Below are 55,923 nucleotides of genomic sequence, written 5' to 3'. Positions count from 1 at the left end.
TTCTCGACTGATTCAATCCGATCCTTCCTCCCAAGGAGCTTCCCATGACCACCAATACCGCAACGATGGCCACGCCGGCGGCCGCCTCAGGCCTGTCTGCCGCCATGACCTTCGTGATGGCCGCCGCCTGCGGGCTGATCGCCGCCAATCTCTATTATGCCCAGCCGCTCGCCGGCCCGATCGCTGCTTCGATCGGTCTTCCGGCCAGTGCCACGGGCCTCATCGTGACGCTGACCCAGATCGGCTACGGCCTCGGCCTGCTGCTGGTCGTGCCGCTTGGTGACCTTCTCGAAAACCGCCGGCTGATCCTCACCATGATCGGCGTCGTCACCGTGGCGCTGCTCGGCGCCAGCCTGTCGAGCGCATCTATTCCGTTCCTCGCCGCATCGCTGGCGATCGGCGTCGGCTCCACCGCGGTGCAGATGATCGTGCCGTTCGCCGCCAGCCTGACCGACGACGCCAATCGCGGCCGGGTGGTCGGCAATGTCATGAGCGGGCTGATGATCGGCATCATGATGGCCCGGCCGGTCTCGAGCTTCATTGCCGAGTTTTCCTCCTGGCACATCGTCTTCTTCCTGTCGGCAGCGGTCATGATCGTGCTCGGCTTCGTGCTTGCCGCCCGTCTGCCGAAGCGGATGCCGCAGACGAAGCTCTCGTATTTCGCCCTGCTTGCGTCGATGGGGCGCCTTTACGCAACCCAGCCGGTTCTGCGCCGCCGGGCCTTCTACCAGGCCTGCCAGTTCGCGACCTTCAGCCTGTTCTGGACGGTGACGCCGCTGGTTCTCGCCGGCCCCGCCTTTAATCTCAGCCAGGCCGGCATCGCGCTGTTTGCGCTGGCCGGCGTCGCGGGCGCCATCGCCTCGCCGATCGCCGGACGCCTTGCCGACCGGGATCTCGGGAAGCCCGCGACGATATTCGGCATCGCTGCCGTCGCCGTCGCATTCCTGATCACCCATATCGCACCGGAGGGCTCGACGGTTGCGCTGGCGCTGCTGACGATTGCCGCCATCCTCCTCGATTTCGGGGTAACGATGACGCTCGTGATCGGCCAGCGGTCGATCTACAATCTCGGCGCGGACTTGAGGAGCAGGCTGAACGGCCTCTATATGGCGACCTTCTTCTGTGGCGGCGCGATCGGCTCCGCAGTCGGCGCCTGGGCGTTTGCCGAAGGCGGCTGGCTGCTTGCCTCGTCGCTCGGCCTTGCCCTGCCGGTCATCGCCTTCCTGTATTTCCTGACGGAAAAGCGCGCCAGGGTTTGAGGCGATGGGACAAGATCACGTTCGAGGATGACCTCGAACGTGATCGAGGACGCCGAAAGGCCGCCATAACGCCAAGAAGGAGCTGTCGTTTTTAAACAGGACGAGGCTCCCATGCGATTGAAACTTCCCATTCTTGTTCTTCTTCCCTTCATCGGCCCGTTGCTGGCCGATACCGCCCTTGCCAGCGATGTCCAGCCCGTCGGCATGCAGAAGATCAGCGTCGTCTCACCCACCCGCGACCGCGCGCTGGCGGTGACTGTCTGGTATCCGTCGAAAGGCGACGGCCAGACGGGTTCCATCGGCGAAAACCCGATATTCGAAAGCTCCACCGCCTCCCGAAACGCCACCATCGAAGCCGGCCATTTTCCGCTTGTACTCGTCTCCCATGGTTCGGGCTCGCGAGCAGACGGCATGGGCTGGATCGCCATCGAACTGGCGAAAGCCGGCTTCATCGTTGCCGGCCCCAACCATCCCGGTACGACGAGCGGCGATTCCACGCCGGAGGCCACGCCGAAAATCTGGGAGCGGACGCAGGATATCTCGGAGGTCGTCACCGCGCTTTCAGCCGATCCGCGCTTCAAGACTTCGGTGGACAAGGCACGCATCGGCGTGCTCGGCTTCTCGCTTGGCGGCAGCACGGCGATCGAGCTTGCCGGCGGCCGTGCCGATCTCAGTGCCTACAAGCACTATTGCGAGACCAATTCCGATATGATGGATTGCCGCTGGTTCCGCGGCGGGCGCGGTTTTGCCGGCGGCGAAGAGGTAGCGGTTGAGCCGCTGAACCTTGGCAGCGTCGATCGCAGCCGCTTCGAGCAGTCGAACCGAGATACCCGCATTTCAGGCGCGGTGCTGGTTGATCCGGGTCTGGTCGAGGCTTTCAAACCCGATAGTATCAGGGCTATCGATATCCCGCTCGCCTTCATCAATCTCGGCAGCGCGGATCAGATCCCAGCCGCCGTGCTTTCGGACGCGCTCGCCAAACAGGCTCCAAACGCAACCTATGCGCAGGTCGGTAAGGCCGACCATTTCAGCTTCCTGCCCGTCTGCAAGCCTGGCGCCGTCGAATTCCTGAAGAGGGTCGGCGAACCGGACCCGATCTGCGACGACAGCGGCCGGCCCCGCGCCGATATCCATCGCGAACTGACCGGACTGATCATCACCGCTTTCAACAGGATGTTGAAAACCGGCGATTGAGCGGCAGACTATTTCGCCGGCTTCGGAATGCCGGAAAGGGCCGTGCCATCCTTGGCGCGGCTCGTGACATGCACAGACACGTCATCCCGGTGTGGAAGCGACAGGAAGGCTCTTGAGCCTTGTGCGGACCGGCCGGTCAGGCGGCCGGTCCCAGTTCGGGTTCGATCGACTCCCGCTTATTCGACCAGGTTGATTTCCTCGGTCTCGCCGCCTTCGCAGACATAGCAGCAATCTTCGCAGCTCTCCTTGTTGCCCGGACCGGTGCCCCAATAGGTCTGCTTTTCGCCGGAGACCCAGGCACCGTAGCAGATGTTCTCGCCCTGCTGGCAGGAGAGGTGGATCTGCTTGGTTTCACCGTCATCCAGGTAATAGACCTGATTGCCGCCCGGCCAGACGTGCTTGCGGTCCTGGCTGTAAAGCTCGACCTCGACCGCGTTCGGATGCTCGTTGCGCATCATGAAGCTCACGTCGGCGGATAGCGCCTGCCCGGCTGTGGAGCAGACGGTGGCAGTCAAAACCGCCAGAGCCGCGCGGCGTATCGCCGGCAGCGAATTAAAAATCAACATGAAGCCCCCTGTGATAGCGCCTGACCAATCAGCGCCCGTTCATATGCGCTGATTTGCAAGAATAAATCGAGATGGAGGAGACCGTCCGGTGGGATTTTTCTTCCGGCCTCAAGCAACCCGCTTGTAAAACAGCGTGGTGGCGCAGAAACCGCCTTGCGGCCACATGGCGTAGTCCGGGATGACGCCGACGCGTTCCCAGCCGAAGCGCGGATAGATCTTTTCCGCATCGCTGCCGGTCGCGGTATCGAGCACCAGAAGCGTGCGGCCGCGTCGTGCGGCTTCCGCTTCCACGGCGTCCATCAGCTTGCGCGACAGGCCGAGCCCGCGGGCAGAGCGATGCACGAGGAGCTTCATCAGGTCGCCGCGATGCGGCTGGTTCGGCTTGGAGGCAAGGCCCACCTGTACCGTGCCGACGACCTTGCCCTCGACTTCGGCCACCGCGAGGATGATGCCGCCTTTTTCGACCGCGTCGGCAATCTCCTGCCAATAACCGATCGCATCCTCCGGCCCGAAGGGCAGCATGAAACCGAGCGAGGCGCCACCGTTGACGCAGTCGGACAGGGTCTCGGAGAGATCGGCTGTTGCGGCGCGGGTTTCGTCGGCATCGAGGATGCGGATGGTGACGGTCATCTCAATAATCTCCTGATGAAAAATGCTCAGCGGCCGCGGTCGAGGACGACGGCGTAACGGGCCGGCCTGTCGGACGGATTGTGGAAATCGAAGGCATCGCCGATATCCATGTAGAGGCAGTCGCCGGGATGGAGCGTGTGGACGGTGTCACCGATGACCATCTCCAGCACACCCTCGAAGAGCCAGACATGCTGGGTCATCACCCGGCTTTCCTGACGCGGCGGAAAGCTGACCCGTGCCCCGGCCGGAAAATCCACCTCGACGATATCGACCCGGCTCGGCGTGCCCGGCGGCGAGACCGAGCGGCGCAGATAGCCCGTATGCGGATCGCGCCAGAGCTTCTGTTCCGCCCTGCGGCTGAGCGGCGAGTTCTGCGGCTCGTCGTCGGCGAAGAAGGCCGAAAGGGAAAGCCCGAGCGCTTCCGACAGCCTCGCCAGCAGCGCCGCGGTCGGGCTCGCCTCCGCCCGCTCGATCCGCGAAATCATCGCGCGGCTGACGCCGGAGCGGCTCGCCAGCTCGTCCAGCGTCAATCCGGCCCGGGCGCGCAGTCTCTTCAGCCGCTCGCTGATGGCATTCTCGATGTCATGATCCGTCAGTTCCATGATTTGAGAATTGCATTCTCTTATAATGGAATCAAGTGGCACGATGATGGAACCGCTGAATTTTACAAGCGATGGCGTTTCCGCGATAGCTCCCGTCACACTCAATCGGTTATGGAACAGCATCGGGCTTTCATTCGGCCGCCACCGCCGATGCCCACGCTTACGGGGAGACGAGATGAACGGCCAGACATTCGAGACGACGTCGCCCCTGTCGATCGCCAGCATCGTCATCTCGATGACGATTGCCGCCATCGGCAGCGGCATCATGTCCGCCTATGTGCCTTTCGTCCTCACTCAAACGGGCGACACCTGGGCCGCCAGCGCCGCCGTTCCGACGCTTGCGTTCGGCGGCCTGATCGGCTGCATCGTCGGCGGCCCGCTGATCCGCCGCGTCGGCCATGCCCGCCTGTTCTCCTGTTCGATGGCCATGGTGATCATCGCCGCGGTGCTGATCGCCACCAACCCGCCGCCGATCTGGTGGGTGCTGGCGCGCGGCGTCTATGGCGCGGCCTCCAACGTCAATTTCATCATCGCCCAGAGCTGGCTCAACCACGCCGCCTCGAACGAATGGCGCGGCCGGGCGATGTCGTTCTTCTACATGGCCTTCGTGCTCGGCCTCGGCGCCGGTGCCTGGCTGTTCGGCCGCATCCCGACGGACGGCAATCTCGCGCCGCTCGCCGTCGTCTTCGTCACGGCGCTCGCCATCCTGCCGATCGGGCTCACCCGCCTGCCGAACCCGCCGGCGCCGGCCAATGTGAATGTCGATATCAAGATGGCTTGGCGCATCTCGCCGGTCGGGCTGATCGGCGTCCTCGCATCGGGCGGCCTTTCGATGGTGATACAAGGTTTCGTGCCGATCTACGCGACCACCAGTCACGTGGCGCAGACGGATGTCGCGCTCTTGATGCTGGTGATGCAGACCGGCCTCTTGTTCGTGCAATATCCGCTCGGCATGCTGTCGGACCGCATCGACCGCCGTTTCGTGCTCCTGATCACCTGCGCGCTGATCGTCGCGGCGGGCACCGCAGCGCTGTTCGTGTCCTTCTCGATGATGATCATCCTGATGCTCGTCTTCCTCGTCTTCGGCGGCGCGGTCGAGACCGTCTATTCGGTCGCCAACGCACATGCCAACGACCGAGCCGATCCCGGCGATTTCGTGCCGCTCTCCTCGACGCTCCTGGTCGCGTGGTCGACCGCGGCGACGATCGTGCCGCTCGGGGTGACGCTGCTTACCCCGGTTTTCGGCCAGCACACCTTCATCTACGCCGTGATCCTGGTGGCGATCGCCTATGCGGCCTACGTGATCTGGCGTCTCAAGGAACGCGAAGGCGTACCTGCCGATGAACGGGAGAATTTCGGACTGCGCAGCGCCCAGCTCCCGAATGCGTCGGTCATGACCGATCCGGAGACCGAAAAGCCCAGTAAATAGCCCGCTACCCCGGGCTTTATCCTCAACGAAAGGTTATCTTTCCGCTTTGCGGCAGGGATTCGCGCTGCTATATGCGCGAGCCATGAGCACCAATTCCACCCGCACTCCGCTTGACCATATCCGCAACTTCTCGATCGTGGCCCATATCGACCACGGCAAGTCGACGCTCGCCGACCGGCTGATCCAGACGACCGGCGGCCTTGCCGAGCGCGACATGTCGGAACAGGTGCTGGACTCGATGGATATCGAGCGCGAGCGCGGCATCACCATCAAGGCCCAGACCGTGCGCCTGCATTACAAGGCGAATAACGGCGAAACCTATATCCTCAACCTCATCGATACGCCCGGGCACGTCGATTTCGCCTACGAAGTCTCGCGCTCGCTGTCGGCCTGCGAAGGTTCGCTCCTCGTCGTCGATGCCTCCCAGGGCGTCGAGGCGCAGACGCTCGCCAACGTCTACCAGGCGATCGACAACAACCACGAGATCGTCACCGTCCTCAACAAGATCGACCTTCCCGCCGCCGAACCCGAGCGGATCAAGGAACAGATCGAGGAAGTGATCGGCATCGACGCTTCGCAGGCCGTGCTGATCTCGGCGAAGACCGGGCTCGGCATTCCCGACGTGCTGGAGGCGATCGTCCACCAGCTGCCGCCGCCGAAGAGCGAGCTCGGCGAAAAAGGCCCGCTGAAGGCGCTGCTGGTCGATAGCTGGTACGACACCTATCTCGGCGTCATGGTTCTGGTGCGCATCATTGATGGCGTGCTCGCCAAGGGCCAGACCATCCGCATGATGGGAACCGACGCCAAGTACCAGGTCGAGCGCGTCGGCGTGCTGACCCCGAAGATGCTGGCCGTCGATAGCCTCGGCCCCGGCGAGATCGGTTTCTTCACCGGCTCGATCAAGGAAGTGGCCGATACCCGCGTCGGCGATACGATCACCGAGGACAAGCGCCCGACCGCCAAGGCCCTGCCGGGCTTCAAGCCGGCCCAGCCGGTGGTGTTCTGCGGCCTCTTCCCGGTCGATGCGGCCGATTTCGAGGACCTGCGCGCCGCGATGGGCAAGCTGCGCCTCAACGACGCCTCGTTCTCCTTCGAAATGGAAAGCTCGGCGGCGCTCGGCTTCGGCTTCCGCTGCGGCTTCCTCGGCCTCCTGCATCTGGAAATCATCCAGGAACGCCTGGAGCGCGAGTTCGACCTCGACCTGATCGCCACCGCGCCTTCGGTCGTCTATCAGCTGACGATGAGCGACGGGTCCGAGCGCGAACTGCACAACCCGGCCGACATGCCGGATGTCGTGCGCATCGCCGAAATCCGCGAGCCTTGGATCAAGGCGACGATCCTGACGCCGGACGATTATCTCGGCGGCATCCTCAAACTCTGCCAGGACCGCCGCGGCATCCAGACCGAACTCACCTATGTCGGCAAGCGCGCCATGCTCACCTACGAGCTGCCGCTCAACGAAGTGGTGTTCGATTTCTACGACCGCCTGAAGTCGATCTCCAAGGGCTACGCCTCGTTCGACTACCATCTGCACGGCTATCGCGAGGGCAACCTCGTGAAAATGTCGATCATGGTCAATGGCGAGCCGGTCGATGCGCTCTCCATGCTGGTCCACCGCTCGGCGGCCGAAAAGCGCGGCCGCGACATGTGCGAAAAGCTCAAGGACCTGATCCCGCGGCACATGTTCAAGATCCCGATCCAGGCCGCGATCGGCGGCAACGTCATCGCCCGCGAGACGATCTCGGCGATGCGCAAGGACGTGACCGCCAAGTGCTACGGCGGCGACGCCACCCGCAAGCGCAAGCTGCTCGACAAGCAGAAGGAAGGCAAGAAGCGCATGCGCCAGTTCGGTAAGGTGGACATCCCGCAGGAAGCGTTCATTGCCGCGCTGAAGATGAAGGACGATTGAGGAATCTCTAGCTTCCGAAATCCAAGTAGGTATAAATATACTCGCCCACTTCGGTCGCGGAAGCCGATTCCTCGCAGTCTTGGTTTTCGTGCCATACTCGCTCTGATACGCGAACTTGAAGGCTTTCACCGGGTTTCCGCAGTTTTGCGGATACGCTTCCGGCCGGTAATTCCACACCAGATTTGAAGAAAACACCCGCTTTGTACAAGAACTCGCTGGCCCGGCCATGGCAAATCATGCCGTCGCGGCTTACAGCGAAACCGATTTTTCGCCGCGAGAGGCTTACCCATCTATAGGCGGCGGCCGAGCGCGAGACTCCCAGAGTTTGCGAAAGTTCGGTAACGGAAGCGTGCGTAAATTTGTGAGTCTTATCAAAGCCTCTCATCACATCCGCAGGCATCAATATTTGAGCCGCGAACTCATTCGCTTCCTTTTCCAAAACAATATTCGAATAGTCCTGAAGATTCTCAAAGGTACACCTGAATGTATTTTTCTTATATCTGTGCCCTACAAAATGCCCTATCTCGTGGGCAAATGTAAAATTTCTTCTCGGCGCAAATTCGATATTCGTATTAACTCCTATGGTCCAAGAATGAGACCCCTCCTGCCGCGCCATCAACCCCTCAAATGAGTCAAATTTCTCGAATACGACCTTACATTGATCGCCATTGGAGGACGGCAACACGATCTCATTCAATATCAAATTAAGGTCGATTTTGGCTGATCCTGGCCCGTACCGGCGCCAAAGATCTATAATCCTAATCGCTTCCTTTTTTAGATTTTCCATCTAACGTTGTGTCTGCGATTCTGAAAAGAATGTCCAAGTCTTTCTGCGAAAGTCCGCGCTCATCCGCGCCCCGCGCCAAAGCGATTCGCACTTGGCGGTCCGTAGGCTCTTGAACGGAATCATCAATCAGAAATTCAGCTGAAATTTCCAAAACCTGAGCAATTTTTAAAAGTAACTCACCTGAAGGTTTGGCAGGCCTCTTATTTTCTAGCTGCCAAATATAGGCTTTCGTGGACCCAACTTTCTCCGCTAAGCCCTCCAAAGTGAAGGATTTTTCTATCCGGCGCTTGCGCAGCTTTTCCCCAAATTCTTCCGACATAGTGGGCTTCCGATCTCCCCAAATCACCCCTTGACAGTATCACTACTGCTATACTAACGATAGTATCGTGATCGCTATACATTTGTATCGTTATCACTATCCTCCCAAGGACAAGGAGAGCCATGATGGCTAGCTACTATCGCAATCGAAATGCCCAGGCGAATGGCGACCATGAAGTTCACAAGAGTGGCTGTGGCTATATGCCGGCACAGGTGAACCAACAGTACCTCGGCGAATATGACAGCTGTTTCCAGGCTGTCGCCGCAGCAAAGGCCTACGATCTCAGTGCAGATGGGTGTGCATACTGCTCTCCCGCTTGCCACACCCGTTAAGGAGATAGTTATGACCAAAAACCGCAATCAACACGTCGTACCCCACCCTGAAGGCTGGGCTGTTAAAGGCGCAGGCTCCGAGCGTGCAACCAAGGTCGTCGAGACCCAGCGTGAGGCAATCAGCATCGCCCGTGGCATTGCCCAGAACCAGGGTACGGAAATGCTGATCCATGGGGAAAACGGTCGCATTCGCGAGCGTAATTCCTACGGCAACGATCCTTTTCCGCCGAAGGGCTGAAAAGTCGGGCGGCGGGCAAGTTTTCTTGACCGCCGCACTCAACAGCGTTTGTGCTACCCTCCGTCCCCACCCCCTCAAAAAATCCGCCAAACCATTAAAACCTTAATAAATCCTGCAAATGCTTTGAAAGCTCCCTCCTGCACAGTGATTGCAGGTGATGAGTTCGCACGCCGATACGGCAACCGCTCAAAGGCATGACGCCATCTTCACTGCCTGAGCCCGTAACGTGTCCTACCCACCTGCGAGACGCTTCATGAGCAGCATTTCTTATAACGCATCGGCCGCCTCGGCGCTGCTGTTGCTGACCGGCTCCGCCAAGGCGCTGGAGCGCAACACGGTCAAGGTGGCAACCGGCCGCGAGGTCAATACGGCATCCGACAACGCCGCCTACTGGTCGATCGCCACCTCGATGCGGTCCACCGGCCTGTCGCTCTCGGCAGTGCAGGATGCGTCGGGCCTTGCCGCCGCGACCACGGATACCGCCGCGCTCGGCATGGAAGCCGCGACCAGTCTGGTTTCCGAGATCAAGTCGAAGCTTATCCTTGCCCGCTCACCGGGCATCGACAGGGATGCGATCAACGCCGAGATCACGCAGCTGAAAGAGCAGCTGGGCACCGTGAGCGAATCCGCGTCCTTCAACGGCGAGAACTGGTTGAGTTCCGCCGGAACGCCGGGCGTCAAGTCGCTGCTGGCGTCCGCATCGACCAATCCGGACGGCACCACCGCCCTCAACACCATCGATTTCGATACCGCCTCGACGACGCTGACCAGCAGCGGCGATGCCGCGAACGGTCTTTTGACCAGGGCCTATTCGGGCACCACCGGCAACGGCGCCGCCTACGAATATTACCTGCTCGATACCGGGTCGCAGTCATCGGCAACCGCCAGCGAAATCAAGATCTCGAATTCGACGACCGAGGACGAGCTGGACGGCATGATCTCCGCCACCGAAAGCATGCTGTCGAGCCTCACCTCCGCCGGCGCCAAGCTCGGCTCCACGTCGAGCCGCATCAGCGCCAATACGGAATTCCTCTCCAAGCTGCAGGATACGATCGACCGCGGCGTCGGGCGTCTCGTCGATGCCAACATGGAGGAGACCGCCGTCAAGCTTGCCGCCACCAAGGTCCAGCAGCAACTCCAGACGATCGGCCTCAGCATCGTCAACGAACAGTCGAAACGCATTCTCGACCTCTTCCGCTAAGACCTCCCCGATATCCGGCCCCCTGACTATGCTCGGGGCCGGATATGGCTTTCTCCTTGCGCCGTATGTCTCCTCATTCCTGTCCTGTGACAGCAATGCGGAAGCATCGCGTCGGGCGTGCGGAAGACCCTCCCGGACACGACGGATGACAAAAGGGCGTCGCCATGCCTTCTTGCCAGATCCGGCCTTTGTCAGTGACGGCCCGCTTGAAGCGGGCGGGGCATGTCGGAATGGGTAATCCAGACGCGCCCGTCGAAAGCCACCTCGCCGTGATCAAGCTTTCTGTTGGCGATCTTCTCGATGAGACCGAGCTTCGAGCGCACGTCGCCGATCCTGCGGTCGTTGACGACGCAGACGGCCTGGCATGTGCCGCCGTCGCGCATGACCAGAAGGGTGTGGTGGCTATTTCGCATGATCTTGTTCGGCAATGTCACGAGCGTCATGCTCTTCTCCTTGCTGTAACCGGACCGCACGTGTGATGCGTGGAGGGTAAGCTCGGGGAATATGGTCAACAAAAGGTTAACGAAGCGGGATTGGATGTGCGGCTTGCCCGGCAGCCCGGCCGCTTTGCACGCAGCGGCATCGACAACGGGTCATTTGACCTACCTGTTCCGGCCGCCCTCGGGAACTTCGCGCAGCGGCGCCCGGCTCAGTTCGTTGCCGGCGGCGATCGCCTTGCGCAGAAGCCGCAGCAGTTCCTCCGCCTCGTCTGCCGTCAGGCCGCGCAGCATCAGTTGCTGCGCCGCCTCCACCGCCGGCGCTATTCCGTCGAGGGTCTTTTGCCCCTCGACGGTGATCTGCAACTCTCGGGCGCGCCTGTCCCTGGTGCTGGCATTGCGCACCAGCAGGCCCTTCTGCACCAGCCGGTCGACGACGCCGGTAATGGTCGTCCGGTCGTAGGCGATCAGCCCGGCGAGCGTAACCTGATCGATGCCCGGGTTGATGCTGATCGCCGCGAGCGCCGCATATTGAACGGGCGTCAGATCGTAACCGGCCTCTTCCACCTCCGCATGAAAGACCGCCACGGCGATCTGCTGGAACCGGCGGGCCAGATGCCCCGGCATGTCGTTGTTGTCCTTCACCAAACTCTCCAAAACCGTCGCAAGCTTGACACGTATACTGATAATCAGCATACTGATCAATATCGGATCCGCCCGGTTCATTCCGCGGATGCCTTCAAGAAACATGCGGAGGAAACTGGTTCCATGCAATTCCATCTTAACGGGTTCGAACCCGGCGACCCGGAAATCTTTCATCCGGAGGATCGACACAACGCGCCGGCCGACACAAAGGCACTTCCCACGGAAGTCGATGTCCTGATCGTCGGCTGCGGGCCGGCGGGCCTGACGCTTGCCGCGCAGCTCTCCGCCTTTCCCGATATCAGAACCTGCATCGTCGACCAGAGATCCGGCCCGCTGCTGCGCGGCCAGGCCGACGGCATTGCCTGCCGCACCATGGAAATGTTCCATGCCTTCGGTTTCGCCGAGCGGGTGATGCGGGAATCCTACTGGGTCAACGAGACCTCGTTCTGGAAGCCGAACGACTTGAAGCGCGACAACATCATCCGCAGCGGCAGGATCGACGATACCGAGGACGGGCTTTCCGAATTCCCGCATGTCATCCTCAACCAGGCCCGCGTGCAGGATTTCTTCCTCGACGTGATGCGCAAAGCGCCGACCAGGCTCGAACCGCACTATTCGCGGCGCCTGATCGATCTGGAAACAGACCGGACCGCCTCCGACTATCCCGTGACCGCAAGACTGGAACGTCTCGACCCCTCCCACGAAGGCGAGATCGAGATCATAAGAGCCCGCTACGTCGTCGGCTGCGACGGCGCGCGCAGCACGGTGCGCAAGTCGATCGGCCGGGCGCTGCACGGCGATTCCGCCAATCACGCCTGGGGCGTCATGGATGTGCTCGCCGTCACCGATTTTCCCGACATCCGCCTCAAGGCGCTGATCCAGTCCGCCGGCGAAGGCAGCATCGTGCTGATCCCGCGCGAAGGCGGCTATATGGTCCGCATCTATGTGGAGCTGGACAAGCTCAACGAAAACGAGCGGGTCGCGAGCCGGAACATCACCGTCGACAGGCTGATCGCGGCCGTGCAGCGCATCCTGCATCCGCATACATTCGAGGTGAAGGAGGTCGCCTGGTGGTCGGTCTACGAGATCGGCCAGCGCCTCACCGACAAGTTCGACGACGTGCCGGAAGACGCGCCCGTGAGGCGCCTGCCGCATGTATTCATCGCCGGCGATGCCTGCCACACGCATAGTCCGAAGGCCGGCCAGGGCATGAACGTCTCGATGCAGGACGGTTTCAACCTCGGCTGGAAGCTGGCCGCCGTCCTGCAGGGGCGGAGCGGACCGGAGCTGCTGCACAGCTATTCCGCCGAACGCCAGACCATCGCCAAGGAACTGATCGACTTCGACCGCGAATGGTCGGCCATGCTGAGCGCGCCGCTGAAATCCCCTGACGATCCCGATGGCGAGGGCGTCGAGCCGGCGGAAGTCCAGAAATATTTCGTCCGGTCCGGGCGTTATACGGCGGGCACGGCGACCCGCTACACGCCGTCGGCTCTGACCGGCGAAGCGACCCATCAGCATCTCGCCAAGGGGCTGGCGATCGGCACCCGGTTCCATTCGGCACCGGTCATCCGGCTGGGCGATGCCAGGCCGGTGCAGCTCGGCCATGCCGCCAAGGCGGACGGGCGCTGGCGCATCTATGCCTTTGCCGGAAAGGACGATCACGCTCAGCCGTCCTCGCGGCTGCGTGCCCTGTGCGATTTCCTGGCCGACTCCCCCAGCTCGCCGGTAAAGAGACATACGCCGGCCGGTGCGGATGTCGACTCGGTGATCGATTTCCGAGCCGTCTTCCAGCACGCCCATCGCACGCTCGCCGTCGAAACCATGCCGGCCTTCCTCCTGCCCCGAAAGGGCCGTTACGGGCTCTGCGACTACGAGAAGATGTTCTGCCCCGACTTCAAGGGCGGCCAAGACATTTTCGAGATGCGCGGCATCGATCGGGAACAGGGCTGCATGGTCATCGTCCGGCCGGACCAGTACATCGCGCATGTCCTGCCACTCGATGGGTATGCCGAGCTGTCGACGTTCTTCGACGGTTTCATGCTGCGACAGAACTAGCTGGCTTCCGGTGGGCATTGGTTTTTTGACCAATTCCCGCCGCAAACGACCCCCACCCTCATCGCGGTTTTTTCGATTGACGCCCAATTTGTACAACTGTACAAATTGGGCGGACAATTGACTATGGATCTCCATGCGCCCGAACCTGAGGGAAGCCTTGCTCAGAAATGCCGTGACCCTGTTTTCCCGCAGCGGTTATAATGCCGTGTCGCTGCGGGATATCGCCAAGGCGTCCGGGGCCAATGTCGGCAGCCTCACCTACCATTTTGGCTCGAAGGCGAAATTGCTGCGGGAGGTCTATGAGCGCCACACGGTGCCGATGAACGCCCGCCGCCGCGAACTGCTGGGCGAAGCCCTTCGGATCAGCGATGCGGATCAACGGCTGATGGCCATCCTGCGCGCCTATGTCGTGCCCGCCTTCGTTTCCTCCTCGGAGGGCGACGGCGGCGGTGCGGAATTCACCCGGATGCGGGCGGTTCTGTCGGCGGAAGGAAACCCCGACGCCCAGGCGATCATTGCGGACGCATTCGACGAGACCAGCCGCGCCTTCATCAAGGCTCTCGCCGATTGCGTGCCGGGTGCGCCGCTCGCCGGGCTCGTCTGGCGCAGCCAGTTCCTGCTTGGCTCGCTTTATTACGCCCTGATCAATCCGGACCGCGTGACGCGTCTTTCGGGCGGCGCGGTCGATGGAAACGATCGGGAGGCCGCCGTCAATCAAATCGTCGAGGCGAGCTATGCCAGCTTTCGAAGCCTGCGCGTCGAAGCCAGGCAATACGCGGCAACCTGAAATTCGCATGGGAGGAAAAATGAACGAACATCGCCAGGAGAGCGGTCACGGGACAGCGGCCGCACGGCGGAAGCCTGACTTCCGGTTGCCTGAAGCCAGCTGCGACGCCCATTGCCACGTGTTCGGTCCGGGAGCCGTTTTCCCCTATGCGCCCAACCGCAGCTACACACCGGCGGACGCTCCGAAAGAGGCGCTGGCAGCACTCCACGACCGGCTCGGCATTGCCCGCGCCGTCATCGTTCAGGCGAGTTGCCACGGGACCGACAACCGCGCCATGCTGGACGCGATCGCCTGGCGCCCGGATCGCTACCGCGGCGTCGCCATCGTGGACGACGGTTTTGACGACCGCGCCTACCAGAGGCTCGACGACGGCGGCGTGCGTGGCGTGCGGTTCAATTTCGTCCGCCACCTCGGCGGCGCGCCTGACATGGACGTCTTCAATCGGGTAATTGACCGCATCAAGGGTCGCGGCTGGCACGTGGTGCTGCATCTCGACGCCGCCGACATCGTTCCGCTTTCCGACATGATCGCCCGCCTGCCGGTGCCCTTCGTCATCGACCATATGGGGCGCGTCGATACCAGCCTCGGCACCGACCAGCCGGCTTTTCAGACGCTGCTGGAACTGGTGCGGCAGGAAAACTGCTGGATCAAGGTTTGCGGCTCGGAGCGGATTTCGCGTTTTCCGTTCGATGCGGCGGTGCCTTTCGCGAAAGCACTGGTGAAGGCGAGCCCGGAGCGGAGCCTCTGGGGTACCGACTTCCCCCACCCGAACCTCAAGGAGCCGGTCGAGGAGGCCGATCTCGTGGATCTCGTGCCCCGGTTCGCACTCGACGAACAGGACCAGCGGCGGCTGCTCGTCGACAATCCCGCACGTCTATACGGTTTTGCCGCCTGAGCGGCCTTACAAGGAGGAGGAAAGAATGGATTACAAGACTACGGGGAGATCGTCGGGACGGTTCCGGCAGCCGGCGCGATGGATGAAATCCCTGGCCGTCGCCCTAACGTTGATGCTGCCGGCCGGCGCCCTTGCGCAGGACGCCTATCCGTCCCGGGACATCACCCTGGTGCTGCCTTTCGGTCCCGGCGGGATCGCCGATATCACCGCACGCCTGGTGGCCGAGTCGCTCGGCAAGAAGCTCGGCAAACAGATCGTGATCATGAACCAGCCGGGTGCCGGCGGTTCGGTCGCCGCCCGGGCTGCGCTGAACGCTCCGGCGGACGGTTACACGCTCGCATTGCTCTCGAACGGAACCGCGATCAGCGTACCGCTCTTCAAGAACCTGCAATTCGATCCCGTCGTCGATTTCGTGCCGGTATCGAGCCTTGCCTATTTCGATTTCGTGTTCGTCACCAAGTCGGGCGGCAAATTCAAAACCCTCAAGGACGTGCTGGAAGCCGCCAAGGCCAAGCCGGGCGCGCTCAATGTCGGAACCATCAATGTCGGCAGCAGTCAGAACCTTGCGGCGGAACTCTTCAAGTCGACGTCCGGGATCGATTTCACCATCGTGCCTTACAAGGCCACGCCTGATCTTCAGGTGGCCCTGCTCGGCGGCGAACTCGATGTCATCGTCGACAGCCAGACGGCGCTGAAAGCTGCCCTGCAGCAGAACCAGGCGATCGCCATCGCCTCCTCCGGGCCGTCGCGCTCCAGCCTCTCGCCGAACGTCCCGACCGCCGCCGAAGAGGGCGTCAAGGGCTTCGACGTCACTTCCTGGAATGCCATCTTCGCGCCGAAGGGCACACCGCCGGAAGCGGTGAAGAAGCTGAACGCCACGCTTGTCGAAGTCCTGGCCGATCCGGCCCTGCAAAAGCGGTTCGCGGATCTCGGCGTCGAAGCCCGGTCCAGCACCCCGGAAGAGATCGGCAACCGCCTGACGGCCGATATCCGGAAATGGTCGGACGTGATCCAGAAGGCCGGCATTCCGAAACAATGACCACTTCGATTGGTCCCGGACGCGCTCCGGGGCTAATCTTCGCCGGCCTTGGGAGCCGCCCAGGGCATTGGCCGTCGGCTGAGGAAGGCGTCGATGCCGGCATGGCCTTCGGCGCTTTCCCAGCGGTCGGCGAGCAGGCCGGTGCTGTAGCCGAGCGGATCTTCGATCGTCTGGCGGGCGAGGTGCTGAACGAGGTTCTTGGCGCTGGCGACGGCGCCGGGAGCGCAATCGAGAAAGGCCGAAACCTCCTCTTGCACTGCCGCATCGAGTTCATCGGCGGTGCGAACGACGGACACGAGACCGATCTCGCGACCCGTGTCCGCATCGAAGCGGCGGGCATTGAGGAACAGGCGACGGGCATGGCCTTCGCCGATCCGGCGGACGACGTAAGGTCCGATGGTGGCGGGGATCAGCCCCAGCCGTGTTTCGGTGAGTGCGAACCAGGCGCTTTCCACCGCGACAACGATATCGCAGACCGCCATCAGGCCGATACCGCCGCCGAAGGCGTTGCCCTGAACCCGGCCGATCAGCGGCTTCGGCAGGCCGTCGAGTGCCTTCAGCATGAGGGCAAGTTCCGTCGCCCCCTCGATCTTGCCGGCGCGATCCCTCGCCGCCTGGTCGCGCATCCATTGCAGGTCGCCGCCGGCGCAGAATGTAGAACCGGCCGATGCGAGAACAACGACGCGGACCGTCTCGTCGGCTGCGAGCCTGCCGGCCGCGTCCGTCAGATCGGCGATCATCCGCGCGTTCATGGCGTTGTGCTTTTCGGCCCGGGCGAGCGTCAGTGTCGCCACCCCGCGGGCATCCCGTTCCAGTGTCAGCGTGTCGTAAGCACCCATTAGCGCGCTCCTCTCAGGCTGCGGGCAAAAGCCTCTGCGTCGGTCAGCCGGTCGCGGTCGATGCCGGTCTCGAAACCCAGCGCATGCAGATGATCGACCGTTTTTCCGGTTGCGACATTGCCTTCGGCGCCCGGCGCATACGGGCAGCCGCCAAGGCCGCCGGCTGCGGCATCGAATACACGCAATCCCTTTTTGAGCGAGACGGTGATGTTGTCGAGCGCCCGGCCGTTGGTGTCGTGAAAATGGCCGGCGAGTCTAGCCGCCGGCAGGTGCTCCAAGACCGCATCGAGCATGGCGGCGACCCGCTCCGGTGTACCGGTGCCGATCGTATCGGCCAGCGCCACCTCGCTGCAGCCGAGCGCGTGGAGTTCCGTTGCCACCCGCGCCACCTGGGCCGGCGGAGTTGGACCGTCAAAGGGACAATCGACGGCGCAGGAGACATAGGCACGGACCGGGATGCCGTCGCCGCGAGCGCTATCGATCAGCGGCGCAAAACGCTGAAAGCTCTCCGCGATGCTGCAATTGATGTTGCGATGGCTGAAGCCTTCGGATGCCGAGGCGAAGACGGCGACCTCGTCCGCCTTTGCCGAGACGGCGGCGGCATATCCCCGCACGTTCGGCGTCAGCGCGGTGTAGAGCGTGCCCGGGCGGCGGGCGATGCCGGCCATGACCTCGGCGCCGTCGGCCATCTGCGGCACCCAGTCGGGGCGCACGAAGCTCGCCACCTCGATCTTTTCGAAGCCGCAGGCGGAGAGCAGGTCGACCAGCCGGATCTTGTCGGCGGTGGAAATCAGCCGCTTCTCGTTCTGGAGCCCGTCACGCGGGCCCATTTCATGGATGCGGACGAAATCAGCCATCCTTCGGCTCCCCGGCTTCCGGCTCCGGCTCAAGGGTCAGCAGCACCGCGCTTTCGGCTACCTGTTCGCCCTGCGACACCAGGACCTCGGCAATCGTCCCGTCGCGCGGTGCGGTCAGCGTCAGTTCCATCTTCATGGCTTCCATGACGGCCAGGGTCTCACCCTTGGTAACGGCGGCTCCCGGCGTGGCACGAAGGAGTTTCACGAGGCCCGGCATGGGCGCGACGATGCGACCACCGCCGTCGGCAATCTCATCCTCGCCGGCGAGAGGGTCGATCAGGCCAAAATGCCAGCTTTCGCCATCGCCGAAGATCATCACGTCACATTCGCCGCAGACCAGATGGACGCGATGTTTCCGGCCCGCGGCCTCCAGAAGACAAGCCTCGGCGCCCAGGCGCGAGAGGCGGAGATCGACCGGCTTGCCATCCACCGTGGCCGCATATGCGCCCTCCCCGACCGATCCGAGCAAAACCGGCACGTGCTGGCCGCGGTAGTCCAGCTCAACGAAGTCGGACGCTTGCGACCACAGCCGGAATCCGGATAAGCGGTCCCAGGGATCGTTGCCGGTCTTCGGCTCCAGGGCGCCGGAGAGCTTCAGAGCGGCCAAGGCCATGACCTCGCGAGACGGGGCCTGTCCTATCGTCAGTTCCGCCAGATGCCTGTCGATCAGGCCGGTGTCGGGCCAGCCTTCCGCAAAATCCGGCTGGATCGTTAGCCGACGAAGAAACGCGGCATTGGTGGTGACGCCGTTGGCACGAACCTCGGCAAGGGCGGCCGACAACAGCGAGAGTGCCGTCTGGCGGTCAGGTCCTCGGGTGATGATTTTCGCGATCATCGGATCGTAGAAGGGCGAGATCCGGTCGCCGGTGCGCACGCCGCTGTCCACACGCGCCAGTTCCTCGGGCAAGTCCAGATGGGCAAGCGTGCCGGTGGCGGGTAGGAAGCCGCGCTCGGCATCTTCCGCATAAAGCCGCGCCTCGAAGGCCCAGCCGCTGATGAACAGCTCGTCCTGGCTGCGCGGCAGAAGCTCGCCGGATGCGACGCGAAGCTGCCATTCGACGAGATCGACGCCGGTGATCGCCTCGGTGACCGGATGCTCCACCTGCAGGCGGGTGTTCATCTCCATGAACCAGAAGCGGTCGGCTTTCAGCCCATCCGAGGCATCCGCGATGAACTCGATCGTGCCGGCGCCGGAATAGGAAAACGCCATCGCCGCCTTGACCGCCGCCTCGCCCATGGCAATGCGCATGTCGTCCGGCATGCCGGGGGCCGGCGCTTCCTCGATAACTTTCTGGTGGCGGCGCTGGAGGGAACAGTCGCGCTCGAAGAGGTGCACGACATTGCCGTGGTCGTCGCCAAAAACCTGGATCTCGATGTGGCGTGGATGGGCGATGTATTTCTCGATCAGGCAGGCCGCATCGCCAAAGGCGGCCGAAGCCTCGCGCTGTGCCGAGGCGAGCGCTTCCCTGAAGTCGGCTGCATCCTCAACCCGCCGCATGCCTTTGCCGCCACCGCCGGCGCGGGCCTTGATCAATACCGGGAAGCCGATGCGCTCCGCCTCGGCCAACAGGAAATCCGGGTCCTGTTCGGCGCCGTGATAGCCCGGCACGACGGGCACGCCGGCCTTTTCCATCAGCACCTTGGCGGCGTCCTTCAGGCCCATGGCGCGGATGGCATCGGACGACGGTCCGATGAAGCGGATGCCGGCGGATGTCACCGCGTCGGCGAAGTCGGGATTTTCCGAAAGGAAGCCGTAGCCGGGATGGATGGCATCGGCGCCTGTCCGCAGCGCCGCGTCGATGATCGTGTCGCCGCGCAGGTAACTTTCGGCGGCGAGGGACGGGCCGATATGGATCGCCTCGCCGGCAAGCGACACATGTAGGGCGTCCCGGTCGGCGTCGGAATAGACCGCGACGGTCGCGACACCCAGCCGGTGGCAGGTGCGGATGATGCGGCAGGCAATCTCGCCACGATTGGCGATGAGGACTTTTCTCAGCATGAGGCGGTCCTCGGAATGGACGAGCAGTGCGGCAAACGCCTGCTGATCTCCCCCCTTGAGGGTAGGGCTATTGCATATGGACATGCGAGGCGTCGTGGAGCCCCTCCCCCTTGTGAGGAGGGGTTGGGGAAGGGCCTTCGCTCCACACGAAAACCCCTCCCGCCTGCCGGCCACCCTCCCCACAAGGGGGAGGGTTCGGGATGCCGCACCGCCTCACGTCCCATATGCGGTAGCCCTGTCCTTGCGGAGGAGATTGGCATGCCGCGCCGCTCTTTCGACACACTATGGCCGAGACGGAGGATAAGCCCAAGGATGTTCATGAAATCGGACATCCGCTCCCTCACATCCGGAACACGCCGAAGCGTGTCTCTTCGACCGGGGCATTGAGGGCGGCAGAGAGGCTCAAAGCCAGGACCTGGCGGGTCCTGGCGGGGTGGATGATGCCGTCGTCCCAGAGCCTCGCGGAGGCGTAAAGCGGATGGCTCTGTTCCTCGAATTGGTCGAGCACAGGCTGCTTGAAGGCCGCCTCGTCTTCCGCGTCCCAGGTCTTGCCGCCGCGTTCGATCGCCTCGCGCCGGACGGTCGCGAGCACGCCGGCCGCCTGCGGGCCGCCCATCACCGAGATGCGGCTGTTCGGCCAGGTCCACAGGAAACGCGGCGAATAGGCGCGGCCGGCCATGCCGTAATTGCCGGCGCCGAAGGAACCGCCGAGCAGGATCGTGACCTTCGGCACGGACGTGGTGGCGACCGCCGTCACCAGCTTGGCGCCGTGCTTGGCGATACCTTCCGCCTCGTATCTGCGGCCGACCATGAAGCCGGTGATGTTTTGCAGGAAAACCAGCGGGATCTTCCGCTGCGAGCAGAGTTCGATGAAATGCGCGCCCTTCTGTGCACTTTCGGAAAACAGCACGCCGTTGTTGGCAATGATGCCGACCGGCATGCCGAAGACATGCGCGAAACCGCACACCAATGTGGTTCCGAACCGGGCCTTGAACTCGTCGAACCGCGAGCCATCGACGACGCGGGCGATCACTTCACGGATGTCATAGGGTGTTGAGAGCGAGGCCGGCACGATCGAGGCGATCTCTTCCGGATCGTAGAGCGGTTCCTCGGGGGTCGCCAGCACGACGGTGTCGGGTTTGCGGGTATTGAGGCCGGCGACGGCGCGGCGGACCAGCGCCAGGGCATGAGCGTCGTCGCGGGCGAGATGATCGGCCACGCCGGAGAGCCTTGTGTGGACGTCGCCGCCGCCGAGATCCTCGGCGGAAACTTCCTCGCCCGTCGCCGCCTTTACCAGCGGCGGGCCGGCGAGGAAGATCGTGCCCTGATCCCTGACGATGATCGCCTCGTCGGACATGGCCGGCACATAGGCGCCACCCGCGGTACAGGAACCCATGACGGCGGCGATCTGGGCGATGCCCTGGGCGGACATGCGAGCCTGGTTGAAGAAGATGCGGCCGAAATGATCGCGATCGGGGAAAACCTCGTCCTGGTTCGGCAGGTTGGCGCCGCCGGAATCGACCAGATAGACGCAAGGGAGCCGGTTCTCCCCGGCAATCTCCTGGGCGCGAAGATGCTTCTTGACCGTCATCGGATAATAGGTGCCGCCTTTGACGGTAGCGTCGTTGGCGACGATCATCACCTCGCGGCCCTCGACCCGGCCGATGCCGGTGACGATGCCGGCGGATGGGCTCGCGCCGCCGTAAAGCCCGTGGGCGGCAGTGGCGCCGACTTCGAGAAAGGGCGAGCCGTGATCGAGCAGCCGGGCGATACGCTCGCGGGGAAGCAGCTTGCCGCGCTTCACATGCCGCGCCCGCGCCTCCTCGCCGCCGCCCGCTTCGGCAAGCGCCATAGCCGCCTCGACCTCGGCAAGCTTTGCCTGCATCGAGGCTCGATTGGCTTCAGCGGCTTCGCTCCTCAGATTGACCTGCGACCGGATGACAGCCATCAGGCGGTTTCCTTGAAAAGTTCGCGGCCGATCAGCATGCGGCGGATTTCGGACGTGCCGGCGCCGATTTCCATCAGCTTGGCGTCGCGCAGCAGACGGCCGGTCGGATTGTCGTTGATGTAGCCGTTGCCCCCGAGGATCTGGATCGCCTGAAGTGCCTGCTGGGTCGCCTGTTCCGAGGCATAGAGGCAGCAGGCGGCGGCGTCCTGCCGGGTCACCGCGCCGCGGTCGCAGGCAGCGGCGACGGCATAGACATAGGCGCGGGCGGAATTCATCGCCGTGTACATGTCGGCGACCTTGGCCTGGATCAGCTGGAACTCGCCGATCGGCTGGCCGAACTGCTTTCGCTCATGCACATAGGGCATGACCACATCGAGGCAGGCATGCATGATGCCGATACCGATGGCGGAGAGCACCACGCGCTCGTAATCGAGGCCGGACATCAGCACGCGTACGCCCCCACCCTCGACACCCATGACGTTTCCGGCCGGCACTTCGCAATCCTCAAACACCAGTTCGCAGGTGTTGGAGCCGCGCATGCCGAGCTTGTCGAGCTTCTGGGCGGTCGAGAACCCCTTGAAACCCTTTTCGATCAGGAAGGCGGTGATGCCCCTCGAGGCGGCGGACAGATCGGTCTTGGCGTAGACGACCAGCACATCGGCATCCGGGCCGTTGGTGATCCACATCTTGTGGCCGTTCAGGACGTAAGCGTCACCGTGCTTTTCGGCGCGCAGCTTCATCGAGACGACGTCGGAACCGGCGCCGGGCTCCGACATGGCGAGCGCGCCGACATGTTCGCCCGAGCAGAGTTTAGGCAGGTAACGGGCCTTCTGCTCGGCGCTGCCGTTGCGGTTGATCTGGTTGACGCAGAGATTGGAATGGGCGCCGTAGCTGAGCGAGGTGGAGGCCGAGGCGCGGGCCAGTTCCTCGACGGCCACGACGTGGGCCAGATAACCGAGGCCCGAGCCGCCGAAATCCGGATCGGCGGTGATGCCGAGCAGGCCGAGCGCGCCCAGTTCCGGCCAGAGGTCGCGGGGAAATTCGTTGCTGCGGTCGATCTCCTCGGCGCGGGGTCCAAGCTTTTCCTGCGCGAAACGGTGGACCGTGTCGCGAACGGCATCGACCTCCTCGCCGAGCGCGAAGTTCATGCTTGCGTGGAACACCTTGCATCCTCCCGGTGTGCCAATTTGTATATCAGGAAGTTGTGGGGCAGCGACGGCAGGTCGTCAATGGGCCGGAGGCGCCCATGCCCGACATCGCAACATACGGTCTTGCGCCGTGGCGGCTTTGAACAAAGATTGCCTTATTCGGGAAGATGGTGCGGGTGGAGACCCGGGACCCACTCGGTATTGGGCATGCGCGTACCGGTATAGGTCACGCCGCTCGGCGTCTTGCAGCGATAGATCCGCGTCGGCATCACGTCACCATAGAGAATATCGAAGCCGCCACGGCTGCGATAGACGTTCTCGATGTCGCTGGTGCATTCATAGGCCTGCTTCTTGGCGTGTTCCTCCTCGGGCACGACGCCGGGCAGGTTACGGAAGTAGGTCTGCACATCCTTGGGGAAGGCCTGGGGCTCGGCCGCGAACACCTCTGCCGGAACCAGAGCGGCGACAAGCAGCGCCACGAGCATCACGGCCGGCAGTATCCATGCACCTTTGAGCATCAATCCACTCCTCATCCACGAAAACTGCGGATGAACCAGAGATATGGACGGCAGGATCTCCAATCCATGGGCCGGGGACCACGTTTGCGTGATCATCGGCGGTTATCCAGGCGGCGATAACCGGTGGGCTGCTGGTAGAGCCAGCCGATCCTCTGAACGGCCGCCTCGAAATTCTCGCGGGCGACGCTCATCGTGTGGCCGTTGGCGTGAAGAAGCGTCTCGGCATTCTCCATGATACCGACATGACCCTTCCATAAAACGAGGTCGCCGCGGCGAAGTTCCCCTTGGCCGATCACTTTGCCGATCGAGGCCTGCATATCGGAATCGCGCGGAGCGGATTGGCCGGTCATCATCAGGGCGAGCTGCACGAGCGCCGAGCAATCGAGACCGAAACCGGAACGGCCTCCCCAGAGATAGGGCGTCTCGATGAATTTTTCGGCGACAGCGACGTAGTCGTCACCCAAGGTCTCGGCGATCGGGAGACAGTGGCGGGCGATCACCGCCTCGCCGTTCGCCAGGACGAAATAACGGGTGCCGCGGGTTTCCGCCTCGCCGACGATGGTGATGCGGCTGCCCATGGACAGGGCGCCAACCGGCGGCTTGCGGAGCTCCGCTTCCGGATAAAGGAAAGTGCGCGGCACGGCGATGCGATGGGTCGGTTCGTCCGGGCTTCCAAGCATCGTTTCGGGCAGGTAGCCGACATAACCGTCCTGATCGGCCTGCACCCAGGCAAAACCGTCGGCGCGGTCGAAGACCCGCACCGTTTCGCCGAGGAGAAGTTCGGTATCGAAGCCGCGGGCAAGGTCCGGCGCCGGACGCAGCTGCGCGACAGGTACCGCAATGCGCGCCGGTTCCCCGCGGACGAACTGGCCGGCCTCGACGCTGCCTTTCAGCGTCTCGTCGGCAAGGTCGGGGCGAAAGGCGTGCAGGCGTCTATCGAGCAGCTCGGTCATCTCAAAATCCCTTCGGGCGCTTCACGGCAAACCCATCACTGGCGGCCTTCCCGGATGATCAGGTCGCCCAACTTTTCCAGATAGAGCGCACCGGCCACCGTGCGCTTGATCACCACGTTGCGGCGGTCGCGGTCGTCGCGCTGGCGGTCCACCAGGCCCATCTCGCCCATCGTGTCGAGCGCGCGGGTGATGACCGGCTTGGTGACGCCGAGCGTCGCGGCCAGCCCCCGCACCGTGTGAGGCGGCGGCACGAGGTAAATATGCAGCAGAATGGACATCTGGCGCAATGTCAGATCGCGGCCATCATGCCGCACCTGCTCCAGCGATACCCGGTGCCAGAGGCCCAGCGCTTCCGTGGCGGTCAGTTCAACCGGCATCACGACCCTCGGTTCAAAATCGGCCTTGGTTCAATATCGGGCGGACTTTAAGCCGAAGGTCTTACCGGTTTGTTTCGGAGCCGTTTTATTTCGCGGCCATGTCGCGGATCATGCGATAGAGTGCACGGATCGCGAAAGCCTCGCCGCCGACCGGTGCCTGCGGCTTTTCGGCCGCCACCCAGCCGTAGATGTCGAAATGCACCCAGCTCTTGGTCGCGGTGACGAAGCGCTTGAGGAAAAGCGCTGCGGTGATCGCGCCGGCCATGCCGCCCGATGGCGAATTGGTGATATCGGCGGCCCGGGAGCGGATATCCTTGTCGTAGCCCATCCAGAGCGGCAGGCGCCACATCGGATCGGCTTCAGCGCGGCCCGCGTCCATCAGCTTGCCGGCAAGCGCTTCGTCGTCGGTGAAATAGGGCGCAAGCTCGGTGCCGAGCGCGACGCGGGCGGCACCCGTCAGCGTCGACATGTCGACCATCAGGTCCGGCGGGTTTTCGTCCGCATAGGCAAGCGCGTCGGCAAGGACCAGCCTGCCTTCCGCATCGGTATTGTCGATCTGCACGGTGATGCCCTTGCGGCTCCTGTAGATATCGCCGGGGCGGAAGGCATTGCCGGAAATGGAATTCTCGACGGCCGGCACCAGAACCTGCAAATCGACCTTGAGGCCAGCATCCATGATCATCAGGGCAAGTCCCATGACGTTCGCGGCGCCGCCCATGTCCTTCTTCATCAGCGCCATGTTGGCGGCACCCTTGATATCGAGGCCACCGGTATCGAAACAGACGCCCTTGCCGACCAGGGTGACGCGCGGATGCCCCTTCTCGCCCCAGCGCATTTCAAGCAGCCGCGGGGCCGAGACGCTGGCGCGGCCGACCGTGTGCACGAGCGGGAAATTCCGGGCGAGCAGGTCCTCGCCGACGATCGAGGTGACGGTTGCGCCGTAATGTTCACCGAGCGCCCTGAAAGCGGCTTCGAGTTCGATCGGCCCCATCTCGTTGGTCGGAATATTGATAAGGTCACGCGCCAGGAAGACGCCGGCAAGCTGGCGCTCCACATCGGCGGCATCGGCCGTGTCGGCAATCGAAAGCCGGATATCCTTCGGCTTTTCGGATTTGTAGCGGCTGAAGCCGTAGGTGCCGAGGCCGTAACCGAGGGCCAGATGCGCGGCGCCAAGCGCCGATGTCTCGACATGCCAGTCACCCGCAGGCAGGAGCCTGGAGAGCTTTCCGGTGATGAAGGGCGCTTCGGCGGGATCGCTGCCGAGACCGAACAGGGCGCTGCCCACTTCACCGCCGGCCGTCGGCAACAGAAGCACCGCGCCGGCTTCCGCCTTGAAGCCCGCAGCCTTCGCCCAGGCGAGCGCCGCCGCATCGAGCCTGCCCGCGTCGAGGTCGGAAGGCGTCACCGCATGGACCGGCCTGGTCGCCGCTCCTTTCGCGCTGAAGGGAGAGGGGCGTTCGATATACTGATAGGGAGTCATGGCGGGCCTTCGGAAGCTGCTGGAATCGCTCATCTTAACGATCTGTTAGGGTTAACAGTTTATTGCTGGAGTGGAAATGCGCTATATGCCCCGCTCCTTATTCGGAAGCCGTGGCACCGGACCTAACGAGACCGCACCCCATGACCGCTTCCGCAGCCGTGACGCTTCGCAAGACCCGCCTCGCCCAGACCGCAGCCCTCGTGATCCTCGCCACGCTCTCGGTCACCGGCTGCGCGACGAAGCGGGATGTCGCAACGACCGGTTCGATCCCAAGGACCTCGGCCGCCTCCATGGACGGCATGAACGCGGACGACCTTGCCAGCACCGAGAAGTCTGTCGGAGCGGGCTATGCCCGCGACCCGAAGAACAAGCAGATCGGGCTGCAATACGCGACGGTGCTCGGCATGACGGGCAAGAACGCGCAGGCGCTCGCCGTCATGCAGCAGGTGGCGATCGCCCACCCGGCCGATCGCGACGTGCTGGCGGCCTACGGCAAAGCCCAGGCCGGTGCCGGCCAGCTCGAGCAGGCGCTCGCCACGATCAACCGCGCCCAGACACCCGATCACCCCGACTGGCGGCTCTATTCCGCCGAAGGTGCGGTGCTCGACCAGCTCGGCCGCTCGGCGGAGGCCCGCCAGAAATACCGCATGGCGCTCGATGCCCAGCCGAACGAACCGAGCGTGATGTCCAACCTGGGAATGTCCTACGTGCTCTCCGGCGACCTGAAGACGGCGGAAACCTACATGCGCAACGCCGCAGGTCAGCCGGCTGCCGACAGCCGGGTCCGCCAGAACCTGGCGCTGGTGGTCGGCCTGCAGGGCCGTTTCGCGGAAGCCGAGCAGATCGCCCGCAAGGAACTGTCGCAGCAGCAGGCCGACGCCAACGTCACCTATCTTCGCTCAATGCTCTCCCAGCAGAATGCCTGGGCGAAGCTCGCCGACAAGGATGGCAAGAGCAAGCCCAACAATACGAACTGATCCGGCTCCGGAACTCTCAACAAAAAACCGGCCTCGCGCCGGTTTTCCTGTTTTCGGGATGGGCCTCCATCGATACGCCTTCAGATGAGGCGCGAAATCACCGTGATGATTCCGCCGATCAGGACGAGGTTCACGCAAAGTCTTGCCAGCATCGGGTATCCTCCAAAATCATGTAGCGCCCCGGTCCGCGTTGTTGAACGGCGGGATTTTCGCTCGATAGGGGGATATTGATCGATCGCCGCTGAATGCGGTCTGAAGCTGGAATTCAGGTGGCGTTCACCGTCGGCCCGGCGCTGCGGCCTTCGTCAAAACTTGTCGGCGACCTGAATTCCGGCGGGGCCGAGGATGACGGCGATCAGCACCGGCAGGAAGAAGAGGATCATCGGCACGGTGAGTTTCGGCGGCAGCGCGGCTGCCTTCTTTTCCGCCTCGTTCATCCGCTCGTCGCGGCCTTCCTGGGCAAGCACACGCAGGGCCGAAGCAATCGGCGTGCCGTAGCGTTCCGCCTGGATCAGCGCCTGGGTCACGGCCCTGACGATATCGAGCTGGGTACGGATGCCTAGATTTTCGAGTGCGGTGCGGCGGTCCTGCAGGAAGGAGAGCTCGGCCGTCGTCAGCACCATTTCCTCGGCCAGCGGCGGCGAGACCTGCGCCATCTCCTCGGCCACGCGGCGCATCGCCGCTTCCATGGAGATCCCGGATTCGACGCAGATCAGCATCAGGTCGAGCGCATCGGGCCAGGCCCGCTTGATGGAATGCTGGCGCTTCGTCACCCGGTTGGAAATGTAGATGTTCGGCACGTAAAAACCGATATAGGCGACGACGATCGCCGCCAGCATCCTGATCGGGAACGGCCGGGTGGCGAGGTTGCCGAGCACGAAAATCCAGACGACGGCGGCCGCCAGGAAAACGAAGGGCAGTAGGAAACGGGCCAGCAGGAACATGTTGAGGGCGTTCTGCGACCTCAGACCGGCGGCACGAAGCCTGTTGACGGTGTTATCGTCCACCAGCGCCTTGCGCAGATTGAAGCGCTCGACGATCTGCCGGACCGACTGATTGTTCTGCGCGCGCAGCGATGTCTTCGACTGTTCGGAATTCATGCGGGCACGTTCGCGGGCGCGGATCTGTTCGCGCTCGGTGGAGACGGCCTTCATCCGCTTGTCGAGGTCTCCCTTTTCAAGGAACGGGCTCGCCAGCGTGTAGAGGGTCGCGAAAACCGCCACCGCCACCAGGATGGCCAGCAGTGTGGTCGGATCGGTGAGCGTCGTTGCCAGTCCCATCGCTCCGTCCCCTCAGATATCGAAGTTGATCATGTTGCGCATGACGAAAATGCCGATCGACATCCAGACGCCGGAGATCAAAAGGATCAGGTGGCCGCGCGGATCGGTGAAGATGATCGAGATGTACTGAGGCGAGGTGAGATAGACGAGCAGCGAGACGATGAAGGGCAAAGCGCCGATGATCACCGCCGAAGCCTTGGCTTCCATCGACAAGGCCTGCACCTTGGCCTTCATCTTCCTGCGCTCGCGCAGCACCTTGGAAAGATTGCCGATCGCTTCGGAAAGATTGCCGCCGGCCTGGCCCTGAAGGGTGATGACGATCGAGAAGAAATTCACTTCCGGCAGCGGCATGGTCATCATCATGCGCGTGCAGGCTTCCGGAATGCTCAGGCCCACCTGCTGCGATTCGATCACCCGGCGGAATTCCGTCTTCACCGGCTCCTGGCCGTCGGAAGCGATCAACCGCATGGCATCGTTGAGCGGCAGGCCGGATTTGATCGACCGCACCATGACGTCGAGCGCATTCGGAAATTCCTCCAGAAACTTCTTCTGGCGGCGCTTGACGAGGAAACCGACGATCCAGCGAGGCAGGCCGACCGCGCTGACGAAGGCAGCGCCGACGGCGGCCAGCAGCGGCAGGCCGGCAATCAGGGTGACGAGGAAAACGAAGACGCCGAAAAGGGCGCTGAACATGTAGAAGCGTCCCATCGTCAGGGACAGGCCGGTCTGGGCAAGCTTGGACTTCAAGCTGCCGTCGCCCATCTTCTTGTTCTTTTCTTCCTGTTTCTTCTCCAGGTCCTTGATCGAATCCTGCATGGACTTGCGGCGCTTGGAAAGCTCCTGCACGCGGTCCCGGGCGGCCTTGACCTTGTTGAGGTCGGTCTCCGCCGATTTCACCCGGCTGAGCCGGCTGTCGGCCTTCTTTTCCACTTCCATGCGGGAAAACAACAGCCCGTAACAGACCGCCGCCGCGGCGATCGCCACGAGGGCGATGATCGCCACGACATTGATATCCAGCCCGAACATGGAACCCTGCTCCTTAGTCCTTGGTTTTTTCCATCGCGTCGAGCGCGGCAGAAAGGCGCTTTTCCTCGTTGTAATAACGGGCGCGATCCCAGAAATGCGGCTTCACGATCCCGGTCGACATATGCTTGCCGATCAGGCGGCCACTGGCGTCCTCGCCGTCGATCTCGTAACGCATCAGGTCCTGGGTGACGATCACGTCGCCTTCCATGCCGACCACCTCGGTGATCTGGGTGATGCGGCGCGAACCGTCGCGCAGGCGGGCCGCCTGGATGATGACGTCGATCGAACCGGTTATGATCTCGCGCACGGTCTTGGCCGGTAGCGAATAACCGCCCATGGCGATCATCGATTCCATACGGCTCAGGCATTCGCGCGGCGTGTTGGCGTGGATCGTACCCATCGAGCCGTCGTGGCCGGTGTTCATCGCCTGAAGCAGGTCGAAGACCTCCGGGCCACGGACTTCGCCGACGATGATGCGCTCGGGGCGCATGCGCAGGCAGTTCTTGACGAGGTCGCGCATGGTGATCTCGCCCTCGCCTTCGATGTTCGGCGGGCGGGTTTCGAGCCGGACAACATGCGGCTGCTGCAGTTGCAGTTCGGCCGTGTCCTCGCAGGTGATGACCCGCTCTTCCCTGTCGATATAGTTGGTGAGGCAGTTCAGCAACGTCGTCTTGCCCGAACCGGTACCGCCGGAAATGACGATGTTGCAGCGGACGCGGCCGATGACCTGCAGGAGAGTGGCGCCCTCAGGGGTGATGGCGCCGAACTTGACGAGCTGGTCGAGGTTCAGCTTGTCCTTCTTGAACTTACGAATGGTGAGCGCCGGTCCGTCGATGGCGAGTGGCGGCGCGATGACGTTGACACGCGAACCATCCGGCAGGCGGGCGTCGCAGATCGGCGAGGATTCATCGACGCGGCGGCCGACCTGGCTGACGATGCGCTGGCAGATCGACAGGAGCTGCGAATTGTCGCGGAAGCGGATTTCGGATTCAATCGTCTTGCCGGCGACTTCGATGAAGGTCTGGCCGGCGCCGTTGACCATGATGTCGGAGATGTCGTCGCGGGCCAGCAACGGCTCCAGCGGGCCATAACCCAGAACGTCGTTGCAGATGTCCTCGAGCAGTTCCTCCTGCTCGGAGATCGACATCGCGAAGTTCTTGATGGTGATGATATCGTTGACGATATCGCGGATTTCCTCGCGCGCGCTCTCCGCATCGAGCTTGGCGAGCTGCGAGAGATCGATCGTGTCGATGAGTGCCGAGAAGACCTGGCTTTTGGTATCGTAGTAGAGTTCCGTGCGCGCCGGGCGCTTGCGAACCGCCGTTTGCGGCGCGAGCGGCGGCGGCGAAGAGATCTGCTGCCGCTGGGCGGCGGGATCGCGCGCCGGCTCGGCAAGGACTTCCGGAGCGGCGGACCGCACCGCGGCGGCCGCAGGTGCAGCCGGCAGCGGCGGCGCTACGCTGCCGCTTTTCCCAAATCCCTCGTTTCCGCGTTTTCCAAACATGCCGGTTTCCTGGTGTTATGCCTTCTTGCGCCCGAGCATGCCGAGCATCTTGCCGAGGCCACCCTTCTTCACCTTCTTCATGGCGATGCGACCCGTGACGATATGGGCGATCTGGGAGAAGGTCTCGGCGGCGGGCGACTTGGCGTCGATTTCGGAGATCATGCGGCCGCTGTTGGCGGCATTGCCGAACAGCTGTACGTCGAAGGGCAGGATGGCGATCGGCTCGATCTCCAATGGCTCGATGAAATCGTTCGGGGCGATTTCCGGGCGTTTCGGCATGCCGACCTGGTTCAGGATCAGATGCGGCGCGCGGTCGTTCGGCCGAAGCTTCTTCAAGGCATCGATCATGTTCTTGGTGTTGCGCAGGTTGGCGAGATCGGGAACAGCGCAGATCACCACCTCGTCGACCTCCGACAGAACCGCCCGCGTCCATTCCGTCCAGCCATGCGGAACATCGAGAACCGCCATCGGCGCGCTGCGCTGCAGGAGTTCTATGATCGGCGTGAAGGCATTGCGGTCGAAATCATAGGCGCGGTCGAGCAGCGAGGGAGCCGCCAGAAGCGAGAGATGTTCGGAGCATTTGGTCAGAAGGCGATCGAGGAAGACCTCGTCCAGGCGTTCCGGCGCGAAGACGGCTTCCGCGATGCCCTGGGCCGGATCCTGATCGAAATCGATATTGGCCGTGCCGAAGGGAAGATCGAGATCGGCCAGGATGGTTTCGGTCGAAAACAGGTTCGAGATGCCGAAGGCGCAGTTATGCGCGATCGTCGAGGCACCGACGCCGCCCTTGGCGCCGATGAAGGCGATCGATTTGCCGAGCGGCTCGGCTTCGGGATCCACGAAGATCGCCGAGATCGAAGCCAGCATGTCGGGCATCTGCACGGGGCCGACGAGGTATTCGGAAATGCCGTTGCGGATCAGCTCGCGATAGAGCGAGATGTCATTGTAGCGGCCGACCACGATAACCCTCGTCGAAGGGTCGCACACTTCCGCAAGCGGCGTGAGCTCATGGAGCAGGTTCTTCGGCTCGGCGTCGGTTTCGAGGATGATGAGGTTCGGGGTCGGGGTGGACGAAAACATGTTGGCGGCAGCGCTGGTGCCGCCGATCGTCACACGCAGGTTGACCTTGGCCATGCGGCGATCACGAGCCATGCGGTCCATCATCCGCTGCATGGCCTCGCTTTCGCAGAAGGAATGGATGGAGATGCGCGGCAGCGGGCGCAGCGCGTCGAAATCGCCCGGACGATCGGCGTCCTCGGCAAACCCTTCACCCTGGCCGGGAGTGCGGATTTCGTAGTTGATCGCGCTCATCGTGTTCTCCGGTTCACTGGCTTACGGCGTCGTCGTGGCGGTGCCGCCGGTGCGGTAGTCGCTGATGACCTTGGCGCGCTGGGTGGCGTCGATCGGCGTTATGGCGCGCGGGGCGATCAGGTCCGTGGGATTGGCCACCTGGGCTGCAAGGTTGTTCTGGCTGGCGCAGCCGAAATTATACCAGTTCCGGTTGCCGAACGTATTGTCCGACAGGTCCGCCGGCCATTCGCCGCACTGGCCGGTCATCGCCTTGGTCGTCACGTAGGAAAGCCTGATCGGCGCTGCATCGCCATTCGGCGAGGCGGCGTAGCTGCTCATCAGGATCCGCTGCGGCTTGATGCCGGAACGCGTCAGCTCGCGGCGGATATCGCCGGCCAGATGCTGGGCCGCGCCGGAATTATACGAGCCGGATGGCACCTGGATCTGCATCACGCCGGCCGGCGACGCCAGGAAGTTCTGCGCAAATCCCTTCACCGTATCCCGCATCCCGGTGGTCAGGCGGACATCGCCCGAGGCGATCGGGATATCCAGCGCCGTCTGGCCTTCAGCCAGCGCGATCGGATGGCGGGTGCGATAGTCGTCGGGGATGGAGCCGGTGGTGAGCTGGCTGTTGCCGCAGGCCGACAGAAGCAGGCCGGACACGGCAAGCGCCAGGGCTGCTGCGACCGCGCTGCTGCGGGACCTGGTTAAACCGTTGGTCATGGCATCCTGTCCTTCGGCCGAGATCTTCTGGGTTTCAATGTCCATGACCGCTCACTTGTAGATAAAGCCTACGGCGCCGTGATATTGGCCCGCCGCGGCGGGTTCCTTACGGCCGTAGATCTTGTTGACGCGGTTCAGGAAAAAGGTCGCGCCATCGTTTTCCGGATTGAAGTTGTCGTCCGGCCGGGCGATCTCGTTGCGCGCAACGGGACGGACCAGATAGGGCGTCGCGATGATCACGAGTTCGGTTTCGTTGCGGACAAAGTCCTTGCTGCGGAAAAGCGTACCGAAGACCGGAACCTTGGAAATACCCGGAAGGCCGGACATCGCCTGGCGGACATTGTCCTGTACCAGGCCGGCGATGACGATGGAGCCGCCGGATGGCAGCTCGACCGTGGTCGAAGCCTCGCGCTTGCGGATCGACATGTAGGTATTGCCCGGGACCCGCAGGGAAGCGCCGTTGCCCGTCACGGCGGAACCTTCGTAGGTCGGCTCCGACACGTTGGTCTCGATCACCAGACTGATGCGCCCGGGGGACAGAACGACGGGCTTGAAGTTCAGCTCGATGCCGTAATCGACCGTATCGACCGTCTGGGTGACAGTGCCTGCCTGGCCATCGACCTCCTGCTGGCCAGGCAGGCGGTATTCGCCGCCCACATAAAATTTCGCCTGCTGGCCGGAAATTGCGGTCAGGCTGGGTTCGGCAAGCGTGCGCATGACGCCCGCCTGTTCCATGGCGTTCATGTAAGTCGAAAGACCGACATTGCCTATGTTGCCGGACATGACGCCTTGAGCGGCCAAGCCGATGGCATTTCCCAGATTGGCGGGATTGGCAAAGGAAATCGATCCCTTGGGACCGGTGACAGAGCCATTGAACCCGAGCTGCTTCAGGACCTGCCGGCTGACTTCCGCAACCGTCACCTTCAGCGTGACCTGATCCTCGCCCTCGATCGTCAGGAGGTTGACGATCTGGGACTGCTGCCGGGTCTCGGCGAAGATATCCGCGTCACCGTTATTGCCCTGAGCCGTGATATTGCGGGTGGTCGCCTCACCGCCCTTGAGGAAGGCGGTGGTGAGCTTCTCCGCCTGCGCCGAATCCTGCGGCGTCCGCACGCTGCCGGACAGCACGACGTTGTCGGAGATGATCTCGACCTTGATGTTCGATTCCGGCAGGAACCGGCGAAGGTTCTGTTCGAGGCCGGAAATATCGCGCTCGATAGCCACGTCCAGGCTGACAATTTCCTCGCCGTTGGGTCCGAACACGAAGATGTTGGTCTGGCCGACGGTCTTGCCGAAAAGATAGATACGGCGGGAGGTGCGCGTCACCGCGTCGGCCATGGTCGGGTCGGCGACGAGAATGTCATGGGCGTCCGACGGCAGATCGACGACCAGGGCCTTGTTGAGGCCGAGCTGAAGCCGTTTGCGTATTCCGGGACCGCCTTCGGTGATGCGGACGACGCTGTTTTCGGCAGCAAGAGCTTGCGCCGGTTCAAGGCTGATCGGGGCGATATTCAGCGAAATGCCGGAAAAGGCGAGGCAAAAAGCCATGCCTGCCGCCGCCGAGCTACGAATCCTGTGTTTCAGACTGTTCACTTGAACGCTCCGTTCATTTCGCCTGCTCCGCCGCCGTGCTCTTGACGATCGCCCCCGATTTGATGACCTGGATATCCGCCTTGCCATCACCCCCGTGCAGCAAGTAGTCCGGGGCCAGCGTGTCGGCCTCCTGCGAATCCGCGACCGAACGCAGCGCGAGCGTCAGCCGTTGCGCCATCTGCTGGGCGACGGCGATGACCTTTGCCTGATCCGGCGTCAGTTCCAGCGTCGCCGTCGTGCCGACGACGGATTTCTTGCCGTCCTCGCTTTCCTGGACCTGCTGGTCGATCGCGAGGACGCGAACGTTGCTCAGGATGTTTTCGGTAATATAGTTGCCGCTGTCCTTGTTCTCGCGCACCATGATGATATCGACGCGATCATTCGGCAGCACGAAGCCGCCGGCGCCTGTCGCAACCGATATCTCGGTAGCGACCGCCCGTTTTCCGGATGGCAGAAGCGAGGACATGATCCGGCTGGATGAGTCGGCGATCTTTTCGGCGCGCATCGGCTCGCCCTTGAACATCGGCATGCGGACCACGACGCCCTGAAGCTCGGTCATCGCATTCGGACGGGTGGAATCGGTGATGAATCCGTCGACTATGCCGCTCGAGGGCCAGGACATCCATGCCATCGACTTGTCGTTCAACCGGCTGCCCACGGGAAGGTTCTCGGCCGTAACCAGCACCTTGACCGTCGGCTCCTTCTGGATGACGGTTTCCACCAGTTCAGGTGCCTTCTTGCCGGAAAGACGCATGGCCAACATGCCGGCGAGGCCCGCCGCCACCACGGCAACCGCTAGAATAATGATACGGGTGGGCTTCATGGCCATTCCTTGAGGGAACACTAACTTCCCGGAGAATGGCCTCCAATGGTGTAATTATAGTTAATAAGACGCTTACAATTCTGGTTAACGCGATCTTTCAATCGCTGAAACCTTTATTGAAACGCCTTCATGGCCAGGAGATGGATCGGCGCCTGCTCGAAGGTCAGGAAGCCGGCGATCGCGATGGCGATGCCGTATGGGATCTTCTTGGCATTGACGAGGGATGGCGGGAGGGGAATGCCCATGGCCATGACCGACCCCGCCTGAGAGCGCAGGAGCAGGAAAACAAGGGTCACAGCGCCGCCGACATAACCGACGGTGACCAGGAAGACTAGAAGCGAATGATTGAAGCCAAACCAGATCGCAGCCGCGGTCAGCAACTTGGCATCGCCGCCACCCATGACGTTCAAAGCAAATAGGCCGAAGCAGACACCGAATACGGCGAGCCCGGCAACGAAACTCATGCCGATCTCCGGCCATGCGAGACCTGAGAGCGGCGCGAGGATGAGAAAGGAAGCGACAAGGGCTGCCGATACCCGGTTTGGGATCGTCATCGTGACGAGATCAGAGATAGCGGCAAGCGCCAGTCCGAGCGGCAGGATGGACAGAACCAGAAACGCAACAATCATGTTTGCCATTCGTTCTCCATCCCGATGACTTGCATGCCGAAGGCCGCAAAGGCGCAGAGTTTCAAATAGGCAAAGCCGCCCCTGCGGGCGGCTTTGCGCAAATACATATCGAACCGACGGGTCGAATTATCGAGTAGCCGCAGTGGTCTCAGCAGTGGTCATCTTGGTAGAGATTGTATTGAAAGTCGTGCTCAGCGAATTGCCGAGGGTCGTCGCGCCGGCGATCAGAGCAACGGAGATGAGGGCTGCGATAAGGCCATACTCGATGGCGGTAGCACCAGACTCATCTTTCATAAAGCGAGCGAAAATCTTGGTCATGGAACTCTCCTACTCCATATTTGTTGTTCAGCACTTCCCGACAACTGTTTTCCGTTGTTCGGATGACTGCAACCTACAGAGTGACGATTGCTATCGGCTTAAGGAATATCGTTACCTTCCGGTTAACGGAGGATTGCCGGTTGCGTGGTAAACGAAGGGCAAAGAAGAAAATTTGCATTCGAGCGATCGCTTGGCCCTACTCATAACCTGCTAATGTGCATTTTTTTACAGTGTCTTAATTTGCATGCAGAACCCCTGAAATCACCTCCGCGGGTTGCAATCCCGTCCAATCGGCAATGGTTAAGACGAGAGCCGGAACCGCGTTCTGTGCCGCTTAACCCTTCATTCACCAATCGCAGCCATCCTTGCGCAGATAACAACCTCACCTGAAGGTCCCCTCCAATGCTGTTCCGTAGCGTCATGGTCCGACTCCTCGCCATTTGCGGTGTCGTCTTCGCGGGCGCAGGGCAAGCGGCGGCGCAGGATCAAGAGGACCTTCTGCGCGTATTCATGAATCACGCGCGCGTGCTGAAACTCGACAGGCCGGTCAGCAAGGTCATCGTCGGCAACTCGAACGTGGCCGATGCCACCGTTGCGGATTCCACCACCATCGTCCTGACCGGCCGCAGTTTCGGCACGACCAATCTCGTGCTGCTGGACGCCGAGGGCAATGCGATTGCCGATGAACGCGTCCTCGTTTCCATCGACGAAGGGAATACGGTGCGCGTCTTCCGGCAAACCGAACGTTCCATCCTCTCCTGCACGCCCAATTGCGAGCAGCATGCCGAGTTCAAGAACACTGCTACGCCCTGATCAGGGACAGGTGGTTAAACTGCTGTGTATCGCCGCAACGGAATCTCAATAATCCGGCCATACGATCGGCAGGGCTCAAGCCGGGCTGTCGGACGGGAACCATGTGCCAGGATTATGACGATACCAGTAACAGGGCGCCGATCCCCGTGAGAGGCAAGGGCGCGTGGCGGCGGATTGTCCGCTCCAGGGACGGTGCGGCGGCGATCGAATTCGCGTTGCTGGCCATTCCCTATTTCCTGATCGTCTTCGCGATCGTCGAAACCTTCATCGCCTATACGGGCGAGCAGCTCGTCGCCAATGCCGTCGATACGATGGCGCGCAAGCTCAGGACGGGCAACATCACCTATGGGCTCAATCGCGGCACAGACAAGAACGAAACAGAATTCCGCCGCGCCTTCTGCGAAGAAATATCGATCATGATCAAGTGCAGCGAAGAGGAGATCGCGACGCCGGACAAACTCCTGCTCGATGTCCGCTCGTTCGCCAGCTTTGCCCTGATCCCGACGACGATTCCGCGTTCGACCGGTGCCGCTTTCGGGGAACTCGACACGTCTTCCTTCGCCTATGCACCGGGCCCCGCCAAAAGCATCAACATGCTGCGCGCCTACTACCGCTGGGATGTCATCACCGATCTCATCCGGCCCTACATCACAAACGTCCGTCCTGCGGGCGGCGGACGTCCGAATTATTTCCTGATCGTCGAGACATCCGCTTTCCGAGCCGAGGATTATCCGTGATGGAAGAGCAAAAGCGCCAGCCCCGGGCGCGATATCAGGGCCTGCTGATCCGTCTCAGGCAGTTGGTGACCGACAGGCGCGGCGTCGGCGCCGTGGAGTTCGCGCTCATCGCGCCGCTGCTTCTCAGCCTCTATATCACGTCCTTCGAGATCACCATCGGCCTCAGCGTCTCCAAGCGGGTGACGCGCAGCGCCAGCACCATCGCCGATCTGGTGACCCGGGAAACGAGCGTCGACAAGACGATGCTCGCCACGATGAAGGACGTGACCGCAAGTCTTTTTGCGCCGTATACGCCCAACACGCTCAGCATCAAGGTCACGGGGGTGACTCTCGATGCGACTGGCACTCCGACGGTTGCCTGGTCATGGGATGACAAAAATGGCAAGCCGTATGTGATCGGGTCTGCGGTCCAGGTGCCGGCCGACATGCATATAGCCAATTCCTTCCTCGTCCGGGCGGAAGTCTCTGTCCATCATGAACTGTTGATGTTCATGTCGGGTCTTTTGCCGAGTGAGGTGCGGGACCTGACCATTGCGCGGGAATATTTCTACCGCCAGCGCCTCGGAGACAGTGTCAACTGCACCAATTGCTGAAGCGCATCGGACGTTATCCCCCTTTGCTAATACGCCCCGCGGCTATATGAATCCCGATTCGGGCCGGCCAGCAGAACCGTCGGCTGGCAATATTCAAACTTCCGGGTGACCGATGGCGCGTGCCTTCCTGTTCGTTCTTGATTCATTCGGCGTGGGCGGCGCCCCGGATGCGGACGAGTATGGGGATCTGGGCTCCAACACGCTCGGGCATATCGCGGAGTTCTGCGCGGCCGGCGTCGGCGACCGGGCGGGCCTGAGGGAAGGCCCGCTGCATCTGCCGAACATGTCGTCGCTCGGACTTCTGGAAATCGCCAAGCTTGCCAGCGGCGACTATCCCGCCGGCATGCCGATGCCGGATCGGATCTTCGGCCTTCATGGCGCAGCCAACGAGATCTCCCGCGGCAAGGATACGCCGTCCGGCCACTGGGAAATCGCCGGGACGCCCGTGATGTTCGACTGGGGTTACTTCCCGACCGAAGGCGAAGCCTTCTCCCCCGAACTGGTGGACGCCATCTGCCGCCAAGGCGGCATTGCGGGCATTCTGGGAAACTGCCACGCATCCGGCACCGAAATCATCGCTCGCCTCGGGGAAGAGCATATCCGCACCGGCAAGCCGATCTGCTACACGTCGACGGATTCCGTCTTCCAGATCGCCGCCCACGAAACCCATTTCGGCCTCGACCGGCTGCTCAGGCTCTGCGAAACGGTGCGAGTGCTGCTCGATCCGATGAATATCGGCCGGGTGATCGCGCGGCCCTTCCTCGGCGAAACGGCAGAGACGTTCCGGCGCACCGGCAATCGCCGTGACTTCTCCGTGCCGCCGCCGGAGCCGACATTGCTCGACCGGCTGATCCGGGGCGGCCGGTCGGTGCATGCCATCGGCAAGATCGGCGACATTTTCGCGCACCAGGGCGTCTCGCGCGTCATCAAGGCGGACGGCAATGCGGCGCTGATGGACGCGACCCTTGCCGCCATGGACGAGGCGGCGCTGGGCGATCTGGTTTTCACCAATTTCGTCGATTTCGACATGCTCTACGGCCACCGCCGCGATGTGCCGGGTTATGCCGCGGCGCTCGAAGCCTTCGACCGCGCCCTGCCGGACGTCCATCGGCGGCTGAAGCCCGGCGATCTCGTCATCCTAACCGCCGACCATGGCTGCGACCCCACCTGGCGCGGCACCGACCACACCCGCGAGCGGGTGCCGGTCATGGCGTTCGGACCGGGCATCCGCTCGCGCTCGATCGGGATCAGATCGACCTATTCGGACATTGCCGAGACCATCGCCGCGCATCTGTCGATCCCGCCCGGCCCCAACGGATGGAGCTTCCTTTGACCAGCCACCTCCTCAAGGCCGAGATCCATTGCCATATCGAAGGCGCCACGCCGCCGGCACTGGCAGCAGCCCAGGCAGAGAAATACGGCATCGACGCGAGCAAAGTGCTGCGCGACGGCGCCTATGTCTGGTCGGATTTTGCCGAATTCATCGTCTGCTACGATGCGGTTGCCTCCCTGTTCAAAACCGCCGGTGACTACGCGCTTTTGACCGAGACCTATCTTCTGGAACTCGCCGCCGCCAACACGATCTACAGCGAGATCATTGTCTCGCCCGACCACGGAGACCGGATCGGGCTTGGAGCGGACGCCTACCTCGCCGGGATCTGCGACGGCATCCAAGCGGCGCGCGAGAAGACCGGCATCGAGGCGCGGATCATCGTGACCGGCGAGCGGCATTTCGGCCCGGACCGGGTGATCTCGGCCGCCGAATACGCCGCCCGGGCGAAAAACCCTCTGGTCACCGGTTTCAACATGGCTGGCGAGGAACGCATGGGCCGCGTCGCCGACTATGCCCGCGCCTTCGATATCGCCCGCGATGCGGGACTGGGCCTTACCATTCACGCCGGCGAAGTCTGCGGCGCCTTCAGCGTTTCCGATGCGCTCGATCTGGTGAAACCCTCCCGGATTGGCCATGGCGTGCGCGCAATCGAGGATCCGGCACTGGTGGAGCGGCTTGTCGAGCTGGGCACCGTGCTGGAGGTCTGCCCGGGCTCGAACATTGCGCTGAACGTGTTTCCGGATTTCGACAGTCACCCCCTGAAGCGCCTCGAGGCCGCCGGCGTGCGCGTCTGCATCAATTCCGACGACCCGCCGTTCTTCCACACCTCGCTCGCCCGCGAATACGAGATCGCCTCGGCGATCATGGGAATGTCGGACGAAGCAATCGACGCGATGACGCGGACGGCGATCGAGGCTGCCTTCGTGGATGAAGCGACAAGGGCGAAACTGATCGCCCGGTTGGATGCCCGGAGCGGGCCAGAGGCTGGGGATGAGACCGCCAGTCGCGCCTGACGGCTTGCGGAACCGGTCTTTTTCCTGAAAGAAGAGACAGGCAAACAATAAGGGGAAGCTCATGGACGGCGTCACTGTCATCGACCATCCGCTGGTGCAGCACAAGCTGACGATCATGCGCAAGAAGGAGACCTCGACGGCCGGTTTCCGGCGGCTGCTGCGCGAGATCTCGATGCTGCTCTGCTACGAAGTCACCCGCGACCTCGAACTGACCATGGAAACCATCGAGACGCCGCTGGTCGAGATGCAGGCGCCCGTGGTCGAAGGCAAGAAGCTGGTCTTCGCTTCGATCCTGCGTGCCGGCAACGGGCTCCTCGAAGGCATGCTGGAACTGGTGCCTTCCGCCCGCGTCTCGCATATCGGCGTCTACCGCGACCATGAGACGCTGCAGCCGGTGGAATATTACTTCAAGGCGCCGGAAGACATCGCCGAACGGCTGATCATCGTCGTCGATCCGATGCTGGCAACCGGCAATTCCTCGATCGCGGCCGTGGACAAGCTGAAAGAGCGCGGGGCGCACAACATCCGCTTCCTCTGCCTGCTCGCGGCACCCGAGGGCATCGCAAACTTCCATGCGGCGCATCCGGACGTAAGGATCTACACCGCCTCGATCGACAGCCATCTCAACGAGAAGGGTTATATCGTGCCCGGTCTCGGTGACGCCGGCGACCGCATGTACGGCACCAAGTAAGTAGTTTAGAATTCGCTTACCAAGCTTTGAATTGAACGGCCTGCGGAGACCTCGCGGGCCGTTTTCTTATGATTTGTCGGTTATGCAGGAAGCGGATATCCGGTTCATGCCGAGAGGGTTGTTCATGCTCCTGCGCACCGTCATTTTTGCAGCCGTTGCGGCGCTGCTGGCGACACAGATCCCAGCCATGATCCAGCGCGCCGATCATCCGCCGGAGGCGATGGCCGCCATCGAAACACCTGCAAAGGCGACGGCTGTCTCGGTGGCGTCCGGCAGCGTGACGCTGGAAGCGGATGGACGCGGACATTTCAACGGCACGTTCCGGATGAACGGCAAATCCGTCGATGGCCTCGTCGATACCGGCGCGTCGCTGGTGGCGATCAACGAGAGCACCGCCCGCAAGCTGGGCTACAGCGCCAACGGCCTGGATTTCCGCTACACGGTCAACACCGCCAACGGCGGCACCGAGGCGGCGCATGTGGTGCTCGACCGGATCGAGATCGGCGGCGTGCGCGTCAAGGATGTCGATGCCTTCGTGCTGCGCGACAAGGCGCTGACCGGTACGCTGGTCGGCATGAGCTTCCTCAAGAAGCTGAAATCCTTCCAGGTGGAAGGCGGGAACCTGAAGCTGATCCAGTGATCAGCCGATGCGCTTGAGGACGACCGGTGCGGCTGCGGCCGGAGCGTCGGCGACCGTGTAGAAGCGCGCGACATCCGCGGCGATCCGCCTGGCATCCTCTTCAGTTCTGGCATGCACCATGGCGATCGGCTCGCCTTCCGAAACCAGGCTACCGAGCGGCAGCAGCTCACTGATACCGACACTATGGTCGATGGCATCCGCCGCTCGCTTGCGGCCTCCACCGAGTTCGACGACGGCCAAACCGAGGGCGCGGGTCTCGCAGGCGGCAAGGTATCCATCGCGCGGCGCCGCCACGCGCAGCCGCACCGGCGCGCGCGGCAGATAGGCATCCGGCCGCTCGCAGAAATCCACTGGTCCGCCGAGCGCATGCACCATGCGGGCAAAGCGCTCCATCGCCTCGCCGGAGTTCAAGGCCAGCCGGGCATTCTCCTCGGCTTCCGACAGGTCACTCGCCACACCTGCCTGGACCAGCATTTCCGCGGCCTGCGCCAGAACGACGACTTCAAGCCGCGTGCCGGCCTTCAGCCCGGCGAGAAAATCGAGACAGTTGACGATTTCGAGCGCGTTGCCAGCCGCATCGGCGAGTGGCTGGTTCATATCGGTCAGCAGCGCCGCCGTCTTCACGCCCGCCCCGTTGGCCACCTCGACCAGCGAGCGGGCGAGCGTCTCCGCCTCACCCAGGCTCTCCATGAAGGCGCCGTTGCCGACCTTGACGTCCAGCACGAGGCTGCCGAGACCTGCCGCGAGTTTCTTGGAAAGAATGGAGGCGGTAATCAACGGCACGGATTCGACGGTGGCCGTCACGTCGCGGATACCGTAGAGCCGGCGGTCGGCTGGCGCGAGGTCGCTCGTCTGCCCGATAATGGCACAGCCGACTTCATCGACCACCTTGCGGAACAAAGCCTCGTCCGGCATGACGCTGTAACCCGGGATCGACTGCAGCTTGTCGAGCGTGCCACCGGTATGGCCAAGCCCACGTCCGGAAATCATCGGGACCGCAAGGCCGCCGGCCGCAACGATCGGTGCGAGCATCAGCGAGACATTGTCGCCGACGCCGCCGGTCGAATGTTTGTCCGCCACCGGCCGGCGAAGACCGTCCCAATTTAGGACAGTCCCGGAATCACGCATGGCAAGCGTCAACGCCACCGTCTCATCGCGGGACATGCCCCGAAAGAAGACAGCCATGGCGAAGGCAGCCGCCTGGCCCTCGGAGATTTCCTCTTTTGTCAGGGCCGCGATGAAGGCAGCGATCTCCTCGCCGGCGAGGACTTTTCCGTCGCGTTTGCGACGGATGATCTCCTGCGGGATCATTGCGTCAGTAACCGCTCGAAGCACGGACGGTGGTGCCGCCGCTCAACACGCCGAGAATGTCGTCGAGCAGGCTTGACGCACCGAAGCGGAAGGTGGACGGCATGATCCAGTTCGGAGCCATGATGGTTTCGGCAAGCCGGAAATAGAGATCGGCGTCGGCAACAGTCGATATCCCGCCGGCAGGCTTGAAGCCGACCCGTTTCCTGGAATCCCGGATCGCCTGCAGCATGATGTCGGCGGCTTCGAGAGTCGCGTTGACAGCCACCTTGCCGGTGGAAGTCTTGATAAAATCGGCGCCGGCAGCGATCGCAAGTTCGGAGGCACGGCGGATGACGGCGCTGTCCTTGAGCTCGCCCGTCTCCAGGATCACCTTCAGGCACACATCGGGGCAGGCCGCACGGACGGCCTCGACCATTTCGGTCACCGCCGCCTCGTCGCCGGCGAGCAGCCTGCGATAGGGAATGACCATGTCGATCTCATCGGCGCCATCGTCGATCGCCTGCCGCGTCTCTTCGATCACGGTCGCGACGGCCAGATCGCCGGACGGAAAATTCACGACCGTCGCGATACGGATCGGATGTTCGGGGCCTAATATCTGGCGCGCATGGGCGACGAAACGCGGCCAGATGCAGATCGCCGCCGTATTGCCGTAAGGCGTCTGGGCGCGCAGGCAAAGTTTTTCGATCGCCGCATTGTCGCAATCGTCGCGCAGGTTCGTCAGGTCGAGAAGCGATAGCGCGAAGGCTGCCGCCTCACGCGGGCTCAGGAGTTCCATGTCGAGTGCCTCCCCGGCTTGGTTACCGCGCCGCGCGACCGTTGGCCGCATCAGGGACGCAGTAAATTCAAAGGCGACGCAGGTCCGATCAAAGTCTGTTCGACTTCTGGGTCATGCGCCCGATCATATTTACCGTTCAAACGATTAGATGCAAGCCGCACCGGCGGGACGCGGGGCCGCACGGGACGTAGCCGATTGAAATATATCGTGTAATCAAGCCAACATTTCTTTCAGAATGGCCGCCAGCCGCTGCCCGCCTATCGGAGCCATGTCCTTGGTTTCCGCGTGGCTCAGCTCCGCACCGGTCATGCCTGCGCCGAAATTGGTGATGACCGATGCGGCCGCGACCTTGAGCCCGAAATAGCGCGCGAGGATGACTTCCGGTACCGTCGACATGCCGACCGCGTCGGCGCCAAGCGTGCGCGCCATGCGGATTTCCGCAGGCGTCTCGAAGCTCGGTCCGGAGAACCACATGTAGACGCCGGAAAACAGCGGGATGCCGCAACGGATCGCCGCGTTGCGCATGTCGAGCGCCAGGTCTGCATCATAAGCGGTGGTCATGCCGACGAAACGCCCGTCGCCTTCCTCGCCGATCAGCGGGTTCATGCCGGAATAGTTGATGTGGTCGGAAATCTGCATCACCGAACCCGGCGGCATATCCTCCCTCAGCGATCCCGCCGAATTCGTCAGGATCAGCGACTGGACGCCAAGGCCTTTCATCACCTCGATCGGGAAGCGCATCACCTTGGCATCGCCGTGCTCGTAATAGTGCGCGCGTCCGGAGAGCATGATGACCGGCTCGGCTCCGAGATAACCGGCGACGATTTCGCCCGCATGGCCGGTGACGCCGCTCACCGGGAAACCCTCGAGCGCGCCATAGGGGATGCGGACGGCCTCCGTCACCTCGTTCACCAGCGAACCGAGGCCGGAGCCGAGCACCACCGCGTGGCGCGGCATCAGGCCGTTCAGGCGATCGACGAGCAGATCGATGACTTGCCTCATGTCCACCGCCTCAGCCGATCACGTCGGTTTCGAACGCAAATGGCAGGAGCTCCGCCATGGTGACGGTTTTCTGCACGCCGAGATCGTCGCAGAGGTAGATACGTGTACCGGCGGACGCGAACTCGGCGATCTTTTGCCGGCAGCCGCCGCAGGGCGAGCAGAGCGCCAATTTTTCGGCGATCACCGCCAGCTCGACGATTTTCTTTCCCCCGCCCATGATCATCGCGCCGATCGCCGTCGGCTCCGCGCACCAGCCCTGGGGGAAGGAGATGTTCTCGATATTGGCACCAAGATAGACCTTGCCGTCATCGGCACGGATCGCCACGCCCACCGGGAACTTGGAATAGGGGGCATGGGCCTTGGCCATCGCGCCACGGGCGGCTTCGAAAAGGTCGTGGGACATCTTATCAGCGCTCCTTGGTATAGGGCACGCCGCCAGCCTTGGGCGGACGGGCGGTGCCGATGAAACCGGCGAGCAATACGCAGGTGAGGATATAGGGCAGCGCCTGGAAGATCTGTACCGGCACTTCGCCGATCAACGGCATCGACTTGCCCTGCATGAAGTTCGCGAACGCATCGAGGAAACCGAAGAGCAGGCAGGCAAGCATGACCGGCACCGGCTTCCACTTGGCGAAGATCAGCGCCGCCAGCGCGATATAACCCTTGCCGGCCGACATGTTGTTGATGAAGGCGGCCGATTGGGCGATCGACAGATAGGTGCCTGCGAAACCGCAGAGGAACCCGGCGACGATCAGCGAGCGATAACGCAACCAGGCAACCGAAATGCCGGCGGTATCCACCGCACCCGGATTTTCGCCGACGGCGCGCAGGCGCAGGCCGAAGCGGGTGCGATAGAGAACCCACCAGGAGATCGGCACCATCAGGAAGGCGATGTAGGTGAGGATGTTGTTGCCGGAGATCACGTTGGCATATAGCGGGCCGATGATCGGTACGTCGCGCATCATGTCGGCGCCCGGCAGGACGATGGACGAGAAGCGGCCTTCGGGCGGCACCTGGCCGGTGCGCCCGCCCTGCCTGAACCACGCCTGGCCGAGCACGATCGTCAGACCGGCGGCCACGAAATTCAGCGCCACGCCGGAGACGATCTGGTTGCCGCGATTGGTGATCGAGGCGAAGCCGTGCACGAAGGAAAACACGATCGACACCCCGATGCCGCCGATGAGGCCGAACCAGGCATTGCCGGTCCAATAGGCAACGCAGGCCGCCGCGAAAGCGGACGCCAGCATCTTGCCTTCCAGGCCGATATCGAAAATGCCGGCGCGTTCCGAAAAGAGGCCGGCGAGCGCCGTGAACAGAAGCGGGATCGAAAGGCGAACCGCCGAGCCGAGGATGCTGATGAAAATATCGAAATAATCCATGAGCCTATTTCCCGGTGAGCTGCTGGTAGAGCCGGACGATGGACGGGCGCAGCATGTATTCCAGTGCACCGGCAAACAGGATCACCATGCCCTGGATGACGACGATCATGTCGCGCGTGATGCCTGGCATGTCGAAGGAGAGTTCCGCGCCGCCCTGATAGAGAATGCCGAACAGCAGCGCCGAGAGCACGATGCCGGCCGGGTGGTTGCGCCCCATCAGCGAGACGGCGATGCCGACGAAACCGGCCCCCCCGACGAATTCGATCTGCAGGCGGGCGGAAGCGCCCATGACCGGGTTGAGCGCCATCATACCGGCAAGGCCACCGGAGATCAGCATGGTGATCATGACGATCTTGGAATAGCGGATGCCGGCGTAACTTGCGGCCGTCGGGCTGATGCCGAGCGTGCGCATTTCATAGCCAAGCTTCGTGCGCCAGATCAGTACCCAGACCAGGAAGCACATGATCAGCGCGATCAGGAAGGAGAAGTTGAGCGGGGCTGCGCCGATCTTGCCGCCGAACGTGGCGATCAGCCAGTCGAGCTTCGGGAGCTGGCCGCCGGGCAGGAAGGTGCGGGTTTCCGGCGCCATCTTGCCCGGTACGATCAGCAGGCGCACCAGCACGTAGTTCATCAGCGACGAGACGATGAAATTGAACATGATGGTGGTGATGACGATATGGCTGCCGCGCTTGGCCTGCAGCCAGGCGGGAATGGCGGCGCAGGCCGCGCCGAACAGCGCGGCGCCGATGACCGCGAAAGGCATGGTCACATACCAGGGAACATAACTGTCCATGGCGAGCGCCACGAGCGCCGCACCAAGACCGCCGAGATAGGCCTGGCCTTCCGAACCGATATTGAACAGGCCCGCGTGGATGGCGACAGCCACAGAGAGGCCGGTGAAGATGAAGCTCGTCGTGTAGAACAACGTGAAGCCGATGCCTTCGCCGCGGCCGAGCGCGCCGATCAACAGCAGCTGCAGCGCCTCGAACGGGTTCTCGCCGATTGCCCAGACGACCAGGCCGGAAAAGAAGAAGGCCAGGATGAGATTGAGCAGCGGAATGAGTCCGTAGTTGATCCAGGCGGGGAGCGGGACGGATGCGGTGCTCATGCCGCTGCCCTCGTCCAGCCTGCCGCAGCCATTTCAGTCATTCCATGCTCCAGCTCGGTCATTGCTTCAAGCGTCGTTGGTCCAGGCGTCATTGGTCCAGGCGTCATGCGGCGATCCCGGCCATCATCAGGCCCAACGTCTGCTCGCCCGTCTCGCCCGACTTCTCGCCGACGATCTTGCCCGCGAACATCACCAGGATGCGGTCGGAGAGCGAGCGGATCTCGTCCAGTTCCACCGAGACCAGCAGCACCGCCTTGCCGGCATCACGCATCTCGATGATCCGCTTGTGGATGAATTCGATCGCACCGATATCGACGCCGCGGGTCGGCTGGCCGATGATCAGCATTTTCGGATCGCGCTCGATTTCGCGCGCCACGACGATCTTCTGCTGGTTGCCGCCTGAAAAATTGGCGGTCCGCAGCCGGGGGTTCGGGGGGCGGATATCGTATTTGCCGATCTTTTCCTCCGCATCCCTGCGCATCGCGTCGAGATCCAGGAACGGACCGCGGCCGTATTTCGCATCGCGGTGATAACCGAGGATCGCGTTCTCGTATTCCTCGAATTTCAGGACCAGGCCCATGTGATGGCGGTCTTCCGGAATATGTGCGAGCCCGAGATCGCGCAGGCCCGCGGGATCGATGCCGGCGACAGGCTTGCCGTCGATAAGGATCTCGCCGGACGACGGCTTGCGGATGCCGGCGATCGCCTCGAGAAGCTCCGACTGGCCGTTGCCGGCGACGCCCGCGATACCGACGATCTCTCCGGCGCGCACGTCGAAGGAGACGTCGTCGACCATGGTGACGCCGCGGCTGTCCTTGACCGTCAGGTTCCTGACCGACATCAGGATCGCTCCCGGATTGGCGGCGCCCTTTTCGACGCGCAGCAGGACGCGGCGGCCAACCATGAGTTCGGCAAGTTCCTCGACGGTCGTTTCGGCGGTCTTGCGGGTGGCGACCATTTCGCCGCGGCGCATGACCGAGACCGTGTCGGTGATCGCCATGATCTCGCGCAGCTTGTGCGTGATGAGGATGATCGTCTTGCCCTGATCTCGCAGCACGCGCAGGACCTTGAAAAGATGGTCCGCCTCCGGCGGCGTCAGCACGCCGGTCGGCTCATCGAGGATGAGGATATCGGCACCGCGATAAAGCGCCTTCAAGATCTCGACGCGCTGCTGGCTGCCGACCGGCAGTTCCTCGATGACCGCATCCGGATCGACCTCGAGGCCGTAATCGTCCTCCAGCCGCTTCAGTTCCTTGCGGGCGCTGGCAACGCCCTTGGCGAGGAGCTGGCCGCCTTCGGCCCCGAGCATGACGTTTTCGAGCACGGTGAAATTCTCGACCAGCATGAAATGCTGGTGCACCATGCCGATGCCCGCGGCGATCGCCGCCTGGCTGTCACGGATCGTCACCGGCTTTCCCGAGATGCGGATCTCACCGTGGTCGGCCTGGTAGAAACCGTAGAGGATCGACATCAGGGTCGATTTGCCTGCCCCGTTCTCCCCGATGATGCCGTGGATCGAGCCTTTGGCGACCGTCAGATTGATGTTCTTGTTCGCGTGTACCGTGCCGAATTTCTTGTCGATGCCGACAAGCTCGATCGCGGGCTCCTTCGGAGAATCGAGGCTCAATGGTCCGCCCTTCCGCCTGATATGCAAAAAGGGCGCATGGCGATCATCGTCGCCCTGCGCCCCCTCAAAACCCGCCTTACTTGTTGCAGGCGTTGTTCGACATGTAGTCGTGCACCTTGATGGTGCCGGCGATGATGTCGGCCTTGGCCTTTTCGACAGCGGTCTTCATTTCAGGCGTGATCAGCGCCTTGTTGTTGTCGTCGAGGGCGTAGGCAACGCCGTCTTCCTTGACGCCGAGAGCCTGGATGCCGGCGGTGAACTTGTCTTCCTTGGTGTCCTTGAAGGCATTGTAGACGGCGAGATCGACGCGCTTGACCATCGAGGTCAGGACCGAACCCGGATGCAGGTGGTTCTGGTTGGAATCGACGCCGATCGACAGCTTCTTGTTGTCGGCGGCGGTCTGCAGCACGCCGAGGCCGGTCGCGCCGGCGGCCGCGTAAACGACGTCGGCGCCCTGGTCGATCTGGTTCTTGGTGAGTTCGCCGCCGCGGACGGGGTCGTTCCAGGCAGCACCGGTCGTGCCGGTCATGTTCTGGAAGACCTGCGCATCCGCCTTGGCCGCCTTGACGCCCTGCACATAACCGCAGGCGAACTTGCGGATCAGCGGGATATCCATGCCGCCGACGAAGCCGACCTTGCCGGTCTTCGATGCCATGCCGGCGAGAAGGCCGACGAGGTAGGAGCCTTCCTCTTCCTTATAGAGGACAGAGCGGACGTTCTTCAGTTTGACGACCGAATCGACAATCACGAACTTGGTGTCCGGGAACTCGGCCGCGACCTTTTCCATGGCCGAGGTCCAGGCGAACGACACGGCGACAACCGGGTTGAAGCCGCGGCTCGCGAAGTTGCGGATGGCCTGCTCGCCCTGGGTATCGTTGGTGGGCTCGAAATCCCGGAATTCGATCCCCGTTTCCTTCTTGAACTTTTCGGCGCCGTTGGCGGCCGCCTCGTTGAAGGATTTGTCGAACTTGCCGCCCGTACCATAGACCAGCGCCGGCTTGATATCCGCGGCAAGCGCGGTTGCCGACATGGCAGCCATGGCAATGAGGCTCAAAAGGGTTTTCTTCATCGTGCAGCCCTGTTTTTTAGCTGTTAGGTCCTCCCGCAATCCCCGTTCCCCGGTGATGTCTGCGGCCACCTGCCCTTTTTCTTCAAGGGTCTGGCTTCGGTCACTCTTGCACGGGTTTCGGAAAAATTCACGAGATTTTTTTCAACTGGTAAAAAACAACCGGCCTGCTGAAAACTTCGCCAATGTTCTGGAAAAACTGCACAAACGGACGGCTTGAGGCGCAGTCCCCAGGCGGGCCGGCCGGGATCGCGGGCAACCACGACATGCAGTCCAAGACCGCGGCGCGCCGCCACTTGCGACGCTACGGGCGGCAGTCTTCGGCGGGATGCCGGAGGGCTGCGGGATCGGCTTGACTTCAGGCGGAAAACCGCCCGGCGAAATGCGGCCTGCTGTATCCGGCCATCCAGAAGATCAGCGCGATCGCCAGGAACACCGCGAATGCCGGCTGCGCCAGCACCGGGGCCACGAAGGGCCGCCAGATATCCTGGCTGAGATATGTGCTCACCGCGAATTCGGCGAGCGTCAGGCTTTCCGGGTCGAGGTTGAGCCAGGCGTTGCCGAGGCTGGTCAGCATCACCGACGAGGATGACACGGACTGGATCGAATCCAGCGTGCCGGCAACGATCGCGGCAACCAGCGCAAGCCCGCTGAGCAGATGGAAAACGAACCGTATGACTGCCATCCCGAACACGCCCGCGTCGTTGATCACGGTCGCGCCGCCTGCAGCGCGACAGCGTTTCTGGCGGAAGAAATAGTCCGCGCGCCGAGGCTTGGCAACGCGCTCGGACGGGTTTTCCCGCCTACTGTCAAAAAACGTTCAGATTCGGGTTGATCCCGGGGAATTGATCGGTATATATCGCGGCCGTTCCAACGTTTTGCTTCTCAGACGACGCAAAGCAACCAAGGACAGGTGGCCGAGTGGTTTAAGGCGCACGCCTGGAACGCGTGTGTGCGTGAAAGCGTACCGTGGGTTCGAATCCCACCTTGTCCGCCATTGGCTTTTATGTCCGGCCCGGACACATAGGTAACAATCCGTACCTAAGACATAGGTAACAACCTCGTGCCGAACGGGTTGTCGATTGTTTGCAATGTCCTCTGTTCCAGATCGATATATCCGAGATCATAACGCAAGAAGCTGACGAGCCAAATGCCGTCGTCGACTTCCTTGAGCCCGAGCTTTTGGCCTGCCAATACCGTTGATATGTTGATCTTCTTGCGATGGATGCAGAGCCGGCCGCAGTTGGTGACGATGGCGTCGCGATCGTGGAAGGGGTAGTCGATGTCAGGCAGGCCTTGGTAGGGTCTGGGCGATGTGGCGTAGAGCTCGGCCGGCACCTTCATGGTCAGCGCCTCATGCGGCCGTTCAGTATTGAATTCATTGACGAAAGCGTCGAAGCGCATCTGCTGCTGCAGGATGTTGCGGCCGGGTGGCCTCGTCGCTTCCTTCTTGAGTGTCAGGTGCATGCGCTCGTGGCGGCCGTTCTCTTGCGGGTGGCCGGGACGGATGCGCTCAAACGCAATGCCGAGCCTGAGCCACCAGACCGACAGTTTCGACAGATTGTAGAGCCCGTTGGGGCTGGCAAACGGGAGGCCGTTGTCGGAGCGGATCGCGACCGGCAGGCCGCGTTCGGCAAAGACCCGCCGGAAGGCATCGAAGACGCCGCGCTCGCGCGTTGATTCGAAGGCCTCGCAGCAGAGAAGATAGCGCGAGAACTGGTCGGTGATCGTCAGGGGGTAACAGTATCTGCCGTCACCTAGCCTGAACTCGCCCTTGAAATCGGCACACCAGAGATCGTTCGGACCAGGCGCTGCCGACAGTTGCGTGCCAACGGCCTTGTTCGCGCGGTTCCTCTTGCGGGCCTGGCTCACAAGGCCGTAACGGTCCAGAACCGCATGCACCGTGCTCCTGGCCGGAATGTGGATGTCGCCGGCCAGCCGTCGCACCAGCAACTCGCGAATCTTGCGCGCGCCCCAGTGCGGCTTCTCCTTCTTGCACCGCACGATCATCGCTTCCACCGGCTCGGGCAGCTGGTTGGCGTAGCGCACAGGCCGTCGCGACCGATCCGTCAGCGCCTCGAGCCCTTCATCCTTGTAGCGATTGAAAATCTTGTAGCCGGTCTTGCGCGAAATACCGAACGACCGGCACACATCGCTCATGCTCTCGCCCTCCAGCAAACGGGCGACAAATCGAAGACGCTCATCCATGACCGAAGTCTCTCTCCACGGCATCCACACCTCCCGATAAAAATCGAAAAGTGTAACCCATGTCTCCGGTACGAAATGTTACCTATCTCTCAGGCCGGGCATTAAATAGCTGTTTCTTCTGCATATTTGCTGGCCGCGCGGCAATGGCTTCGCTTGGCCGGCGTTTCGCCGGGATCGTGTTCGTGAGACCGCCACGAGGGCTGGCAGTCGGCGCGATACCCGCCGATTTCCGGCGTGGTCGAGCACCGATCATCCCGGGGACTGCCGGCGGCTCGGCAACAGCGGCCTCACTCCCCGGAATCATTGCAAAATTTCCGGTAATTATTCGACCCATTCAGCCAAAGAAGATTTTTCGGCTCCACCTGCGTCAGTTGCATGTCCGCCGTCCTGTCACCAGCCGAGCATGAACACCAGGAGGCACGGGAATGCGCCCGTACTGATGCGACATATTTGAGATATGTCAATTCTGTTCAACGGGATAATCCGACCCCCGCAGCTCGAATGTCGGATTGGAGCTGGCTCTTACCATTTGTCAAATTTTCAATAATAGGTTGAGTTAGAAATTTATTATGTAAAAATTTTACTCTTTCTGGTTACTTTTTTCTCAGACGACAACCGGATGGCTCCAACTCAAGCCAATCGGGTTCTCGAGCGCTCACTTCATCTTCTGGATAATTCAGTCATGCGCCGTTCGCTTCTCTGCATCGCCCTCTTCTCAGCCGTGTCATTCCAAGGCGCGGCCGCTGGCAATCTCGCCGATTTTAAGCGGCCTCTCGAAATTCCCTTCGACAAGGTGACGCCCTATTCCTTGCAGTTGGCGACGCTTGGAAAGATGCTGTTTTTCGATCCGCGGCTATCGGGCGCGAAAAACATGAACTGCGCCAGCTGTCACAATCCGTCCTTCGGGTTCGAAGTGCCGGTCAAGACGCCGGTGGGTGCAGCCAACACACATCTGGCCCGCCAGGCACCGACAATTCTGAACGTTGCGTGGACCACTTCCCTGTTCTGGGATGGTCGCGCGCCATCTCTCGAGGCTCAGGCCGCAGGACCAATAACGGCGGCCGCGGAAATGAATGGCAAGCTTGACCAGATCGTCGCCGATTTGAGAGCCATTTCCGACTACGACAGCTGGTTCAAACAAATATTTCCGGACAAAGGCGCGACCCAGGAGACGCTGTTGGCGGCGATCGCGACCTATGAGCGTACCGTCGTTTCCGCGTGGTCGCCGTTCGACCGCTGGGTGGATGGCGACCAAACTGCGGTTTCAGACAGTGCCAAGCGGGGTTTTGACCTGTTTACCGGCAAGGCAAATTGCTCCGTTTGTCACACCGGCTGGAATTTTACCGACCACAAGTTTCACAATACGGGACTGGCCACAAGCGACATAGGGCGCGCCAGGCTGGAGCCGAACAATCCCAAGGCCTTGTATGCGTTTAAGACGCCGAGCCTTCGCAACACTCTCTATCGAGGCCCGTATATGCACAACGGCAGCCTGGCAACCATGGAGGAGGTGATTGCTCACTACGAAAGCGGTGGTGTCGAAGGACCGTCGCGCTCGGATGACATCTCTCCATTTCTTGCCACCGACCAGGAGCGGGCAGACCTGATCGCTTTCCTGAAGACCCTCACTCCCGAACAGCAGGATTTGCTCCTGCCGACATTACCCAACTGAGGAGCGCCCCATGGCCCTGTCGGTCCGATTTCAGATCCTTCTGCCTCTCGTGCTCTCCATTCTCGCAGGCCTCGGCGCTGCCGCTCTCGTCGGATCGCAAGCGATCGATGGTCAGGCGCATATCGAGGGTGTCGTGGAAGACGCGATTGCCGCCAAGACACTGGCCGCAAGGACGGGAGCACAATTCGAGAATGTGTCAGGCGTCGTCTCAAATCTCCTCGCGATGACCACATTCGTTTCGGTCGACGAGGTCAACAAACGGTTTGGCACGACCAACGGCGCGCTTGAGGCGACGCTTGTCGAATTTGGCCGCAACGCGCTCTCGCCCGCCGTATCCGGGGATGTGAAGAACCTCAGGGATCTGCATGCCGTGTGGCGCAGCAATGTGCGGATCATGCTTGGGCTCGATCCGGCGACGGCAATTCCGACCACCGAGCAGCTTACGCGCTCGCGTGCCGCCATCCTGGCGAAGATCCTCGACATCAACACGCTCGTGGACAAGACCGCATCCGATCGGGTTACGGCAGCGGGGAATACGCTCGAGACCGAGATACGCAATGAACTGACGACAGCCGCCGCACTCGCGGTCGCAGGCATCGTCATTCTGCTGATCGTCGCTCAGCGGATTGCCGGTCCGATCGTGCGGATCACCGCGTCGATGAAGCAGCTTGCGGGCGGCGACATCGAGGTCGTCGTGCCAAAGCGCCGGGGCGCCAAGGAAATTCGCGCCATGATCGATGCACTGGCCGTGTTCCGTGAAAATGCGCGGATGCGTGATACGCTGGAGCAGGAAGCGCAGGCCCAGACCGCCAGCCTCGCCAATGTCTCGGCGGAAGCCCGGCTGCTGCAGGACCAGGTGCGTGGCGTTGTCAACAAGGCCACCGAGGGCGATTTTTCCGGCCGCGTCAACGGACCATTCGACCGCCGCGAACACCACGAGCTGGCTCAGAGCCTCAATACGCTGATATCGAGCTTCGAAGGCGGGCTCAACGAAACCAGCCGCGTTCTCGATGCGCTTGCCAATGCCGATCTGACGATCCGGTTCGAAGGTGTCCACAAAGGCGCATTCGCGGAACTGCAGAACAATGCGAACGCAGTGACGAGCCGCCTCTCGACGGTCGTGTCACGGCTGGCCGATGCCTGCGCGTCCGTCTCGGCGTCCAGCCACGAAATCCTGCGCGGAACCACTGAATTGAACGGGCGGTCTACGCGTCAGTCGTCGATGCTTCAGACAACGGCCGTGACCACAAACGCTGTCGCCGAAACCGTTGGCCAGAACTCCAAGCGGGCGGGAGAGGCCACGAGCGTGATTTCGAACACCAGCCAACTGGCTGAAAACGGCAGTC

General features: G+C 62.4%; 56 protein-coding genes and 1 tRNA gene (2 of these 57 cut by a window edge). 22 read left to right on the top strand and 35 right to left on the bottom strand.

Annotation, left to right across the window (positions count from 1 at the left end; translation table 11 throughout):
* The 3 genes from ACSQ8R_RS21555 to ACSQ8R_RS21545 all read left to right on the top strand — a co-directional run.
* Positions 1–11, top strand: the final stretch of a protein-coding gene (locus ACSQ8R_RS21555) for a TetR/AcrR family transcriptional regulator (protein WP_436255250.1). The gene continues 598 nt to the left of window position 1, outside the view; only the last 11 of its 609 coding nucleotides appear in the window; its start codon lies off the left edge, out of view; it ends in the stop codon at positions 9–11.
* A gap of 54 nt (positions 12–65) precedes the next feature.
* Entirely contained in the window at positions 66–1,259 is a 1,194-nt protein-coding gene (locus ACSQ8R_RS21550; RefSeq protein ID WP_436255541.1) for an MFS transporter, read from the top strand.
* Positions 1,260–1,370: 111 nt separating this feature from the next.
* Positions 1,371–2,453 (top strand): alpha/beta hydrolase family protein, encoded by a 1,083-nt coding sequence (locus ACSQ8R_RS21545; protein WP_436255249.1) that lies wholly within the window; start codon positions 1,371–1,373, stop codon positions 2,451–2,453.
* A gap of 176 nt (positions 2,454–2,629) precedes the next feature.
* Here ACSQ8R_RS21545 and ACSQ8R_RS21540 read toward each other — a convergent pair whose 3' ends face one another.
* From ACSQ8R_RS21540 to ACSQ8R_RS21530, 3 genes are all read right to left on the bottom strand, one after another.
* The gene (locus ACSQ8R_RS21540) at positions 2,630–3,019 is read right to left on the bottom strand and encodes a hypothetical protein (RefSeq protein WP_436255248.1); all 390 of its coding nucleotides are present in this window, start codon (positions 3,017–3,019) and stop codon (positions 2,630–2,632) included.
* 108 nt (positions 3,020–3,127) lie between these two features.
* Positions 3,128–3,649, bottom strand: coding sequence for a GNAT family N-acetyltransferase (locus ACSQ8R_RS21535; protein WP_436255247.1), 522 nt, complete (start codon positions 3,647–3,649; stop codon positions 3,128–3,130).
* A 26-nt stretch (positions 3,650–3,675) separates the two neighbouring features.
* Positions 3,676–4,251, bottom strand: coding sequence for a helix-turn-helix domain-containing protein (locus ACSQ8R_RS21530; protein WP_436255246.1), 576 nt, complete (start codon positions 4,249–4,251; stop codon positions 3,676–3,678).
* A 175-nt stretch (positions 4,252–4,426) separates the two neighbouring features.
* On the opposite strand from ACSQ8R_RS21530, the gene ACSQ8R_RS21525 reads away from it, so the two are divergent.
* A complete protein-coding gene (locus ACSQ8R_RS21525; RefSeq protein ID WP_436255245.1) occupies positions 4,427–5,680 on the top strand; it encodes an MFS transporter in 1,254 nt (417 codons plus the stop codon).
* A gap of 82 nt (positions 5,681–5,762) precedes the next feature.
* Positions 5,763–7,589, top strand: coding sequence for a translation elongation factor 4 (gene lepA / locus ACSQ8R_RS21520; protein ID WP_436255244.1), 1,827 nt, complete (start codon positions 5,763–5,765; stop codon positions 7,587–7,589).
* A 7-nt stretch (positions 7,590–7,596) separates the two neighbouring features.
* Here lepA and ACSQ8R_RS21515 read toward each other — a convergent pair whose 3' ends face one another.
* Positions 7,597–8,376, bottom strand: coding sequence for an ImmA/IrrE family metallo-endopeptidase (locus tag ACSQ8R_RS21515; protein ID WP_436255243.1), 780 nt, complete (start codon positions 8,374–8,376; stop codon positions 7,597–7,599).
* The gene (locus tag ACSQ8R_RS21510; RefSeq protein ID WP_436255242.1) at positions 8,348–8,695 is read right to left on the bottom strand and encodes a helix-turn-helix domain-containing protein; all 348 of its coding nucleotides are present in this window, start codon (positions 8,693–8,695) and stop codon (positions 8,348–8,350) included. The genes ACSQ8R_RS21515 and ACSQ8R_RS21510 overlap by 29 nt, the downstream gene beginning before the upstream one ends.
* A gap of 342 nt (positions 8,696–9,037) precedes the next feature.
* Here ACSQ8R_RS21510 and ACSQ8R_RS21505 point away from each other — a divergent pair, with 342 nt between their 5' ends.
* Together ACSQ8R_RS21505 and ACSQ8R_RS21500 are read left to right on the top strand one after the other, a co-directional pair.
* Positions 9,038–9,265: a DUF2188 domain-containing protein gene (locus ACSQ8R_RS21505; RefSeq protein ID WP_436255241.1), complete on the top strand. Its 228-nt coding sequence runs from the start codon at positions 9,038–9,040 to the stop codon at positions 9,263–9,265.
* Positions 9,266–9,518: 253 nt separating this feature from the next.
* Positions 9,519–10,466 carry a flagellin gene (locus ACSQ8R_RS21500; RefSeq protein WP_436255240.1) on the top strand — a complete coding sequence of 316 codons (948 nt, stop codon included), beginning with the start codon at positions 9,519–9,521 and terminating at the stop codon, positions 10,464–10,466.
* A 191-nt stretch (positions 10,467–10,657) separates the two neighbouring features.
* On the opposite strand, the gene ACSQ8R_RS21495 is transcribed toward ACSQ8R_RS21500, so the two are convergent.
* Both ACSQ8R_RS21495 and ACSQ8R_RS21490 read right to left on the bottom strand, forming a co-directional pair.
* Positions 10,658–10,909, bottom strand: a complete 252-nt coding sequence (locus ACSQ8R_RS21495; RefSeq protein ID WP_436255239.1) for a hypothetical protein — start codon at positions 10,907–10,909, stop codon at positions 10,658–10,660.
* A 159-nt stretch (positions 10,910–11,068) separates the two neighbouring features.
* Positions 11,069–11,548, bottom strand: coding sequence for a MarR family winged helix-turn-helix transcriptional regulator (locus ACSQ8R_RS21490; RefSeq protein ID WP_436255238.1), 480 nt, complete (start codon positions 11,546–11,548; stop codon positions 11,069–11,071).
* A gap of 123 nt (positions 11,549–11,671) precedes the next feature.
* Here ACSQ8R_RS21490 and ACSQ8R_RS21485 point away from each other — a divergent pair, with 123 nt between their 5' ends.
* The 4 genes from ACSQ8R_RS21485 to ACSQ8R_RS21470 all read left to right on the top strand — a co-directional run bounded on the left by ACSQ8R_RS21485 (position 11,672) and on the right by ACSQ8R_RS21470 (position 16,327).
* Positions 11,672–13,606: an FAD-binding monooxygenase gene (locus ACSQ8R_RS21485; protein WP_436255237.1), complete on the top strand. Its 1,935-nt coding sequence runs from the start codon at positions 11,672–11,674 to the stop codon at positions 13,604–13,606.
* A 133-nt stretch (positions 13,607–13,739) separates the two neighbouring features.
* On the top strand, positions 13,740–14,393 hold the full coding sequence (locus tag ACSQ8R_RS21480) for a TetR/AcrR family transcriptional regulator (protein ID WP_436255236.1): 654 nt from the start codon (positions 13,740–13,742) through the stop codon (positions 14,391–14,393).
* Positions 14,394–14,412: 19 nt separating this feature from the next.
* Positions 14,413–15,288, top strand: a complete 876-nt coding sequence (locus tag ACSQ8R_RS21475; RefSeq protein WP_436255235.1) for an amidohydrolase family protein — start codon at positions 14,413–14,415, stop codon at positions 15,286–15,288.
* A 25-nt stretch (positions 15,289–15,313) separates the two neighbouring features.
* Positions 15,314–16,327: a Bug family tripartite tricarboxylate transporter substrate binding protein gene (locus ACSQ8R_RS21470; protein ID WP_436255234.1), complete on the top strand. Its 1,014-nt coding sequence runs from the start codon at positions 15,314–15,316 to the stop codon at positions 16,325–16,327.
* A 32-nt stretch (positions 16,328–16,359) separates the two neighbouring features.
* Here ACSQ8R_RS21470 and ACSQ8R_RS21465 read toward each other — a convergent pair whose 3' ends face one another.
* From ACSQ8R_RS21465 to ACSQ8R_RS21425, 9 genes are all read right to left on the bottom strand, one after another.
* Entirely contained in the window at positions 16,360–17,166 is an 807-nt protein-coding gene (locus ACSQ8R_RS21465; RefSeq protein WP_436255233.1) for a crotonase/enoyl-CoA hydratase family protein, read from the bottom strand.
* Complete coding sequence (locus ACSQ8R_RS21460; RefSeq protein ID WP_436255232.1) at positions 17,166–18,023, bottom strand: hydroxymethylglutaryl-CoA lyase; 858 nt, start codon at positions 18,021–18,023, stop codon at positions 17,166–17,168. The genes ACSQ8R_RS21465 and ACSQ8R_RS21460 overlap by 1 nt, the downstream gene beginning before the upstream one ends.
* Positions 18,016–20,022 carry an acetyl/propionyl/methylcrotonyl-CoA carboxylase subunit alpha gene (locus ACSQ8R_RS21455; protein ID WP_436255231.1) on the bottom strand — a complete coding sequence of 669 codons (2,007 nt, stop codon included), beginning with the start codon at positions 20,020–20,022 and terminating at the stop codon, positions 18,016–18,018. The genes ACSQ8R_RS21460 and ACSQ8R_RS21455 overlap by 8 nt, the downstream gene beginning before the upstream one ends.
* Positions 20,023–20,362: 340 nt before the next feature.
* Positions 20,363–21,970, bottom strand: coding sequence for a carboxyl transferase domain-containing protein (locus tag ACSQ8R_RS21450; protein WP_436255230.1), 1,608 nt, complete (start codon positions 21,968–21,970; stop codon positions 20,363–20,365).
* Positions 21,970–23,118: an isovaleryl-CoA dehydrogenase gene (locus ACSQ8R_RS21445; protein WP_436255540.1), complete on the bottom strand. Its 1,149-nt coding sequence runs from the start codon at positions 23,116–23,118 to the stop codon at positions 21,970–21,972. The genes ACSQ8R_RS21450 and ACSQ8R_RS21445 overlap by 1 nt, the downstream gene beginning before the upstream one ends.
* Positions 23,119–23,273: 155 nt before the next feature.
* A complete protein-coding gene (locus tag ACSQ8R_RS21440; protein ID WP_436255229.1) occupies positions 23,274–23,636 on the bottom strand; it encodes a hypothetical protein in 363 nt (120 codons plus the stop codon).
* Between the two features lie 92 nt (positions 23,637–23,728).
* A complete protein-coding gene (locus ACSQ8R_RS21435) occupies positions 23,729–24,589 on the bottom strand; it encodes an NlpC/P60 family protein (protein ID WP_436255228.1) in 861 nt (286 codons plus the stop codon).
* Positions 24,590–24,624: 35 nt separating this feature from the next.
* Positions 24,625–24,966: a MarR family transcriptional regulator gene (locus ACSQ8R_RS21430; protein WP_046667270.1), complete on the bottom strand. Its 342-nt coding sequence runs from the start codon at positions 24,964–24,966 to the stop codon at positions 24,625–24,627.
* Between the two features lie 85 nt (positions 24,967–25,051).
* Positions 25,052–26,446, bottom strand: a complete 1,395-nt coding sequence (locus ACSQ8R_RS21425; RefSeq protein WP_436255227.1) for a leucyl aminopeptidase family protein — start codon at positions 26,444–26,446, stop codon at positions 25,052–25,054.
* A 140-nt stretch (positions 26,447–26,586) separates the two neighbouring features.
* On the opposite strand from ACSQ8R_RS21425, the gene ACSQ8R_RS21420 reads away from it, so the two are divergent.
* Complete coding sequence (locus ACSQ8R_RS21420) at positions 26,587–27,423, top strand: tetratricopeptide repeat protein (RefSeq protein ID WP_436255226.1); 837 nt, start codon at positions 26,587–26,589, stop codon at positions 27,421–27,423.
* Between the two features lie 305 nt (positions 27,424–27,728).
* Here ACSQ8R_RS21420 and ACSQ8R_RS21415 read toward each other — a convergent pair whose 3' ends face one another.
* The 9 genes from ACSQ8R_RS21415 to ACSQ8R_RS21375 all read right to left on the bottom strand — a co-directional run bounded on the left by ACSQ8R_RS21415 (position 27,729) and on the right by ACSQ8R_RS21375 (position 36,609).
* Positions 27,729–28,703: a type II secretion system F family protein gene (locus ACSQ8R_RS21415; protein WP_436255225.1), complete on the bottom strand. Its 975-nt coding sequence runs from the start codon at positions 28,701–28,703 to the stop codon at positions 27,729–27,731.
* A 12-nt stretch (positions 28,704–28,715) separates the two neighbouring features.
* Complete coding sequence (locus ACSQ8R_RS21410; RefSeq protein WP_436255224.1) at positions 28,716–29,729, bottom strand: type II secretion system F family protein; 1,014 nt, start codon at positions 29,727–29,729, stop codon at positions 28,716–28,718.
* Between the two features lie 13 nt (positions 29,730–29,742).
* Positions 29,743–31,233, bottom strand: a complete 1,491-nt coding sequence (locus tag ACSQ8R_RS21405; protein ID WP_436255223.1) for a CpaF family protein — start codon at positions 31,231–31,233, stop codon at positions 29,743–29,745.
* A 15-nt stretch (positions 31,234–31,248) separates the two neighbouring features.
* Positions 31,249–32,544, bottom strand: a complete 1,296-nt coding sequence (locus tag ACSQ8R_RS21400) for an AAA family ATPase (protein WP_436255222.1) — start codon at positions 32,542–32,544, stop codon at positions 31,249–31,251.
* Positions 32,545–32,565: 21 nt separating this feature from the next.
* Positions 32,566–33,291: a CpaD family pilus assembly protein gene (locus ACSQ8R_RS21395; protein WP_436255221.1), complete on the bottom strand. Its 726-nt coding sequence runs from the start codon at positions 33,289–33,291 to the stop codon at positions 32,566–32,568.
* 6 nt (positions 33,292–33,297) lie between these two features.
* Complete coding sequence (locus tag ACSQ8R_RS21390) at positions 33,298–34,839, bottom strand: type II and III secretion system protein family protein (RefSeq protein WP_436255220.1); 1,542 nt, start codon at positions 34,837–34,839, stop codon at positions 33,298–33,300.
* 13 nt (positions 34,840–34,852) lie between these two features.
* Positions 34,853–35,662: a Flp pilus assembly protein CpaB gene (gene cpaB / locus ACSQ8R_RS21385; protein ID WP_436255219.1), complete on the bottom strand. Its 810-nt coding sequence runs from the start codon at positions 35,660–35,662 to the stop codon at positions 34,853–34,855.
* A gap of 113 nt (positions 35,663–35,775) precedes the next feature.
* Positions 35,776–36,291 carry an A24 family peptidase gene (locus tag ACSQ8R_RS21380; protein ID WP_436255539.1) on the bottom strand — a complete coding sequence of 172 codons (516 nt, stop codon included), beginning with the start codon at positions 36,289–36,291 and terminating at the stop codon, positions 35,776–35,778.
* 126 nt (positions 36,292–36,417) lie between these two features.
* The gene (locus ACSQ8R_RS21375; RefSeq protein WP_436255218.1) at positions 36,418–36,609 is read right to left on the bottom strand and encodes a Flp family type IVb pilin; all 192 of its coding nucleotides are present in this window, start codon (positions 36,607–36,609) and stop codon (positions 36,418–36,420) included.
* 420 nt (positions 36,610–37,029) lie between these two features.
* On the opposite strand from ACSQ8R_RS21375, the gene ACSQ8R_RS21370 reads away from it, so the two are divergent.
* The 7 genes from ACSQ8R_RS21370 (at position 37,030) to ACSQ8R_RS21340 (ending at position 42,429) form a co-directional block, all read left to right on the top strand.
* Positions 37,030–37,422, top strand: a complete 393-nt coding sequence (locus ACSQ8R_RS21370) for a pilus assembly protein N-terminal domain-containing protein (RefSeq protein WP_436255538.1) — start codon at positions 37,030–37,032, stop codon at positions 37,420–37,422.
* 101 nt (positions 37,423–37,523) lie between these two features.
* On the top strand, positions 37,524–38,159 hold the full coding sequence (locus tag ACSQ8R_RS21365) for a TadE/TadG family type IV pilus assembly protein (protein WP_436255217.1): 636 nt from the start codon (positions 37,524–37,526) through the stop codon (positions 38,157–38,159).
* Positions 38,159–38,752: a TadE/TadG family type IV pilus assembly protein gene (locus ACSQ8R_RS21360; protein ID WP_436255216.1), complete on the top strand. Its 594-nt coding sequence runs from the start codon at positions 38,159–38,161 to the stop codon at positions 38,750–38,752. Before ACSQ8R_RS21365 ends, ACSQ8R_RS21360 begins: the two co-directional genes overlap by 1 nt.
* 112 nt (positions 38,753–38,864) lie before the next feature.
* On the top strand, positions 38,865–40,085 hold the full coding sequence (locus ACSQ8R_RS21355) for a phosphopentomutase (protein WP_436255215.1): 1,221 nt from the start codon (positions 38,865–38,867) through the stop codon (positions 40,083–40,085).
* Positions 40,082–41,098, top strand: a complete 1,017-nt coding sequence (locus ACSQ8R_RS21350; protein ID WP_436255214.1) for an adenosine deaminase — start codon at positions 40,082–40,084, stop codon at positions 41,096–41,098. Before ACSQ8R_RS21355 ends, ACSQ8R_RS21350 begins: the two co-directional genes overlap by 4 nt.
* A gap of 61 nt (positions 41,099–41,159) precedes the next feature.
* Positions 41,160–41,789: a uracil phosphoribosyltransferase gene (gene upp, locus ACSQ8R_RS21345; protein ID WP_046603487.1), complete on the top strand. Its 630-nt coding sequence runs from the start codon at positions 41,160–41,162 to the stop codon at positions 41,787–41,789.
* Between the two features lie 106 nt (positions 41,790–41,895).
* On the top strand, positions 41,896–42,429 hold the full coding sequence (locus ACSQ8R_RS21340) for a TIGR02281 family clan AA aspartic protease (protein WP_436255213.1): 534 nt from the start codon (positions 41,896–41,898) through the stop codon (positions 42,427–42,429).
* Here ACSQ8R_RS21340 and deoA read toward each other — a convergent pair whose 3' ends face one another.
* From deoA to ACSQ8R_RS21295, 9 genes are all read right to left on the bottom strand, one after another.
* Positions 42,430–43,740: a thymidine phosphorylase gene (gene deoA, locus ACSQ8R_RS21335; protein WP_436255212.1), complete on the bottom strand. Its 1,311-nt coding sequence runs from the start codon at positions 43,738–43,740 to the stop codon at positions 42,430–42,432.
* A 4-nt stretch (positions 43,741–43,744) separates the two neighbouring features.
* Positions 43,745–44,515 carry a deoxyribose-phosphate aldolase gene (gene deoC, locus ACSQ8R_RS21330; RefSeq protein WP_436255211.1) on the bottom strand — a complete coding sequence of 257 codons (771 nt, stop codon included), beginning with the start codon at positions 44,513–44,515 and terminating at the stop codon, positions 43,745–43,747.
* A 213-nt stretch (positions 44,516–44,728) separates the two neighbouring features.
* Entirely contained in the window at positions 44,729–45,517 is a 789-nt protein-coding gene (locus tag ACSQ8R_RS21325; protein WP_436255210.1) for a purine-nucleoside phosphorylase, read from the bottom strand.
* A 10-nt stretch (positions 45,518–45,527) separates the two neighbouring features.
* Positions 45,528–45,920: a cytidine deaminase gene (locus ACSQ8R_RS21320; protein ID WP_210010365.1), complete on the bottom strand. Its 393-nt coding sequence runs from the start codon at positions 45,918–45,920 to the stop codon at positions 45,528–45,530.
* Between the two features lie 4 nt (positions 45,921–45,924).
* A complete protein-coding gene (locus tag ACSQ8R_RS21315) occupies positions 45,925–46,896 on the bottom strand; it encodes an ABC transporter permease (RefSeq protein WP_436255209.1) in 972 nt (323 codons plus the stop codon).
* A 4-nt stretch (positions 46,897–46,900) separates the two neighbouring features.
* Complete coding sequence (locus ACSQ8R_RS21310; protein WP_436255208.1) at positions 46,901–48,004, bottom strand: ABC transporter permease; 1,104 nt, start codon at positions 48,002–48,004, stop codon at positions 46,901–46,903.
* Positions 48,005–48,107: 103 nt separating this feature from the next.
* Positions 48,108–49,631, bottom strand: a complete 1,524-nt coding sequence (locus ACSQ8R_RS21305) for an ABC transporter ATP-binding protein (RefSeq protein ID WP_436255207.1) — start codon at positions 49,629–49,631, stop codon at positions 48,108–48,110.
* Positions 49,632–49,707: 76 nt separating this feature from the next.
* Positions 49,708–50,700: a BMP family lipoprotein gene (locus ACSQ8R_RS21300; protein WP_436255206.1), complete on the bottom strand. Its 993-nt coding sequence runs from the start codon at positions 50,698–50,700 to the stop codon at positions 49,708–49,710.
* Between the two features lie 355 nt (positions 50,701–51,055).
* Positions 51,056–51,409 (bottom strand): hypothetical protein, encoded by a 354-nt coding sequence (locus ACSQ8R_RS21295; RefSeq protein WP_436255205.1) that lies wholly within the window; start codon positions 51,407–51,409, stop codon positions 51,056–51,058.
* Positions 51,410–51,604: 195 nt separating this feature from the next.
* Here ACSQ8R_RS21295 and ACSQ8R_RS21290 point away from each other — a divergent pair.
* A tRNA-Ser gene (locus ACSQ8R_RS21290) sits at positions 51,605–51,694 on the top strand.
* Positions 51,695–51,738: 44 nt separating this feature from the next.
* Here the strand turns inward: ACSQ8R_RS21290 and ACSQ8R_RS21285 are convergent.
* The gene (locus tag ACSQ8R_RS21285; protein WP_436254675.1) at positions 51,739–52,929 is read right to left on the bottom strand and encodes an IS481 family transposase; all 1,191 of its coding nucleotides are present in this window, start codon (positions 52,927–52,929) and stop codon (positions 51,739–51,741) included.
* A 658-nt stretch (positions 52,930–53,587) separates the two neighbouring features.
* On the opposite strand from ACSQ8R_RS21285, the gene ACSQ8R_RS21280 reads away from it, so the two are divergent.
* Together ACSQ8R_RS21280 and ACSQ8R_RS21275 are read left to right on the top strand one after the other, a co-directional pair.
* Entirely contained in the window at positions 53,588–54,577 is a 990-nt protein-coding gene (locus ACSQ8R_RS21280; protein ID WP_436255204.1) for a cytochrome-c peroxidase, read from the top strand.
* Between the two features lie 10 nt (positions 54,578–54,587).
* Positions 54,588–55,923 carry the 5' portion of a methyl-accepting chemotaxis protein gene (locus tag ACSQ8R_RS21275; RefSeq protein ID WP_436255203.1) on the top strand. 572 nt of this gene lie beyond the right edge of the window, so only the first 1,336 of its 1,908 coding nucleotides appear in the window; its start codon is at positions 54,588–54,590; the stop codon falls past the right edge of the window.

It is taken from the genome of Neorhizobium sp. LjRoot104, from assembly GCF_964253725.1.
Taxonomy (GTDB): Bacteria; Pseudomonadota; Alphaproteobacteria; order Rhizobiales; family Rhizobiaceae; genus Neorhizobium.
Note: the sequence above shows the minus strand (reverse complement) of the source record. Positions and strands in the feature narration are given on the sequence as shown.

Bases quoted from the DNA above. Each gene is read 5' to 3' on its own strand.
- ACSQ8R_RS21550 (WP_436255541.1), top strand. From the start codon at position 66: ATGGCCACGCCGGCGGCCGCCTCAGGCCTGTCTGCCGCCATGACCTTC.
- ACSQ8R_RS21545 (WP_436255249.1), top strand. From the start codon at position 1,371: ATGCGATTGAAACTTCCCATTCTTGTTCTTCTTCCCTTCATCGGCCCG.
- ACSQ8R_RS21540 (WP_436255248.1), bottom strand. From the start codon at position 3,019: ATGTTGATTTTTAATTCGCTGCCGGCGATACGCCGCGCGGCTCTGGCG.
- ACSQ8R_RS21535 (WP_436255247.1), bottom strand. From the start codon at position 3,649: ATGACCGTCACCATCCGCATCCTCGATGCCGACGAAACCCGCGCCGCA.
- ACSQ8R_RS21530 (WP_436255246.1), bottom strand. From the start codon at position 4,251: ATGGAACTGACGGATCATGACATCGAGAATGCCATCAGCGAGCGGCTG.
- ACSQ8R_RS21525 (WP_436255245.1), top strand. From the start codon at position 4,427: ATGAACGGCCAGACATTCGAGACGACGTCGCCCCTGTCGATCGCCAGC.
- lepA (WP_436255244.1), top strand. From the start codon at position 5,763: ATGAGCACCAATTCCACCCGCACTCCGCTTGACCATATCCGCAACTTC.
- ACSQ8R_RS21515 (WP_436255243.1), bottom strand. From the start codon at position 8,376: ATGGAAAATCTAAAAAAGGAAGCGATTAGGATTATAGATCTTTGGCGC.
- ACSQ8R_RS21510 (WP_436255242.1), bottom strand. From the start codon at position 8,695: ATGTCGGAAGAATTTGGGGAAAAGCTGCGCAAGCGCCGGATAGAAAAA.
- ACSQ8R_RS21505 (WP_436255241.1), top strand. From the start codon at position 9,038: ATGACCAAAAACCGCAATCAACACGTCGTACCCCACCCTGAAGGCTGG.
- ACSQ8R_RS21500 (WP_436255240.1), top strand. From the start codon at position 9,519: ATGAGCAGCATTTCTTATAACGCATCGGCCGCCTCGGCGCTGCTGTTG.
- ACSQ8R_RS21495 (WP_436255239.1), bottom strand. From the start codon at position 10,909: ATGACGCTCGTGACATTGCCGAACAAGATCATGCGAAATAGCCACCAC.
- ACSQ8R_RS21485 (WP_436255237.1), top strand. From the start codon at position 11,672: ATGCAATTCCATCTTAACGGGTTCGAACCCGGCGACCCGGAAATCTTT.
- ACSQ8R_RS21480 (WP_436255236.1), top strand. From the start codon at position 13,740: ATGCGCCCGAACCTGAGGGAAGCCTTGCTCAGAAATGCCGTGACCCTG.
- ACSQ8R_RS21475 (WP_436255235.1), top strand. From the start codon at position 14,413: ATGAACGAACATCGCCAGGAGAGCGGTCACGGGACAGCGGCCGCACGG.
- ACSQ8R_RS21470 (WP_436255234.1), top strand. From the start codon at position 15,314: ATGGATTACAAGACTACGGGGAGATCGTCGGGACGGTTCCGGCAGCCG.
- ACSQ8R_RS21465 (WP_436255233.1), bottom strand. From the start codon at position 17,166: ATGGGTGCTTACGACACGCTGACACTGGAACGGGATGCCCGCGGGGTG.
- ACSQ8R_RS21460 (WP_436255232.1), bottom strand. From the start codon at position 18,023: ATGGCTGATTTCGTCCGCATCCATGAAATGGGCCCGCGTGACGGGCTC.
- ACSQ8R_RS21455 (WP_436255231.1), bottom strand. From the start codon at position 20,022: ATGCTGAGAAAAGTCCTCATCGCCAATCGTGGCGAGATTGCCTGCCGC.
- ACSQ8R_RS21450 (WP_436255230.1), bottom strand. From the start codon at position 21,970: ATGGCTGTCATCCGGTCGCAGGTCAATCTGAGGAGCGAAGCCGCTGAA.
- ACSQ8R_RS21445 (WP_436255540.1), bottom strand. From the start codon at position 23,118: ATGAACTTCGCGCTCGGCGAGGAGGTCGATGCCGTTCGCGACACGGTC.
- ACSQ8R_RS21440 (WP_436255229.1), bottom strand. From the start codon at position 23,636: ATGCTCAAAGGTGCATGGATACTGCCGGCCGTGATGCTCGTGGCGCTG.
- ACSQ8R_RS21435 (WP_436255228.1), bottom strand. From the start codon at position 24,589: ATGACCGAGCTGCTCGATAGACGCCTGCACGCCTTTCGCCCCGACCTT.
- ACSQ8R_RS21430 (WP_046667270.1), bottom strand. From the start codon at position 24,966: ATGCCGGTTGAACTGACCGCCACGGAAGCGCTGGGCCTCTGGCACCGG.
- ACSQ8R_RS21425 (WP_436255227.1), bottom strand. From the start codon at position 26,446: ATGACTCCCTATCAGTATATCGAACGCCCCTCTCCCTTCAGCGCGAAA.
- ACSQ8R_RS21420 (WP_436255226.1), top strand. From the start codon at position 26,587: ATGACCGCTTCCGCAGCCGTGACGCTTCGCAAGACCCGCCTCGCCCAG.
- ACSQ8R_RS21415 (WP_436255225.1), bottom strand. From the start codon at position 28,703: ATGGGACTGGCAACGACGCTCACCGATCCGACCACACTGCTGGCCATC.
- ACSQ8R_RS21410 (WP_436255224.1), bottom strand. From the start codon at position 29,729: ATGTTCGGGCTGGATATCAATGTCGTGGCGATCATCGCCCTCGTGGCG.
- ACSQ8R_RS21405 (WP_436255223.1), bottom strand. From the start codon at position 31,233: ATGTTTGGAAAACGCGGAAACGAGGGATTTGGGAAAAGCGGCAGCGTA.
- ACSQ8R_RS21400 (WP_436255222.1), bottom strand. From the start codon at position 32,544: ATGAGCGCGATCAACTACGAAATCCGCACTCCCGGCCAGGGTGAAGGG.
- ACSQ8R_RS21395 (WP_436255221.1), bottom strand. From the start codon at position 33,291: ATGGACATTGAAACCCAGAAGATCTCGGCCGAAGGACAGGATGCCATG.
- cpaB (WP_436255219.1), bottom strand. From the start codon at position 35,662: ATGAAGCCCACCCGTATCATTATTCTAGCGGTTGCCGTGGTGGCGGCG.
- ACSQ8R_RS21380 (WP_436255539.1), bottom strand. From the start codon at position 36,291: ATGATTGTTGCGTTTCTGGTTCTGTCCATCCTGCCGCTCGGACTGGCG.
- ACSQ8R_RS21375 (WP_436255218.1), bottom strand. From the start codon at position 36,609: ATGACCAAGATTTTCGCTCGCTTTATGAAAGATGAGTCTGGTGCTACC.
- ACSQ8R_RS21370 (WP_436255538.1), top strand. From the start codon at position 37,030: ATGGTCCGACTCCTCGCCATTTGCGGTGTCGTCTTCGCGGGCGCAGGG.
- ACSQ8R_RS21365 (WP_436255217.1), top strand. From the start codon at position 37,524: ATGTGCCAGGATTATGACGATACCAGTAACAGGGCGCCGATCCCCGTG.
- ACSQ8R_RS21360 (WP_436255216.1), top strand. From the start codon at position 38,159: ATGGAAGAGCAAAAGCGCCAGCCCCGGGCGCGATATCAGGGCCTGCTG.
- ACSQ8R_RS21355 (WP_436255215.1), top strand. From the start codon at position 38,865: ATGGCGCGTGCCTTCCTGTTCGTTCTTGATTCATTCGGCGTGGGCGGC.
- upp (WP_046603487.1), top strand. From the start codon at position 41,160: ATGGACGGCGTCACTGTCATCGACCATCCGCTGGTGCAGCACAAGCTG.
- ACSQ8R_RS21340 (WP_436255213.1), top strand. From the start codon at position 41,896: ATGCCGAGAGGGTTGTTCATGCTCCTGCGCACCGTCATTTTTGCAGCC.
- deoA (WP_436255212.1), bottom strand. From the start codon at position 43,740: ATGATCCCGCAGGAGATCATCCGTCGCAAACGCGACGGAAAAGTCCTC.
- deoC (WP_436255211.1), bottom strand. From the start codon at position 44,515: ATGGAACTCCTGAGCCCGCGTGAGGCGGCAGCCTTCGCGCTATCGCTT.
- ACSQ8R_RS21325 (WP_436255210.1), bottom strand. From the start codon at position 45,517: ATGAGGCAAGTCATCGATCTGCTCGTCGATCGCCTGAACGGCCTGATG.
- ACSQ8R_RS21320 (WP_210010365.1), bottom strand. From the start codon at position 45,920: ATGTCCCACGACCTTTTCGAAGCCGCCCGTGGCGCGATGGCCAAGGCC.
- ACSQ8R_RS21315 (WP_436255209.1), bottom strand. From the start codon at position 46,896: ATGGATTATTTCGATATTTTCATCAGCATCCTCGGCTCGGCGGTTCGC.
- ACSQ8R_RS21310 (WP_436255208.1), bottom strand. From the start codon at position 48,004: ATGAGCACCGCATCCGTCCCGCTCCCCGCCTGGATCAACTACGGACTC.
- ACSQ8R_RS21300 (WP_436255206.1), bottom strand. From the start codon at position 50,700: ATGAAGAAAACCCTTTTGAGCCTCATTGCCATGGCTGCCATGTCGGCA.
- ACSQ8R_RS21285 (WP_436254675.1), bottom strand. From the start codon at position 52,929: ATGCCGTGGAGAGAGACTTCGGTCATGGATGAGCGTCTTCGATTTGTC.
- ACSQ8R_RS21280 (WP_436255204.1), top strand. From the start codon at position 53,588: ATGCGCCGTTCGCTTCTCTGCATCGCCCTCTTCTCAGCCGTGTCATTC.